The organism is Microcystis sp. 49638_E5 (assembly GCF_021300285.1).
In the GTDB taxonomy this organism is placed as follows: Bacteria; Cyanobacteriota; Cyanobacteriia; order Cyanobacteriales; family Microcystaceae; genus Microcystis; species Microcystis aeruginosa_C.
In genome coordinates this window covers 1-57,671 of sequence record NZ_JAJTDH010000016.1, presented here as the reverse complement: position 1 = coordinate 57,671, position 57,671 = coordinate 1, and the positions used below count along the sequence as shown (strand labels likewise).

54 protein-coding genes and 1 pseudogene (1 of these 55 running past the window's edge) are annotated in these 57,671 nt (G+C 40.5%); 35 read left to right on the top strand and 20 right to left on the bottom strand.

Translation table 11 applies throughout. From position 1 onward, the window contains the following. Window positions 1-193, bottom strand: partial view of a threonine-phosphate decarboxylase CobD gene (cobD, locus tag LW728_RS07310; protein WP_002801321.1) — the 5' portion only. Its footprint begins 887 nt before the window's first position; 193 of the gene's 1,080 nt are visible here — the first part of the coding sequence; the start codon lies at window positions 191-193; its stop codon lies beyond the left edge, outside the window. A gap of 55 nt (window positions 194-248) precedes the next feature. Further along, the gene (gene hbs / locus LW728_RS07305) at window positions 249-533 is read right to left on the bottom strand and encodes a non-specific DNA-binding protein Hbs (RefSeq protein WP_002801322.1); all 285 of its coding nucleotides are present in this window, start codon (window positions 531-533) and stop codon (window positions 249-251) included. 549 nt (window positions 534-1,082) lie between these two features. On the opposite strand from hbs, the gene LW728_RS07300 reads away from it, so the two are divergent. From LW728_RS07300 to LW728_RS07290, 3 genes are all read left to right on the top strand, one after another. Next, window positions 1,083-1,568 (top strand): DUF4168 domain-containing protein, encoded by a 486-nt coding sequence (locus tag LW728_RS07300; RefSeq protein WP_002801324.1) that lies wholly within the window; start codon window positions 1,083-1,085, stop codon window positions 1,566-1,568. A gap of 77 nt (window positions 1,569-1,645) precedes the next feature. Continuing rightward, on the top strand, window positions 1,646-2,122 hold the full coding sequence (ureE, locus tag LW728_RS07295; protein WP_287665004.1) for an urease accessory protein UreE: 477 nt from the start codon (window positions 1,646-1,648) through the stop codon (window positions 2,120-2,122). Between the two features lie 199 nt (window positions 2,123-2,321). Beyond that, window positions 2,322-2,603 carry a hypothetical protein gene (locus LW728_RS07290; RefSeq protein ID WP_287766018.1) on the top strand — a complete coding sequence of 94 codons (282 nt, stop codon included), beginning with the start codon at window positions 2,322-2,324 and terminating at the stop codon, window positions 2,601-2,603. Between the two features lie 23 nt (window positions 2,604-2,626). Here the strand turns inward: LW728_RS07290 and LW728_RS07285 are convergent, their stop codons facing one another. Continuing rightward, entirely contained in the window at window positions 2,627-3,607 is a 981-nt protein-coding gene (locus tag LW728_RS07285; RefSeq protein WP_002801327.1) for an aspartate carbamoyltransferase catalytic subunit, read from the bottom strand. A gap of 83 nt (window positions 3,608-3,690) precedes the next feature. On the opposite strand from LW728_RS07285, the gene LW728_RS07280 reads away from it, so the two are divergent. From LW728_RS07280 to LW728_RS07225, 12 genes are all read left to right on the top strand, one after another. Further along, on the top strand, window positions 3,691-4,293 hold the full coding sequence (locus LW728_RS07280; RefSeq protein WP_002801328.1) for a GUN4 domain-containing protein: 603 nt from the start codon (window positions 3,691-3,693) through the stop codon (window positions 4,291-4,293). A gap of 112 nt (window positions 4,294-4,405) precedes the next feature. Then, window positions 4,406-5,863, top strand: a complete 1,458-nt coding sequence (locus tag LW728_RS07275) for an efflux RND transporter periplasmic adaptor subunit (protein ID WP_287766016.1) — start codon at window positions 4,406-4,408, stop codon at window positions 5,861-5,863. 5 nt (window positions 5,864-5,868) lie between these two features. Then, window positions 5,869-6,363, top strand: a complete 495-nt coding sequence (locus LW728_RS07270; protein ID WP_046661183.1) for an ureidoglycolate lyase — start codon at window positions 5,869-5,871, stop codon at window positions 6,361-6,363. 863 nt (window positions 6,364-7,226) lie between these two features. Beyond that, window positions 7,227-9,380 (top strand): dynamin family protein, encoded by a 2,154-nt coding sequence (locus LW728_RS07265; protein WP_287766014.1) that lies wholly within the window; start codon window positions 7,227-7,229, stop codon window positions 9,378-9,380. Window positions 9,381-9,531: 151 nt separating this feature from the next. Continuing rightward, the gene (locus LW728_RS07260; RefSeq protein ID WP_287766011.1) at window positions 9,532-11,706 is read left to right on the top strand and encodes a VWA domain-containing protein; all 2,175 of its coding nucleotides are present in this window, start codon (window positions 9,532-9,534) and stop codon (window positions 11,704-11,706) included. Window positions 11,707-11,725: 19 nt separating this feature from the next. Beyond that, complete coding sequence (locus LW728_RS07255; protein WP_012266790.1) at window positions 11,726-12,118, top strand: hypothetical protein; 393 nt, start codon at window positions 11,726-11,728, stop codon at window positions 12,116-12,118. 23 nt (window positions 12,119-12,141) lie between these two features. Then, window positions 12,142-13,524, top strand: a complete 1,383-nt coding sequence (locus LW728_RS07250) for a vWA domain-containing protein (RefSeq protein WP_012266789.1) — start codon at window positions 12,142-12,144, stop codon at window positions 13,522-13,524. Between the two features lie 88 nt (window positions 13,525-13,612). Continuing rightward, complete coding sequence (locus LW728_RS07245) at window positions 13,613-14,176, top strand: FHA domain-containing protein (RefSeq protein WP_012266788.1); 564 nt, start codon at window positions 13,613-13,615, stop codon at window positions 14,174-14,176. Between the two features lie 64 nt (window positions 14,177-14,240). Then, window positions 14,241-16,064 carry a protein phosphatase 2C domain-containing protein gene (locus LW728_RS07240; RefSeq protein ID WP_287665725.1) on the top strand — a complete coding sequence of 608 codons (1,824 nt, stop codon included), beginning with the start codon at window positions 14,241-14,243 and terminating at the stop codon, window positions 16,062-16,064. A 31-nt stretch (window positions 16,065-16,095) separates the two neighbouring features. Beyond that, window positions 16,096-17,076, top strand: a complete 981-nt coding sequence (locus LW728_RS07235) for a hypothetical protein (RefSeq protein ID WP_149978947.1) — start codon at window positions 16,096-16,098, stop codon at window positions 17,074-17,076. Window positions 17,077-17,102: 26 nt separating this feature from the next. Further along, window positions 17,103-19,220, top strand: coding sequence for a protein kinase domain-containing protein (locus LW728_RS07230; protein WP_287665718.1), 2,118 nt, complete (start codon window positions 17,103-17,105; stop codon window positions 19,218-19,220). Window positions 19,221-19,554: 334 nt separating this feature from the next. After that, complete coding sequence (locus LW728_RS07225; protein ID WP_287766008.1) at window positions 19,555-21,567, top strand: hypothetical protein; 2,013 nt, start codon at window positions 19,555-19,557, stop codon at window positions 21,565-21,567. A gap of 5 nt (window positions 21,568-21,572) precedes the next feature. Here the strand turns inward: LW728_RS07225 and LW728_RS07220 are convergent, their stop codons facing one another. From LW728_RS07220 to LW728_RS07200, 5 genes are all read right to left on the bottom strand, one after another. Then, a complete protein-coding gene (locus LW728_RS07220; RefSeq protein WP_012266783.1) occupies window positions 21,573-22,049 on the bottom strand; it encodes a hypothetical protein in 477 nt (158 codons plus the stop codon). Continuing rightward, the gene (locus tag LW728_RS07215) at window positions 22,040-22,501 is read right to left on the bottom strand and encodes a DUF6932 family protein (RefSeq protein WP_287627254.1); all 462 of its coding nucleotides are present in this window, start codon (window positions 22,499-22,501) and stop codon (window positions 22,040-22,042) included. Before LW728_RS07215 ends, LW728_RS07220 begins: the two co-directional genes overlap by 10 nt. Before the next feature lie 51 nt (window positions 22,502-22,552). Further along, entirely contained in the window at window positions 22,553-23,419 is an 867-nt protein-coding gene (locus LW728_RS07210) for a hypothetical protein (RefSeq protein ID WP_287627255.1), read from the bottom strand. A gap of 93 nt (window positions 23,420-23,512) precedes the next feature. Further along, on the bottom strand, window positions 23,513-24,421 hold the full coding sequence (locus LW728_RS07205) for a DUF1822 family protein (RefSeq protein WP_287766004.1): 909 nt from the start codon (window positions 24,419-24,421) through the stop codon (window positions 23,513-23,515). Between the two features lie 18 nt (window positions 24,422-24,439). Further along, on the bottom strand, window positions 24,440-25,147 hold the full coding sequence (locus LW728_RS07200) for a sigma factor (RefSeq protein WP_287730247.1): 708 nt from the start codon (window positions 25,145-25,147) through the stop codon (window positions 24,440-24,442). A gap of 68 nt (window positions 25,148-25,215) precedes the next feature. Here LW728_RS07200 and LW728_RS07195 point away from each other — a divergent pair, with 68 nt between their 5' ends. The 9 genes from LW728_RS07195 to LW728_RS07155 all read left to right on the top strand — a co-directional run bounded on the left by LW728_RS07195 (window position 25,216) and on the right by LW728_RS07155 (window position 35,444). After that, the gene (locus tag LW728_RS07195; RefSeq protein WP_192576039.1) at window positions 25,216-25,353 is read left to right on the top strand and encodes a hypothetical protein; all 138 of its coding nucleotides are present in this window, start codon (window positions 25,216-25,218) and stop codon (window positions 25,351-25,353) included. 121 nt (window positions 25,354-25,474) lie between these two features. Further along, entirely contained in the window at window positions 25,475-26,248 is a 774-nt protein-coding gene (locus LW728_RS07190) for a hypothetical protein (protein ID WP_287766000.1), read from the top strand. 19 nt (window positions 26,249-26,267) lie between these two features. Continuing rightward, on the top strand, window positions 26,268-27,113 hold the full coding sequence (locus tag LW728_RS07185; protein ID WP_287665698.1) for a hypothetical protein: 846 nt from the start codon (window positions 26,268-26,270) through the stop codon (window positions 27,111-27,113). Then, on the top strand, window positions 27,100-28,014 hold the full coding sequence (locus tag LW728_RS07180) for a hypothetical protein (RefSeq protein ID WP_287665696.1): 915 nt from the start codon (window positions 27,100-27,102) through the stop codon (window positions 28,012-28,014). The genes LW728_RS07185 and LW728_RS07180 overlap by 14 nt, the downstream gene beginning before the upstream one ends. A 4-nt stretch (window positions 28,015-28,018) precedes the next feature. Continuing rightward, a complete protein-coding gene (locus LW728_RS07175; RefSeq protein ID WP_287765997.1) occupies window positions 28,019-30,682 on the top strand; it encodes a hypothetical protein in 2,664 nt (887 codons plus the stop codon). Between the two features lie 11 nt (window positions 30,683-30,693). Continuing rightward, on the top strand, window positions 30,694-31,800 hold the full coding sequence (locus LW728_RS07170) for a hypothetical protein (protein WP_287765994.1): 1,107 nt from the start codon (window positions 30,694-30,696) through the stop codon (window positions 31,798-31,800). Window positions 31,801-31,813: 13 nt separating this feature from the next. Further along, window positions 31,814-33,088, top strand: coding sequence for a vWA domain-containing protein (locus LW728_RS07165; protein ID WP_287765991.1), 1,275 nt, complete (start codon window positions 31,814-31,816; stop codon window positions 33,086-33,088). 29 nt (window positions 33,089-33,117) lie between these two features. Further along, the gene (locus tag LW728_RS07160; protein ID WP_159252913.1) at window positions 33,118-33,972 is read left to right on the top strand and encodes an ARC6/PARC6 family protein; all 855 of its coding nucleotides are present in this window, start codon (window positions 33,118-33,120) and stop codon (window positions 33,970-33,972) included. Window positions 33,973-34,145: 173 nt separating this feature from the next. Beyond that, window positions 34,146-35,444 (top strand): serine hydrolase, encoded by a 1,299-nt coding sequence (locus tag LW728_RS07155; RefSeq protein ID WP_287665679.1) that lies wholly within the window; start codon window positions 34,146-34,148, stop codon window positions 35,442-35,444. Window positions 35,445-35,647: 203 nt separating this feature from the next. Here the strand turns inward: LW728_RS07155 and LW728_RS07150 are convergent, their stop codons facing one another. The 5 genes from LW728_RS07150 to LW728_RS07130 form a co-directional block, all read right to left on the bottom strand. After that, complete coding sequence (locus LW728_RS07150; protein ID WP_287765989.1) at window positions 35,648-35,800, bottom strand: hypothetical protein; 153 nt, start codon at window positions 35,798-35,800, stop codon at window positions 35,648-35,650. Continuing rightward, complete coding sequence (locus LW728_RS07145) at window positions 35,787-36,665, bottom strand: SDR family oxidoreductase (RefSeq protein WP_002801332.1); 879 nt, start codon at window positions 36,663-36,665, stop codon at window positions 35,787-35,789. The genes LW728_RS07150 and LW728_RS07145 overlap by 14 nt, the downstream gene beginning before the upstream one ends. Window positions 36,666-36,668: 3 nt before the next feature. Continuing rightward, window positions 36,669-36,971, bottom strand: coding sequence for a hypothetical protein (locus LW728_RS07140; protein WP_287765985.1), 303 nt, complete (start codon window positions 36,969-36,971; stop codon window positions 36,669-36,671). A 223-nt stretch (window positions 36,972-37,194) separates the two neighbouring features. After that, entirely contained in the window at window positions 37,195-38,256 is a 1,062-nt protein-coding gene (locus LW728_RS07135) for an ABC transporter permease (RefSeq protein ID WP_002801333.1), read from the bottom strand. A 10-nt stretch (window positions 38,257-38,266) separates the two neighbouring features. Beyond that, a complete protein-coding gene (locus LW728_RS07130) occupies window positions 38,267-38,785 on the bottom strand; it encodes an adenine phosphoribosyltransferase (RefSeq protein WP_002737799.1) in 519 nt (172 codons plus the stop codon). A 98-nt stretch (window positions 38,786-38,883) separates the two neighbouring features. Here LW728_RS07130 and LW728_RS07125 point away from each other — a divergent pair, with 98 nt between their 5' ends. Both LW728_RS07125 and LW728_RS07120 read left to right on the top strand, forming a co-directional pair. Continuing rightward, window positions 38,884-39,510, top strand: coding sequence for a DUF3038 domain-containing protein (locus LW728_RS07125; protein WP_002801334.1), 627 nt, complete (start codon window positions 38,884-38,886; stop codon window positions 39,508-39,510). A 2-nt stretch (window positions 39,511-39,512) separates the two neighbouring features. Continuing rightward, on the top strand, window positions 39,513-40,166 hold the full coding sequence (locus LW728_RS07120; protein ID WP_287765983.1) for a DUF4335 domain-containing protein: 654 nt from the start codon (window positions 39,513-39,515) through the stop codon (window positions 40,164-40,166). A 10-nt stretch (window positions 40,167-40,176) separates the two neighbouring features. Here LW728_RS07120 and LW728_RS07115 read toward each other — a convergent pair whose 3' ends face one another. After that, window positions 40,177-40,530, bottom strand: coding sequence for a HigA family addiction module antitoxin (locus LW728_RS07115; RefSeq protein WP_051048454.1), 354 nt, complete (start codon window positions 40,528-40,530; stop codon window positions 40,177-40,179). 15 nt (window positions 40,531-40,545) lie between these two features. After that, window positions 40,546-40,830, bottom strand: a complete 285-nt coding sequence (locus LW728_RS07110) for a type II toxin-antitoxin system RelE/ParE family toxin (RefSeq protein WP_002742078.1) — start codon at window positions 40,828-40,830, stop codon at window positions 40,546-40,548. 339 nt (window positions 40,831-41,169) lie between these two features. Here LW728_RS07110 and speD point away from each other — a divergent pair, with 339 nt between their 5' ends. The 3 genes from speD to LW728_RS07095 all read left to right on the top strand — a co-directional run bounded on the left by speD (window position 41,170) and on the right by LW728_RS07095 (window position 42,533). Further along, window positions 41,170-41,577, top strand: coding sequence for an adenosylmethionine decarboxylase (gene speD, locus LW728_RS07105; RefSeq protein ID WP_002781248.1), 408 nt, complete (start codon window positions 41,170-41,172; stop codon window positions 41,575-41,577). Window positions 41,578-41,636: 59 nt separating this feature from the next. Further along, complete coding sequence (locus LW728_RS07100; protein ID WP_002801338.1) at window positions 41,637-41,942, top strand: DUF6464 family protein; 306 nt, start codon at window positions 41,637-41,639, stop codon at window positions 41,940-41,942. Window positions 41,943-42,020: 78 nt separating this feature from the next. Next, window positions 42,021-42,533 carry a L,D-transpeptidase gene (locus tag LW728_RS07095; protein ID WP_287765977.1) on the top strand — a complete coding sequence of 171 codons (513 nt, stop codon included), beginning with the start codon at window positions 42,021-42,023 and terminating at the stop codon, window positions 42,531-42,533. On the opposite strand, the gene LW728_RS07090 is transcribed toward LW728_RS07095, so the two are convergent. From LW728_RS07090 to LW728_RS07080, 3 genes are all read right to left on the bottom strand, one after another. Beyond that, window positions 42,495-43,145: a TIGR04282 family arsenosugar biosynthesis glycosyltransferase gene (locus LW728_RS07090; protein WP_287765974.1), complete on the bottom strand. Its 651-nt coding sequence runs from the start codon at window positions 43,143-43,145 to the stop codon at window positions 42,495-42,497. The genes LW728_RS07095 and LW728_RS07090 overlap by 39 nt on opposite strands. A 221-nt stretch (window positions 43,146-43,366) precedes the next feature. Continuing rightward, window positions 43,367-46,099 carry a caspase, EACC1-associated type gene (locus LW728_RS07085; RefSeq protein WP_287765971.1) on the bottom strand — a complete coding sequence of 911 codons (2,733 nt, stop codon included), beginning with the start codon at window positions 46,097-46,099 and terminating at the stop codon, window positions 43,367-43,369. Window positions 46,100-46,109: 10 nt separating this feature from the next. Then, window positions 46,110-46,487, bottom strand: a complete 378-nt coding sequence (locus LW728_RS07080) for a hypothetical protein (protein ID WP_287765970.1) — start codon at window positions 46,485-46,487, stop codon at window positions 46,110-46,112. Window positions 46,488-47,122: 635 nt separating this feature from the next. Between LW728_RS07080 and LW728_RS07075 the strand changes: the two genes are divergently transcribed. Then, entirely contained in the window at window positions 47,123-47,350 is a 228-nt protein-coding gene (locus LW728_RS07075) for a type II toxin-antitoxin system Phd/YefM family antitoxin (RefSeq protein ID WP_287765967.1), read from the top strand. 373 nt (window positions 47,351-47,723) lie between these two features. On the opposite strand, the gene LW728_RS07070 is transcribed toward LW728_RS07075, so the two are convergent. Beyond that, window positions 47,724-48,449: a GDSL-type esterase/lipase family protein gene (locus LW728_RS07070; protein ID WP_287765965.1), complete on the bottom strand. Its 726-nt coding sequence runs from the start codon at window positions 48,447-48,449 to the stop codon at window positions 47,724-47,726. Window positions 48,450-48,674: 225 nt separating this feature from the next. Between LW728_RS07070 and LW728_RS07065 the strand changes: the two genes are divergently transcribed. The 4 genes from LW728_RS07065 (at window position 48,675) to clpB (ending at window position 53,755) form a co-directional block, all read left to right on the top strand. Next, window positions 48,675-49,568: a methylenetetrahydrofolate reductase gene (locus tag LW728_RS07065; protein WP_287765964.1), complete on the top strand. Its 894-nt coding sequence runs from the start codon at window positions 48,675-48,677 to the stop codon at window positions 49,566-49,568. 119 nt (window positions 49,569-49,687) lie between these two features. Continuing rightward, entirely contained in the window at window positions 49,688-49,996 is a 309-nt protein-coding gene (locus tag LW728_RS07060) for a hypothetical protein (protein ID WP_002781238.1), read from the top strand. A gap of 22 nt (window positions 49,997-50,018) precedes the next feature. Beyond that, a complete protein-coding gene (locus LW728_RS07055; protein ID WP_287765962.1) occupies window positions 50,019-50,504 on the top strand; it encodes a GNAT family N-acetyltransferase in 486 nt (161 codons plus the stop codon). Window positions 50,505-51,094: 590 nt separating this feature from the next. Continuing rightward, complete coding sequence (gene clpB, locus LW728_RS07050; protein ID WP_002801344.1) at window positions 51,095-53,755, top strand: ATP-dependent chaperone ClpB; 2,661 nt, start codon at window positions 51,095-51,097, stop codon at window positions 53,753-53,755. A 693-nt stretch (window positions 53,756-54,448) separates the two neighbouring features. Here the strand turns inward: clpB and LW728_RS07045 are convergent. Beyond that, window positions 54,449-55,153: a choice-of-anchor R domain-containing protein gene (locus LW728_RS07045; protein WP_287765959.1), complete on the bottom strand. Its 705-nt coding sequence runs from the start codon at window positions 55,151-55,153 to the stop codon at window positions 54,449-54,451. A gap of 358 nt (window positions 55,154-55,511) precedes the next feature. On the opposite strand from LW728_RS07045, the pseudogene LW728_RS07040 reads away from it, so the two are divergent. Continuing rightward, window positions 55,512-56,572, top strand: a pseudogene (locus tag LW728_RS07040) (RNA-guided endonuclease InsQ/TnpB family protein); the annotation flags it as partial. Window positions 56,573-57,671 lie beyond the last annotated feature (1,099 nt).

The following is a 57,671-nucleotide window of genomic DNA, read 5'->3' as shown; positions in this document are numbered from 1 at the left end:
CAGAGCGCAACTGCCAATACCCTGGGTCAGGATAACGAGTCAGACTGGTTAAATGGCTTTTAATAGCGGTTAGGGCGCTTTCTGGCGGACCGAGGGGGTTGATACTGGCAGAAAAATCGAGAATAGAGGAAACCGGACAGCCGGCAATGGCGGCCGCCCAGTCAAGATTACCACCATGTTTAGGTCTAAGCAAAAGACTTACAGCGAACGCTTTGCGCTCGCTACGCGAGAACGAAACTCAACAGTAATTATTCCTTATGCGGGGCCACTCTGTCTTTAAACAGTTTACCCGCCGAGAAAGCCGGGACGCGAGTGGCCGGAATATCCATCTTATCGCCGGTTTTCGGGTTGCGTCCCTCCCTGGCCTGACGTTCCCGGGCCTCGAAGGAACCGAATCCTACTAGGGTTACTTTGTCCCCCTCAGAAACCGCTTCGATAATGGTTTCGATGGCGGCAGTGAGAACAGCATCTGCTTGTTTTTTGGTCACAGAGGCTTTGAGAGCGATTTGATCGATTAATTCACCTTTATTCATGCGCTAACTCCTTTTTTTGCGGTTTTTCTGAGTTTAGGGTGGTTGTCAGTAGTTTATTATGGTTCCCCTGTTGAGGACTCGCCAGGATCGAGATCACTAAATAATGCCTCAAATCCTCATTGGCTATATATTCCACTGCATTATTCTAAGCGGGAATTGTCTCGATCGGAATCGCTGAAACCTTTAATTTATCTAGATTTCCCCCCGATTACCCACCAAGAGGAGAGACAAAGGGGAATAAGCGAGAGATTAACAGCGATATAAGCTAATAAAAAGAGATTAGCTTGCTAAATTGCCGATAAATATTCTCTAAAAGCGATAGGCATCCTAACTTCCCAAAAATCGTTCATTGGTTCTCTCCAAGATTTTTGACTAATTTTGCCCCCAAAAACGTTAAAAAAGTTTACCAAAGCAATTTCTGCCCAAAAATTAAGGTTCAGTCCCAGGAGATATTCGCTAGAATTGGAACTTATGATCGTTAAAAATATTCAAAAAAGCAGGATTTAACTGGAAAGTTTGCTATCATTATCTATTCAGCGACAAACTCGCATGGTGATTTACTGCTATCCCCTAGCCGATCTAGGTCAAAGCTTAAGACGTTCTTTTATCGTGACTTTTTTGGCAGTAATCGCCATTCTTGGCGGTCTGATCCCCGAATTTTCTTGGACTACGGAGATAGTTAGTTTCCGGTCTTCCGCTTATACTCAAGATTTTACTGCTGACCAAATTAAACGTTATGCAACCGCAGTTTTGTTGATCGAAACCCAAAGAAAACAAGCTTATCAGGCAATTTCGCAAATTTTAGGGAAAAGTCCCCCGGCAATTACCTGTAACCAACGGGAAAGCTTTAATAATCTTCCAGCTAATGCCCAAAGAATTGCCGTAGATTATTGTAATAACTCAAAAAAGATTGTCCAAGATAGTGGTCTGACTGCCGCTCAGTTTAACGCCATTACTAACCGGATTCGCAGCGATGATAACTTGAGACGACGGGTGCAAAATGAGATGATTCGTCTGCAACGGGAGAATAAATAGAAAAAGTTCCTCAGTTTTTCCGGTCAAGCTGGAGTCAGGGCTACAATTAAGAATATTTTTTCCCATTGACCACTACCATGTTAACTTTTACCGAGCGCTTACCCCCCCGTCATACCGCTAGTCCACCTCCCCCAGAAACGGTGGTTTTTAGCCTCCTACTTACGGCCGAAGAACGCACCCGCAGCCGTTATCGTCTCGACAGTCCCGAAGGTTTTTCCCTCTGTTTTCGTTTACCCCGCGGCACCATTCTACAGGATCGCGATTTCCTGCGGGGAGAAAACGGCGAAATTATTCAAATTATCGCTAAACCCGAACCAGTTATCACTATTACCGCCCCTTCAACCGATTTACTCCTCAAAGCAGCCTATCACCTCGGTAATCGTCATGTAGCCCTAGAAATTAATCCTGATTATCTCCGTCTGGCCCCCGATTCTGTCCTACAAGCAATGTTAGAAGGTTTGGGATTAACTGTAAATGAAGAAATCGCCCCTTTTAACCCCGAAATCGGCGCTTATCAGCATTATCATGACCTGGAAGAGGCAAAAAAGGGATAGTTTAAAGAGAACGGAATCCGGTATCGGTCGCAGTTCCTAGAAAAGCCCTCTGGGTAGCTTGAGTATTTATACTTATTGCAAAATAGGTATGCTTTTCCTAACATAAAGTTAACCGGTAATCGTGCCGAACTAATTAGCGAAAACTTAGGGATTAAAACTCTTAGAATGATGTTTTTATTGTATTCAGGAAGTTGAAAAAATGAAGACCAAATCGATCATAAGCTTACTATCTCTTAGCATTATAGGAATGTCAATCTATGGGGGTCAAGCTAATAGTAGTGATTACCGGGCTTTGACCGCAGAAGAAAAATCACGGTTGACCGATGCTTTGCTAAAACAGGGCTGTAGAAATCCTAAAGCGATGAAATTTGATGTTGAGACTAACCAGTTTGAAGCAGAAGATGCTGTGTGTGAGGGAGGAAGAAAGTATGATATTTACCTTGATAGAAACTTTAGGATTGTTTCAATGAAACCAGACTAAAAGAGCAAATCCCTGAGAAGCTTTTACCGGTCGCCGCGAAGATTACCAATGAGGTATAATAAAGCCATTCTGACAGCGACACCACTGGTAACTTGTTGGGAAATCAGACTAAAATCGGGATCATCCATTAAATCGGAACTAATTTCCACTCCCCGATTCACAGGACCCGGATGAAGTACCTTCACCCCCGGTTGACAGGATTGCAAACGAGGACGAGTAATGCCAAAACTTTGATGATATTCGCGTAAACTGGGCAAAAGATTGGCAGTCATGCGTTCTTTTTGCAGTCGCAGGGTCATCACAAAATCGGCCTTTTCTAAAGCTGGTTCTAAATCCCAGTGGAGAAATAGGCGATCGCACAATTCCCCAAAATATTTCGGCAGCAGGGTAGGGGGTGCGGACAAATGTACTTCCGCCCCAGCCGTGGTTAAACTCCAGATATTGGAACGAGCGACACGAGAATGGAGTATATCCCCGACAATAGCGATTTTTTTACCCTCTAACAGTTCTAAACGGGGATTTTCCTGATCTAACAGACAACAGATCGTAAACAGGTCTAAAAGTCCCTGGGAGGGGTGTTCGTGTTGACCGTCCCCAGCATTAAGAATACTGACCCCCGACTGTAAACGATCCATTTCTGCGGCAATTAAATCGGGAACCCCCGACTGTTGATGTCGGATGACAAAGATATCCGTACCCATGGCCACATAGGTTAAAGCGGTATCGAGAATCGTTTCCCCCTTAGTCAAACTGGAACTACCCGGGGCAAAATTGAGAACATCGGCCGAAAGACGTTTCGCCGCTAGTTCAAAACTACTACGGGTGCGGGTGGAAGGTTCAAAAAAAAGATTCGTCACCACTTGTCCCTGTAGGGCCGGCACTTTCTTGGTGCGTCGGGAAAGAACTTCACGAAAACTAGAGGCCGTTTGTAGCAGGGTTTGGTATTCTTCCGGTTGCCAGTCTTGCAATCCCAAAATGTGATGTCGGATCCAAGTGAAAGCCATAGGAGTTGAGGAGGCGGTAAAAACGGCAAATTTCGTCTATGCTATTGTAGGATTTCTTTGCATCAAGTTAATAAATAGGGTTTATGAGAATTAATTTTTCCTTGTGTCAGGTCACTCTCGCGATCGCTTTATTTCTCAATCCCTTGCCGGCGATCGTTGCCCAGACTGCCACCTCTGGGGAAATGGTATCACCGACCACGGGCATTAATTACACTCGCCTGCAAAATTTCCTCGCTCAACAAAATTGGCGACAAGCTAACGATGAAACCCGTAATTTAATCCTGAAAGCAACCGGACGGGAATTACAGGGCTGGTTTACCATGGAAGACCTGCAAAAATTGGCCTGTTGGGATCTGCAAAAGATGGATCAACTCTGGAAAGAAGCTTCCGGGGGTCGTTTTAGTTTCAGTACCCAATTTCGCATTTTTATCGAGACGGGTAATCGACCGGGGCGCTTAGTGGCGATCGAAAATTTTCAAACTTTTGGCGATCGCATCGGTTGGCGTAAAGGTGGTGATTGGATTATTTTTAAAGAAAATCTTAACTATACCCTCAATGCTCCCGTCGGTCATCTGCCGGCGCCCCGGGACGAATATCAGATCGCCGGTGGTCGCCTAGAATACACCACCCTCGCCCAAAGATTAGTTACCTGTAATATTGTTAGCTTAGGGCAAAGCAAACAGTGATCACGCGATCAATTCTGTAGAATAAAATTTAAGGAAAAGCTTCTCTCCTCATCTTCCTCTTCCTTTTCCGATTTCCTAGCACTTTTTCCGCTAAAAACCCGTAAATTTAACAATGATTAAACGATCCGTTAACGTATCGAGAGCGATCGGTTCGTCGATCGCCGTTTCCCTAATTGTCGCTGGTTGCGCCCCCCAAACCCCCCAGGCCACTGGACCGGCGGCTGTTCCCGTCAAACTGCAAACCCTCGGCACCGACAAATTAGTGCAAAGTAGCGAATTTGTGGGTACTTTGATCGCCCAAGAGCGTGTTAGCGTCTCCCCTCAGATTACCGGTCGAATTCGGTCTATTTTCGTTAAATCTGGCGATCAGGTAACTCAGGGACAAAAAATCGCCGAATTGGATCCCGAACAACAACAGCAACAGGTAAACGCCAGTATCGGCCAGGTAAATTCGGCCAAAGCGAACCTCAATGCTTCTGAGGCGGATTTAAGGCAAAGACAAGCACAAGCGAGGGCAAATAAAGCCCAAATTGCCCAGAATCGGGCAAATGTGGCCAATGCCGAAGCCAATGTTAAAAGTCAGATCGCCACCTTGAGCGCCGCCGAAGCCGATTTACAGAGAGCGAGAGCTAATTTAGATTTAGCGGAAAAAAACCTAACAAGAGCCGAATTTCTGGTTAAACAAGGCGCACAGCCCCAACAGGACTTAGATGATCGCCGCCGCGACATTCAGGCCGCCAGGGCGGAAGTAGAGGCCCGGTCTAAAAATCGTGATGCGGCCCGTCAACAGGTGACGGCGGCTAGAGCTACCCTACAGGCAAACCAAGAAGCATTAAATATCGCCATTCAAAACGAATTAGCCTCACGGCAACAGGTGGCGGCGGCGGCGGCAACAGTGAACAGTCGTCAAGCGGCAGTAGCCAGCGCCGAGGGGCAATTAGGGGCGACGCGTCAGAATTTAGTTTTTAACACCATTACCGCCCCGATTGATGGTTTTGTCGGCGATTTTAATCAAAGAAAAGTCGGCGATATTATCTCCCTGGGTGAAGAATTAACCTCGTTGACTAACAATAAAACTTTGGAACTAAATGTGCAGATTCCCGTGGAATTACAACCGCGTCTGCGCGTCGGGTTGCCTGTAGAAATTATTAATCCCGATGGCAGCGCCGGGGTTCGCGGTCAAGTAACTTTTATTTCCCCCACCGTTTCCCAAGCTACCCAATCGGTTTTAGTGAAATTTGCCTTTACTAATGATGGCAGTCTTCGCAATAACCAATATGTGCGGACGCGGTTAATTTGGGATCAAAAACCGGGGGTATTAGTTCCCACCACGGCAGTGACTAGCATCGGAGCGCAAAATTTTGTTTTTGTGGCGGAAAAAGAAAAGGCTAAAGAAGGTCAAGAAAATGCCAAGGAGCGTTTAGTGGTCAGACAAAAACCAATTCAAGTCGGCACAATTCAAGGGCAAGCTTATCAGGTTATTTCTGGAGTAAATGCCGGGGAAAGAATTGCTATTAATAATATTCTTTCTCTCCGAGATGGTACAGCTATAACTGTTAGTCAGCAGTAATTTTTATGAGTAATTCGATTACCGTTCGTCCCCTGTCAGCGCAACTAATTACAGCCGAGAGTTTCCGTCCCTACGGTCAATTAATAACCCCTAGCCATGACGGGAAACTGTTTGATGAAAGCGATGCACAACTGCATTTAAAAAACGGTGTGCCACGTTTTTATATTATGCGTTTACAGACTCGCGGACGTAAATTTAAGCGAATTACTCGTCATAGTCAATGTACCCAATGTCTTGGTTCTTTGGGGGGACAAGAGTGGTTTTTAGGAGTGGCCCCCCCTAGTCCTCATCCTCAACCGGATTTAGAAAAATTAAAGGTTTTTCGCATCCCCGGGGACTGTTTTATTAAATTAGAGGTGGGAACTTGGCACGCTGGCCCACTTTTTGATCAACCAGCGATCGATTTTTATAATCTTGAATTGAGCGATACTAATATTGTCGATCATTTTACCTATAATTTTGCCCAAGAGCAGTCAATAGAATTTGAGATTGTTGATTGAAAAAATTAATTTTTTTACCTAGGTTGTGCTGAATATCGGCGAAAGCTGACAGGGGGAAAATGTGAGTTTGATAAAGTTAAAAAAGGGCAGAAGGTAGAGCAGGTAAGCTTTTTGCCTCTAAATCCAGAGAAGGCTTAATAGGATGATAAGTGTAAGCAATGATACCCCCTAAAAGGTTAACTAGAAAATTCCAGATACTACTTTGAATTGGCACTATTTGTCGATGCCAAGTCAATGACCGATCTTACTTTTTCCGCTAAGTCTGAAAACGATGACATATAGTCATTTTAGATAAGTATGATACAGTCTAGACCGACAAAATCCTTAGGAACTCTGGGATTGATATTCTCAATCTTAATTGAAATGACTATAATAAGGGTTTCAAGCTCTCCACAATTTTCAATAAGCTAGTCTTAATGACAATAAGCGACGAGAGAAGAGGACTTCGAGATAGGGGGAAATCAAAGGATCGCTCAACTAAAAAGATAACGGGAAAAGTCAGAATGACTGATAAGTTATTCCTATCGGAATTTTTAACACTTCTGCATAAATCACAGGTCTTCTAACGAAAATATAATATACACCTCCAAAACCAAAATGCAGAACTTATTGAGACAGCTAAGGCGAAACCGCAAAAAACCGCTAATCTTTGGATTATTTGGCGCAGCAGGATGTCTGGTGACAGAGATCTCACTGAGTGAAGTTTACAGCGTTTCTCGTAAAGGTGAAGTATAGATTAAACCTTGCCGAAGTAAGGATTTCAGTCACAAAAACCCACCTCATCTATCGGATAAACTTTGTATCTCAATACCACAGTTTTGATGACTCCAAGACAATAATTAATCATTTCGAGGACTGACATTATGATCATGCAGAATAACCACTCACAACAAATTCCGGATAATTCTCAAAAAATTCAATCCACTATTCAACAGTTTCAGGAGTACTTCGCTATTTATGAGAGTGTTTTTCCTTATCTACCTATTAAAGACACGGAGAAATCCTCAATTGAAAAACGAAAAGACTGGATTAGTAAGTTGAAACAAACAGAATTTCATGTCGCTTTTCTCGGTTCTTATTCGGCGGGAAAATCAACAATAATTAATGGAATTTTAGGACGAGAAATTCTCCCTGAAGCCAATAAATCAACCACTGCATTTCCCACTATTGTTAAAAAAGGAGAAAAAGATCAAGCCTTTATTTACTTTATGGATGACAAAGCGCAAAGGATACTTTACGATAGTTTTATAACTGAAATTGGTCACAAAATTGGTAAAAATTTGTCAAATGAATCTCATGAACCTCTGGGAAGACACTTTCAAAGCATTGAGGAAGCCATTAAACAATATGAAACAGAAACTGGAAGTTCTATCGATCAACAAGCTTTAGGCAAAAGTAGATTGCTTGTAAGAAATTTGACAAATCCAAATTCCAATTATCAAGGAAGAAAAGAAATTCAACTATCAGAACTTGGCAACTATGTAGAAGGCTATGAAGGAGCAATTTATGTTGATAAAATTGAAGTGTTTGTAGAAAATTTGAATATTGCGGACGGCATTGTATTGGTTGATTTACCAGGACTAGGGGTGGACAATAAACGCCATAAAGAATTTACTCAAGACTACATCAAAGAAAAAGCAAAAGCTTTTGTCGTTTGTATCAACCCTTTCAAAGTTCTTCAAGGGGAAGAAATAGAATTTTTAGCTGAAATCAATAAGAAGAATCCAACGATTATTCAAAGGGCATTTTGGGTGATTAATCAATGGGATATACCGAATAAGACTCAAAAAAAAGAAGCTATTAATAGCTTTAATCAACGGGTTGGCGACTATCATTTTATCATTAAGGAAGAGCGAAATTTTCAGACTTCTGCCCTTAACTATTTATTGTTAAAGACAATTGCTCAAGGAACAATTGACCAAAGTAAAAAATTACCAGGACATCTTGAAACTTTGATAAAAACAATTGGCTTAGAAAACGAGCCTTCTAAGGATCAAGCTAAAGACTTGCTCCTTAATCATCCGGATATTGTTCCCTTTTCTCAATTCCTTGAATCTCTATATAAATATTTGAATAAAGAGGCAAAAGATGAGTTTATTGCAGATGCGAGAAAAGAACTTCTGGAGATTATCTGTAAATTAGAGCGATTGTTGAAAGAACCCTATCATCAATATGGTCAAATCTCCAATCCTCAAGAGAGGGAAAAATGGGATGCTGTTATTTCACAATCTCAGTTGTTTATAGATCAGTTGAAGGAAAAAGTTAAAGAATTTGCCAAACAAATTCGCACGCACGAAGATGGTCAATTTTGGCAGGAGTCTGATACGAATGAAATAATCCAAGAATTGCATCAAAAAATAGTACAAATAGATGAAAAAGAACTTAAAAATTATCTGTACACAGGAGAAGATATCAATAAGGAACAGATGTATAATTTTCCCGATTTTATGAAGAAAAAAATAGAACTGAATTCATTGATGAAAAAAAGATTAATGTCGGTAGTCTATATTGCTTTTACCGAGCGATTAAGTACACTTCTCAGTGATTTACAAACCATCAACCTAAGTTATTTACCCGAAGAAGTGTCTAAAAAACTAGAAGATAGCCTTTGTGAACGGGATATTTTAATGAGATTAAGTGGTCTGTCTGACGCTTTATTTTCTCAGTATGGAGACAAGCTTCATGAGATTGGAGAGAGTCTCAAAGACTGTAGTGGTCAGACATTTTCTGAGCGCTTAAAGCAAGCCATAGAAAGGTACGAAAATAAACTGATAGAATACATTAGAGAAACTATCAAAGAGTTGAACCCAAATATTTGCTATAGCCTGAAAAATCATGCAGAATATTTGGAAGAAAAGTTACTGGAACTATTTAAAGATTGCCAAGGTAAAATATCCAGTCAAATTGCCCAAACTACCGAACTTGATGAGGCTATTGCTTCTGAAGTTACTAAGCAAACTACGATTACCAATAGTTACGAAAAACTGATTACTTTAAAAAGCTCAATTACTGGGTAGTTTAGAAACACAAATCCCTGTAGAGGTTGAACAATTTACTCGCTAATTGACTGTTTATTCAGCAATGCCTTTTTTTGTGTACTTTTGTGACAGCTTTGGCATAAATCACAGGTCTTCTGGCGAATAGATAATATAGTCCCCCGAAATTAAAATGCAGAACTTATTCGGCCAGATCAGGCGAAATCTCAGAAAACTCCTAATTTTTGGATTATGTGGTGCGGGAGGATGTCTGGTAGCGGCGATCGCACTAGGAGAGGTTTTTCTCACGGTGACTGAACGTCCGCCGATTGTCGAACAGAATCCTCAATCTGTCGTAATGTTGATTGATACCTCCGGCAGCATGAACGATGACAATAAATTACAAGAGGCGAAAAATGCCGCTAAAGCCTTTATCGAGCGACAGGACCCCTCGGTTAATCGCTTCGCGGTGGTTGGTTTCGGCAGTCAGGTTCAAATTGGCACAGGACTAACCTCCGATTTAGCCACCCTCAATCAAGCCATTGACAATTTATCTGATGGTGGGGGGACAAGAATGGATTTAGGACTGGCAACGGCGATTGAGCAACTAGAGTCTAGCAGCTCCGATCGTCATATCTTGCTGTTTACAGATGGACAACCCGCCCCGGCTCCTTCTCCAGAACAAATTGATATTATGATTGTTCTCGACGTTACTAGCAGTATGAATGAGGAGATCGCCGGAGTACAACAAGGCATCCAAAACTTTGCCCAAGAACTCAAAAAACGGAAACTTGATGCTCAAATAGGCCTAATCGCTTTTGGCGATCGCTTATTTGGCGAAGAGCCGCAAATTCTCAATTTTGATGGTTCTGTATTTACCCCTGATAGCGATCGCTTTAGTGAGCAAATCGGCAGCATTCAACAGGTTAACGGCAATGATCCGCCAGAAAGTAGCTTAGATGCTCTGGCATTAGCTGCCCGTCAGCCTTTCCGTTCCCATGCAACCAAAGTCATACTGCTGATTACTGATGCTCCTCCTTTAATACCCGATCGAGAAATTCCTTCTTTAGAAGCAACCACTAATGTTTTAAAGGAAAATCAAATTGCTCAACTGCACTTAGTCATTCAACCTGATGATCGCGCTACTTTTGAACAACTGCAACTCTCCGCACCTGGAGAAACCTTCTTACTCGGTGAAACCGCCGCAGGACGACAAGGATTTGAAAGTGTACTCCCCACCATCGGTAAAGCCATCGCTGAAACAACCCTGAAAGAAGAAGATCGCCAACCGATTGTAGAGGCGACCCTAAACATCGGTCAAACTGCTCTGAGCCAAAAAATCAATATTATTGCCGTCGGAACAGGAGATGCCGATCAAAACTTTCTGACTCAACTGACGGGAGAAGATAAAAAAGTCTTCTATGCTAATTCCGGAGAATTTGACCAAGCCTTTCAATCTGCGGCAAAACTCATCTATGATTCGCAGCTGATCGGAGAACAAAAGCAAAATCAAGGAATTTTATACACTTTACTGAGCCAATCTCTTCCTAAAAATCAACTGCAAACCCCTCAATTTAGATTTATCTATGATGCCTTGCGGACGGGTGGCTGGACGGCTATCCTGTCTGTGGGTGCTTCTTTAGCGTTAATTGTCGGGCAGAACCTCTATCAACGTCGTCGCCGCCTTCTTTCCCTGGGCGAGACAAGCATCGGTACAGTGGGGGGAATCGTTGCTGGATTGGTTGCCGGTAGCTCAGGACTCCTTGTCTCTCGTTTTCTCATTCAAAGCATTCCCACCCTTGCCCCAGGGGGGCCACTTCTGGGTTGGACGATTTTAGGGACAATGCTTGGCGGCGGCATGGCTCGTTTTGTCCCCAATCTGAAAATCGGCAGGGCGGTATTGGGCGGGTTTCTCGGTGGCGCGATGGGAGGAATGGGTTTTGTTTTGCAAGCTGGAGCGAGTAATGAGATCGCCGGACGTTTAGCGGGTTCAGCGATTTTGGGTTTTTGTATTGGCATGATGATCGCTCTTTTGGAACTGCTGACTCGACAAGCTAAACTGATCGTGCATTGGAGTCCTACGGAACAACGAGAATTTTTACTAGGCTCTCGCCCGATCATTTTGGGCAGTTCCTCGGAAGCCAATATTTACTTACCCAAAAAACAGGGTTATACCCCGATCACGGCTCAGGTTTTTCAAAAAGGGGAAAACATTATCATGCAGTATAACTCGTCCTATGGACAAGCCAAGGGGATGAAAAAACTAGAGCATCAATTAAAGGATGGTGATCGCCGGAAATTTGGACAGATTACGCTGGAGGTAAAAACATCGCCCGAACCGTCCAATCGAATAATATCAACTCATTAATCTTATTTTGGTTGCCCAAATGGTAGTCTATAAATTCTTTCTTAACCTGAAAAATTCGCCAGAAAGATATGATTATCCTCTAGATCTAACCGCCGATCAGGAAAATAATCCTGAAACTATCTTCACCAAGGAAATTCGCCAAGCAATCCGAAAACATTTTCAAGCAAGAAGCTCATGCTCTATCAACGATCACCGTCTCAATCAAATTATCGCCGCTTGGGTCGAAGATATCCGAGAAGGCTATCGAGAAACTGTCCTGACCCTAGATTTACCCCTACTGAGCGAGTCGAACCTTGAAAACATCCAAGACGAAGGAAATCAAGAGTTACCCCCTGTTTTTACCCCCGATTTAGGGGCTATAGAACCCATGGAGGGAATGTTTCCCCCTTTAGAAGACATTTTCAACACTTAACCTATTCTCTGAAGGAAATTTTAATGCTTAACGTATCTATTACCCCCCATCGAGAATTTTTACCGGCCGATACTCCAGATCAGCGACTGTTTATTATGCTGAAGTTGCGACCAACCCAAGAAGTCGCTCAAACCCGTCCTTCTACTACCTTTGTCTTTCTAATTGACACCAGTGGCTCGATGTACGAAATTGTGGCCGGCGATTTTCAACCCACCGGTGAAACTTATATGCAAGATGGGAAGGAATACACGAGAGTGGTGGGCGGCATTGCCAAAATCGACATGGTTATTGAGTCGCTTCGCACCCTGATTAATTCAGGACGCTTCACCCCGGAAGATCGGATTGCTCTGATCCAATTTGACGATCAAGCCTCTACTCTGATTGGCTTAACACCAGTTACCCAAACCCGTCAACTGGAAGATGCGATCGCAAAACTGCGAAATTTTAGCGGTGGAACTTGTATGGGGAGAGGCATTAATCAAGCCCTTGCTCTCCTAGCTAATCAAAGCATGACTAGCCGCCATACCATGATTTTTACCGATGGCGACACCTTTGATGAAGATGATTGCCAAAACTTAGCCCAACAATTTGCCAGTCAAGGGATTTCGATTACGGCCCTGGGTGTGGGCGAGTTTAACGAAAACTTGCTCACAGACATAAGCGGCAAGACGGGAGGGCATTGCCGTCACATTGTTCCAGGAACGGCTAGTGGTAACGATGTTTCTATTACCGATCTTCCTAACCTTCTACTGGCAGACTATCAGCAAGCCCAGCAAGAAGTAATTAACAATCTTGTCCTGAGCTTAAAAACTGTTCAGGGAGTCAAACTGCTGCGCCTTACCCGTGTTTATCCCGATTTGGCAGAATTTTCCTTAAATCAAGCTCCCTATCCCATTGGTGCCGCCAAAGCAAAGGATGAAACCATATTTATCTTAGAATTTGCTATCGATAGTCGTCCTAGTTCAAAAATTCGTCTGGCTCAACTGGGCTTGACTTATGACATTCCTGGCTTAAACCGACGGGGGGAATTACTACCGCAGAACGTTGTTGTCCAGTTTGTGCCTGGACAGGGGGGGACAGCGCAGGTCGATCAAGAAGTTATGGGATACGTTCAACAACGCAATATTTCCCAATTAGTTGACGACGCAACCCGCATGGCAGAGAGTAACCCCCAACAAGCTGAAAAACTCCTGGAAACTGCCCGTCGTATCACAGTTCAAATTGGCAATGATGCTATGCTCGAATCTCTCAATGAAGGGATTGAAGAATTGCGAAAAACTCGTCAGATTTCCTCTGGAACCCGCAAAACCGTGAAAATGGGATCGAGAGGAAAAACTGTCAAGATGGGCGATGACCTCAACGACGATCTCTCGGAAGAAACTATTCGGAAACTAACCGGTACTTGAGCAGACTTCTGGCACCGAGTCAGGCAACAGTAAGATTAATTTCAATCTAATTAATTCCTCTTATATCCCTCAAAAAGGAGAAAAACCAATGGCTATTGTTTGCAAAGTTTGTGGCTACGATCAAAACCCCCAGGGAGCAGAATACTGTGATGCTTGTGGTGCAGAATTGACCCCATCGACACCACCTACACCTCCCACACCTGTCATCCCCGATCCCATCCCAGAACCCACACCCATGCCAATTCCCCAACCGATTGCCGAGACGATAACACTCACACCAGAACCGCTGCCCCAACCGATTACTCCAGCAATAACAACAACGGCCCGACTGATTGCCAAGCACCCTAACGCCCCGGTTGCTGAATTTTTCATTGATGGTTTTACCTTGATTGGCATCTTTGACTCGGACACCGGACCTGTGGATGTGGACTTAGAAAAATTCCCCGATAACGAAACCGTTTCCCGCAACCATGCGGAAATTTATCCCGATGGAGGAACTTGGAAAATTAAAGACCTCGGTTCTCTGAATGGGGTTTTTATTAAACCCATCGGTCAAACTCGCTTTAACGCCAGAATAACTGCTCCGACCCCTCTCAGTTCTGGTGATGAGATTGCGATCGCTAAAATTCGCTTTCTTTTCCAAACTCCTTAACATTTCTTGGGGTGGTTAGCCCCACCCCGATTGTGTTCGACTAAAGTTTTAATGGCTGCCTCTCATGACTTCACCATCGACAGAAAACTTCTCCCCCCTGCTTATTCAAGAAAAAGAATCTTTTTCTATGGCAGATTATCAGATAGAAATTATCGCCTATCTAGGGTTATTAACCGCAGATGTTTATTACTTCAAAGTCAAGTTTCAACCCATTGCCGATCTCGATGGGGAAAAGGGCGAAACATCTTCTCAATTGGGACTTTTGCGTGTCGGCTCTCTTAATAGTAGTCTCGATCGGGAACTGCAACTGAGAAAAATTCTTCAAAACTACAGCTTGATCGCTCCACTTATCGCTGATATTCAAGTAGATTCAGCTATTATTAATCCCCTATCAATCAAGGAAAAATCCCAGGAGGTAGATGAAAAACAAAATGAAGATATTGCCACTGAACAAATAGTCTCGGAAGATTCTGAATTTGTCAATATTACTTCAACAAAAGATGATGATTCTGGAGAAAATCAGTCCGCAGAAACAGACTATTTAGAAGAAGAATACTACCCAGAAACAGCAGTCGAAAACGAGACGAAACCAGAAAAACTTCTTCTGTTAACGCGATTTCCTCAAGAAAACTTGACTTTAGAAGCTTGGCTAAAAGAAGAACATTCTCAAGAAGAAGCACTAACGTTAGTGATTCAAATTTGTCAGTTATTTTCTTATATAGCTAAACAAAACTGGTATTTAATCAACCTGCTTCCCCAGTTTATAGAAATAGACAAACCCCTCAAAATCTTTGACTTAACCTGCGCTTACTCAATTGAAGAAAGCCTAACTTCTGGTGTTATCGGAGATTATTGCGCTCCTGAACTTGCGGCAAGTCGCTCGATCAATGAATCAATGAGCAGTTATACTATCGCCGCTTTATTGTATCAAACTACCCATAAAAAATTACCTCAATCTGACCAGATTATTAGTTTAGAAATTGCTCCGATTCCGCGTCTTTATCAACTGCTGAAAATTGCCTTGTCCTCTCTTCCAGAAGAACGCTTTCCCCTGGCTCAATTTCTCAGCTTATTAATCGAAACTCGCCATTCACTGCGGAGTCTGAAAGTGCAGTGGAATATTGCCAGTTATTCAACCGTTGGACTTTCAACAGAACGCTTACAGAATGAAGATAACTACGGTGTAAGACAACAACACCTCAGTAATTCAGAAACCCTTATTTTAGGCGTTGTAGCTGACGGTATGGGAGGAATGGCCCAAGGAGAAGTAGCTAGTCAAATTGCTGTTAAAACTATATTACAAGACTCCCTTCCTCCAGAATTTAAAACAGGAGAACAGCGTAATAAATGGCTACTTAATTTATTTCAAAAAGCCAACATATCTATTGCTGATACTGTTCGTAATGGCGGAACAACTTTAAGTGCTGTATTAGCGATCAATGATAGCTTAATGATAGCCCATGTGGGAGATAGTCGAATTTATTTAATACGACAAGGAAAAATTAAACAACTAAGTGAAGATCATTCACTGGTAGCTATGTTAGTGGCTAACGGTGAAATAACAGAAGAGGAAAGTTTAACCCATCCAGATCGAAATGTCTTACTCAAATCTATCGGTTCAAAAAAACATTTAAGTGAAGGCTATGTGCAGAATTTAAGTCGCACCAATAGCAATTTATCAATGACTTTAGAAAATGAAGATATTTTACTTCTCTGTTCTGACGGGGTTTGGGATTTAGTACCGACTCAGGAACTGGCGGAAATTTTTAGTCAATTTAAATCTTTACAAATGGCAGTTGATCAAACCATTCAAAGAGTTATTAATCAAGGAGCAACCGATAATGCAACGCTTTTAGCTATGCAATGTTTTATGACTTCTGGCAACTAAACAATATTTAATCAATCAATGAGGTGTAAATATGTCTCAAAAAAACTTGAATGTTTCAGTGTTAAAATATTTTTATCCTCTGGGTAAAAAAGTTAGAAATTTGATCATTTCTCTATCTACAATCGCTGTTATTTTATTGCTAATAGATATGGTGATTCTTAATAAAGAGTGTGAAAAAAGTGGCAAGGATAACAGTTGGGCTTGTGTGATATCCCCTATATGTGTTGAATTTTATGCTTCTATTTTTGTTTTAGCATTTACTTTATCATCTATTGAATTAGCCTTTCGCAACGAGATGCTGGAAGAGATACAAACAATATTTCAGTCGAGCGAAGCTACTAAATATCTAAAAGCAGTTCATCCTAAAGTAGCTATTCATAGAGAAATGGTTAGAAGTAATTTAAGACAACTTGATGCCCATGAGCAAATAAAAATGCTTTGCTTATCAGAAACCGTGAGAATTCTGAATGATGATGAGATTGGCAAAAAAGTAATTGTCGAAAAATTACAAAATAATTGTCAATTTAAAATTCTCACTCTCCATCCAGACTCCCTACTTTTAGATTGTTTGAATAATGTTAAATTTAACAGAGATAGACAAAACCTAGTCAACAATCTCTCACCTTTATTAAAGGAGCTATCTAGAGAATTGCCAGGGAAAGTATTGCAAGGTTCTCTAGAAGTTCGTCTGCACAAAGATGTTTTCTCACCCTTTTGTTATTTTTCAAGCAAACAATTAGAACTGATCTGGATTTACTGTTTAAATTCGGCAGGTTTTGAATATCCTGCCTTTGAGATTTTACATATTGATATTATCAAAGAAATTTCGGAACACTTTGAGACTATTTGGTCAAAAAGTTCTAGTTCAATTCTTTTTAAATTTGAAAAAGGAGAGATTATCGTTGATAAAGTCGATCATTATTTACATGGTATACAACCAGAAGATGAACAAAAATCTCAAAATAGAGAAGCAAGAGAAAATGATGAGAGTAACTTCCCTAACCAACAATAATTATAAGTCTCAAAGACAATAAAAATATGTCTATCCTCTGTCCAAGCTGTCTAACTGATAATCCCGATGGAACACAACAATGTATTAGTTGTGGTTTTAATCTCACCCCTGTATCCCCTAACAAAACTACCACATCACTCCATCATCTCAGCATCGGAACTTTACTCAAACAGGGACAATATCAGATCGAACAAGTTTTGGGTGAAGGGGGATTTGGCATTACCTATAAAGGAATTTATCGAGCGAATAATGCTCCTGTGGCTATCAAAGAACTTTGGCCAGAAAAATCCGCTAGACAAGGGAATCAAGTTATTTGGCCTGCCTCTATTTCTCCTCAAATAAAACGACAACAAACCAGTAAATTTAAGCTAGAAGCCAGCCATCAACAAAAATGTCATCATGCCAATATCCCTAAAATTTATGATTGGTTTGACGAAAACGATACAGTTTATATTGTCATGGAATTTATTGCGGGAAAATCTCTTTTTAAAATCCTGACCCAAGAAAAAAAGCTAACTGAAGAGCGAGTTAAACGCTATTTTATGCAAATTGCTGATGCCTTAAAAACCGTCCACAATAATAATTTTTTACACCGGGATATTAAACCTGACAATATTTTAATTGATCCTCAAGATAAAGCGATTTTAATTGACTTTGGTGCGGCGAGAGAATTTATCGCCGGTCAAACAGGAGACATGACCAGAACCTTAACCCCGGGTTATGCTCCTTATGAACAATATAGTCAAAGGAGTAAACGTTTTCCTGCCACGGATTTTTATGCTTTTTGTGCTTCAATCTATGAACTTTTAACCGGACAATTACCAATTGAAGCACCGGATAGAGCTAGTGCATTATTGCAGCAACGTTCATCAGATCCTCTCATTCCACCCCGACAACTCAATCCAGATATTTCTAATTTAATGGAAACTGTTATCCTAACTGGAATGAGAATTAATGTTGAGGATCGTTTCCAAACTGCTGACGAACTGATTGATGCGCTCAAAGGTCAATTTGTTTCTCCTTTACAAAAAAAAGCAAGAGAGTTAGTTAAACAAGGAAAACTTGTCGAAGCAGTTCAAAGTTACGAGAAATGTTTAAGCAACGAACCCAATAATGGTGCAGCTGCTGTTGAACAAGCGTTATTGCAAATCCATCTTAATGATACTCAAGCTGAAATTGCTGCCCAAAAAGCAATTCAACTAAACCCTAATGATGGTAGAGGGTACGGAGTTTTAGGCTTGGTATATTGCCATCAAAATAACTGGGAATCCGCCGTACAACAACTACAAAAAGGGGCTAAACTTTCACCTCAAGCTCTTTGGATACAAGTGAATTTAGCCTGGTCATTCGGTAAAATTGGTCATTGGCAAGAAGCGGAATCCGCTATCAACACAGCCCTAAAACTTGATAGTAACAATCTCTTTGCTCTCGGAATTCAAGCTTGGATTACCTTCAATCAAAATCAATTTAAAGCCACTATTGGTGCTGCTAGTAAAGCAATTACTAAATCCAAACAAAACCCCTCCCAAAAGAATCAACAAATTCAATATTGGGTTTATCCCTACCTGCTTGCCGCTCTTGACAAAGCCACCACTAGCCAACAAAGCCAAGATTTAGACCGGCGCATTCAAGACTGTCTGACTCAAATTCAAGACCATCCCTTTGCTTGGGGTTTCAAAGGTTGGAAACAAGCTCAACAAGGGTTATGGAGTCAGGCTCTTCCTTGCTTTCAACAAGCTAGTCGTCACCCCAACGCAGCCCCCTGGGTGCTTATCAATACGGCTATTAGTCATGAGCATCTCAACAATCCCTCGGAAGCCCTTCAAATTTATCAAGCTTACCTACAGAACAATGGTGAGGAGCCTTTTATTGCCTATCGACTAGGAACATTACTCGCTCAATTGGGACAATGGAAACAAGCGAAAACTCATCTGGAGCAGGCGATTCAACTCAAACCTGACTACCCTGAAGCCTACCACAATTTAGGCTGGGTATTACTTAATCTAAAAACTGCCGATGGACAAATCCAATATGCCCGCGAACTCTTATCCTACTATCGTCAAGCCATTACTCTCTACAATCAACAAGATAAATCCCATCTATCCAGAATGCTCGCTCAAGCTTTAACAGAGGCTGACGTTTAAAGGCTAAGAAATGTAAAATTGACTTGCTTTGACGAAGTTAACCTGCTATAGTCGCAAAAAAACTGTTTTACAGTTTCCTCCCAAGAGCTATTTTTCTACTTCCCTAACCGCCACGACTTCGTTGATTGTTATTCGTAGCTCATTTTCAGGAAATTGGCCTACTTCTGTGCCTGATTTTCAGCTTAGTAAGCTGAAGGAGATTATCTATTGTCCTGTTTATTTGGGATTTTTAGTTTTTCCTGACAGGATTTTGCCAAAAGCATTGACGCAGGGATTTCTAGGTTATTGTTTTTTTATGTTAGTAGTTTTCGAGTTTAGCTAATTAATTTGAACCATGATTAAATACGTTATTCTCAATTTAGAACCGAGCAATGATAAAATTCAATGTTCTCTACAAATAAAATATTTATCAACTCACCCATTGCTCCGGTTATTCTTTGTTCAGAGATTGTATAATCTTTTTCTTGGTAAAACCTGTAAACATGATCTAGGCGATCATTCAGACCTTAATAATAAATATAAAGAGTGGAAAAAAATATACAATAGAGATGAGAGTTCTAATTCGGGACGAGATAGTTGGAGAAAAGAACTAAATTCTGCTTTGGAAAATTTAGATAAAAAGTTAGATGAATGGTTAAGAGATATTTCTTTTCGAGCCAAAATTGAGAAAAACTTTGTCAGTAAACTTGAGAAATTTATAACAGGTGATAATTGTAGCGTCGTCTTTGTTATACAGAGTGAAGATGAATTTATATCTCAACTATTTTGGCATAATTGGGAATTAATGAAAGACCCAAATTATCAAAAAATCCCCCTGGTATTTGCCATAAAAAATCAAAGAAAAATTTCTCAAGCAGCTTACGTTCAACTACCTAATAAGTCACTAGAAGTTTTGGTTATCTCAGGGGATACAAGGAATTTAGACCCCAAACAAGATACAGCAGCATGGCAAAAGTTTACTTCAATATGCCATGTTCTTGAACTTGATTTAAGATTGTACCCTTCTACAGAGACTACAGGGACTGATCTAACTCATTGGCTCGATCCAGAATCTCAACATAAATTTGATATTATTTACTTGCTTGGCCATGGATCAGATGATAATTCAGAACAAAAGATACGGATTAGTGATACAGAATTTCTGACGTTTAAACAATTCTGTTATCGTGTCAGCAAAATAAAAACTTTAAAACTTGTTATTTTAAACTATTGTAATTCTCTCCCCTTAGCAAAGGAGTTAATAAAATCTTCTGATATTCCTCAAGTCATTGCCATGAGAGAGACTATATTTGATTCTTTTTCTCCAGAATTTTTGACTAACTTTTTGCTCAAATTAGTTCGTTGTAACTTTTTACCTTTAGCTGTCAAAGAAGCTCAAGAACATTTAGAAATAGAATATAGCAATGAATGGCGAAGTTCTGCTTCAGTCGTTGCTCTTTTACAAAATCTCAACAAAACTCCTTGGACATGGCCTAATAATAAAGAATCTCGCTTCAAAAAGAATCTATTTCTATATTGCTCAGGTTTTTTGTCTTGTTTATTGATATGTCTAGTTTTTGTTTGGATAATTTCTACTTTGAGCAAGAATAGATTGATTAATATTCCTGGACAGATTAATAAAATATTTCCTCCGTCAAAAGCTGAAGTAGAAAATGTATTACAAGAAAGTACAGTAACTATTAAGGTTTATGACCCCAAAACAAATAGCTCTAGTTTTTTTGCGGGTATTATTTTTGCTTATGACAAGAAAGCAGAAAAATCTCATTCTCAACAAGATACAACTTATTATATTCTAACCACCGCAAAATCATTAGAAAACATAGAAAATCGTCAAATTGTTATATCAACTAATCAAGGACCAAAAGATTTCAGAAACTACAGACCTATTACAGAGGTGAGTCAGCACTTAGCTATAATGACTTTTAACAGCAATAAAACATACAAAATCGCTCAACTGAGCAAAGCTAAGGCTGCATTAGAAGAAAAAGTTTATATGGCCGCTCGACAGTCTCCAGAAGACTCTCGTTCAAATCTCAATTTAATTGATAGTAAAATTACCGATCTAAATCCAATGCAACAAAATCAAACTTATAAATTTTTCTACGACAGCTTCGATGGTACAATTAAACCAAAAGCGGATGGAAATTCTATTATCAATCAATATGGCTGCTTAATTGGAATTGATTTAGGTAGTCCTAATTTGCCTAATCAGAATTTGGGAATTGGTATTCCTGAAAATACTCTTTTAGAGGTAAAAAAGCTTAAAAATCCCCAGGACACATCGATAAATAACATAAAAGAATCAAAGTTTGCAGATTTATATACTGAGTCTTGTCAGTATGAATAATAAACCTATAAAGACTCTTTTTCCAGCTTACGATATTGAAGCTTGAACAGCGATAAAAACCACTGCGATACCGTTTCTTTATTAGGATTATATTGGTCGATTTTGTCAAATACTTGCTTCAAGGTTTGCTGCCATGCTATTCCAGAAATATCCAGGGAAGAACTATATATATTTTGATTTTGTACTTGATTAGATTCTTGAATTTTATTAGTTAATTTCGTTAAGCTTTTATATCTTTGCTGACTAATTTTTGGATAATTTTTAGCAGCCAAAGCTAAACTTTCTAGCTGTTTATCTTCATATTCTGCCAGTTCTGTGTTGATTCTCGCTAACAAAGTCCGTAAAGAATTTTCCCTTGCTTTCAAAATTCTTGAATCGATTTCAGGATGTTGAATTGCATAGTCAGAAAATTCTACTATTGCTTTCTCAAACTCTTGAGCTTGAGCTTTTCTAAGTTCATATCCCTTTTCGTTCAAAACCATAGCTGTAAATCCACTAACTGTAACTCAACGCAAACAATACCTTTAGTAATTCCTCTTTCTACATCTATTGTATAATAACCATAAATCGTTTGACCATTTACGGCTCTCGTATCTGCGGTTAATAATTCTCCTCCATACTTTTTCTTTTGCTCTCGACATCCTTCTAAGGAAGTATCCAGCAGGATACTATCAAGCTTTTCTGGATTTACTTTCTCACTTTCCCAAAAACCATCATAATCATTGGGTTTTCGCTTTTTAGTCACAAAACTACCATCAAGATAGACTTTTTGGCAACCTGCTTGTTGAAGATTTAGCAATACTCTTTTTAGTCCGACTAGAAGACGTTGTCTTCTTCGAGTGGTTCCAAATCTTTCTACAAGCTCTTCCCAGCTATCTAATTTATGTTCTCCCGGCGGCAAAAAGCCGCGCTGATTAAAAGGAGGAATTCCCATGTTTTTAATATTAGATAATTTGTGAGCAAGCTGGGCATTGCCCAAGAAAAATTAGGGTTGATTAGAACTAATTGAATGACTATCTTGATAAGATTGGTTTAAGGGATCTCTGTAAGTTAGGTAAAGTTTTAGAGGAATCGGTGGACTCTGAATCAACGCTAGATGATAGTCCTCAACAACCTGCATAGCTTCAGAAATAGATAAGGATTTATCGTAACGAAGATCGGCGCATTTTTGAAAAGTACTTTGAGCAGATAATTTCAGATCTGAATACTTTTTCCAAAGCAGTAATATATCCCCAGATAGAATAAAAGAAATAGCTGTTAATGCTGCCTTAACTGCCCACTTTACCCCACTCATATCTTGATTTTCTTGGCTAATTGTAGCCGTAGAGGTTGCGAAGTCTGCAAAATAAATAATTCCTGATAAAATTAAAATTGAAATAACTAAAAATACCAGTAAATAATTGACCGTTTTTGCCGCTAAAAACTCAGTAAAGTAAGCAGATTCTGTTGTAATATCCATTAATCTTTGTGGACTATTAGATAGAGAAGATGAATAATAAGGAGAAGTAAAAGGAGCTTGTTGCAATTTAATTCCTGTTGTCCAAGCTCTAACCATAGCTAACTCATGGCTGGGAATATCTTCTCCTAAACTATCAGCATATAAAATCATTCTTCTACATTTATCAGCTTTTTGTGTCAAGTTATTAGCCCATTCTCGCAACCATGCTACTGCTATTGGAGTGATTAAGGCAAGAAAACCGGCAATAGCTAAAAGCCACAATTTATTGTTGACTGTCGCAATTAATGCTAAAACTTGAGCGCATAAAGATAACCACAAGCTGTACCACCATCTCACTTCAGCTTGATCGTAGAGATAATTGCGAATATCCGATAAATCTTTTTGGTTTGGCATAGCTTACTTTAGCATCGATATAAGATCAAATTTTGAACAATTTATCTAAACTTTAATCAGAAATTTAGATAAATTATCCCGTTCTAATAGGGTTTAGTCAAAAGAAAATTGTTCTGTGTGAATTTCCTCTCCTCGCTTCACTTGTATTTGAAAACTCTCTCCCAATTGAAGGGTGTATTTTAAAGAGATGTAATGATCTCCTTTTGTCGGATTTGCCTTCAAAGTTTGGTCGGATAAAGATAATAGCTTCAAATTCAAATCAGATGGAATTTTTTTAGATGATTCAACCTCCACGAGAAGTTGAAACTTTCCCTCTTTTGTAGGGGTTATCCTAACCAATAGAATAAATGTCCGTCTTATCAGAGTAATGTATTTAGCTCTATAGAGAGGAGAGGTAATAGATTTATCGATTGTAGGTAGAGCAGGACTATCTCTACGAACAAGCTTTTTCTGTTTATCTTTTAAAATTTCTGCTGATTCATCCTCATTCCAATTCTTGGCAAAAGTTCTTTCGAGAAGTTGTTTGTTTTTAGCCAGAAGAAGTAAATCAACTAAATTGTCAATATCTGGTAATTGAGCTAATGGTAATTCATTAGTTTCTATCTGCTCGACAAATCCAAATAAAATAGCTTTCTTCGCTTCTTCATCAATTTCTACCACAACATAACCCACTCGATCTGACCATACCTCGGACGGGACATAACAGATATTTTCATTTGGCAAAACCGGACGACATTCTAATTTACCGAGAACATCGATCTTTAAATCAGCACTATCCATTAAAATTCGCCGATTATAATCTCCGATAGTGCTTTCCTCTAAATTTGTTTCTACTTTCAAACACTGGCAGTAAAAGTTAACAGCAAGCACAGCTAAAGTATTTAGAAAAACCTGTTTACTTTTATCGGCATCTTTCTGTTCGCAACTAAACTTTTGAGCTAATTTAAAATCAGCACCGCTCAGGGGGACTGTAAAAGTTAAACGTTCAGCTAGTGGCATCATGGTTTTTGTCTCCTATTTCTAAAGATATTCTTGAAAAATTGGTTGTAATTTATCAATGCTGCGTTGATAAAAGCTGCTTAAAGTTGCTAGGGAGATTCCCCATTCTGTTGACATTTCCTTCCAAGATTGTCCATTAAATCGCCTTATACAGATTGCTTGAAAATTAGCCTCCGGATGCTTTTCGATGTGAGTCTGCCGAAAACAATCTCTAGGATCTTTTTGGATAAAATCCCATAATCTCTCCCAATCTTTTTGGGGGGAGAGAGATTCAGTTTGCTCGATTATATCAAGCAAGGAAGTATCTGGGGCATGGTTCCAGCTTGATTGCTCCGACTGGAGAGGAACATCCAAAGATTGCTCATAAATTCTGATTCGCTTGCCATTATCTTGTCTATGTCGCAGTTTTAAATGTTCCCTGACAGCATCGATAAATCGCTTATCAAGCAAAAAACTTACCCATGCCAAGACATTACCTTTACTTGGGTCGTACAGATCAATTTTTTCAAAAATCTCTAAAAAAGTCTGCTGTAGAGCTTCGTGAAAAATATCCTGATAGACAGACTTAGGAAAATTATAGATATTTTTACAGTACACTTTATTAGAGTTTTGAATCTCATTGGTTAGTTTTGTTAGCCATTTTTGTCTCTCCTTGCTGTTTGCAGGGGAGCTTTTAGCCAAAAGTGCCATTTCTTCAAGAAGCTTAAGTTTGCTGTCTGGGTTACTCATCAGAGAACTCTCCTTGCATTTTCTAGATCACTACCCCTTTTATCTACTCGTCAGATCCCTGGCATTTTATGCAAAAACCGATAATTAAAATTCTTTTTTGTGAGGAATTGTCGAGGGAATTGCGATCTCGCTCCCGGAGTGCCTTCGGTATCGCAGCCAGAGTGGATGTGGCGCGGGGTACTATCGAGAATGTAAATTTATGTTAAGATAATCATAAATTTTGCATAAAAAGCAGCCATCCCTACGAGAAAGTAATATAAAACCGAAACTAAACACGATCGCTGTTTGGTTGCTATCAATTATCAATCATGACTCATTGATCAGGAGGTGGAGTGCTTGGGAGTTATTTATATTGGCGATCGCAACACAGGTAAAACTCACCTAGTCTTGGAATTAGCTAACCCCAAGGGAAATTATGTCAAAGTTACTTATCCCGATTATCAGTATCTTAGAGGATTTTTTTTAGACCTAGAACTTGGCTCTCCAAAACCAACTGGTAGTATCGCTCCCGAAGCAATTTTTGAGCAGTACATAGAAGTTAATGTCACCCTTCCCACAGGAGAGAAAATGATTGCCTTGGATTGGTTGGACACCCCCGGTGAAATCTGGCGAAAATCTTGGCAAAAAAATCAACCTGATGAGTGGCAAAGATTTCTCGAAACGATCAGAAAAGCTGAAGGAATTATGTTGATTTTACCGCCCTATCGGGACATCATTAAACCGACCAGCCAAGTAAACCTAGATGACTTTATCACCAGACAACAATGGTGTAATCGTTTTGACCGTTGGCTTGAATTTTTCCAGCAAGATTGTCCGAAAATTCGGCATCTTCTCCTCTGTTTAAATAAAGCCGATTTACTCCCAATCGATCTCGAAGAAGAAGCCAGAAAACTCGCTTTTAATCCTGATTTCCAACCCATAACATGGCAAGAGAGAGATAACTATGTCTTTCAGCGTTATTTTCGACCGATTCACCCTCAAATCAATCAACTTAACCGTAGTATTCAAGGGTTAACAATTAGATGTTTCATTACGAGCATATATAATCGAAAATTATTAGAACTCCCCTGGATTTATTTGGGCAGTCATCTCGCAAAATAAAGTTAAAATAGGAGTAAAAATGACCAGTGGAAATATTGTTGTAATTGGACCGACAGCAGCAGGAAAAACCACCTATTTAGCTGCTTTGTCCTACTTCAAAGAACACAAACAAGGCAAAAAACTATTTACTGTCAACCCCCAAAATCCTGCCACAAGAATACTTGCAGAAAAAGCTGAAAATATTCTCAAACAGGCGGCCGATCTAGATAGAACTGTCATCGGACAAGAGATTGAGTCAGTAGATGACTTACCGTTTTATTCCTTTGGTATCACAGCCAAACCCTATTGGTATAGTTCCACGGAGACTTTTCAATTAACCGCTAGAGATTATCCCGGAGAAGTCTTTGAGGCAATTGCCAGTCCCAGTGCAAGAAAGCCTATCCATGAAGATTTTATTAATGAATGTTTTACCGATGTCATCGGCTGTCTAATTATGCTAACAGGATGGGAACCCGGAACTGATAACTTTTATAACAGAATCATGAAACAATTCCTTAAATTAATGGATGAGCGGGGTCGTTCTCAGAATTTGAAGTTAGCAATAGTTATGAGTAAATGTGAAAGAGGAGAAATTTGGCCCGGTAGGCTTGACCCAGAAATTGATTTGTTCGCTGTCCATTTACGAGAAACTACTAAAACCTTGCGAGCAAAAGTTATTCCCCAAAATCTGCGTTTTTTTGCCCTTTCTACCTTTGGCGTTTTAGGCAGAGATAATCCCCGTCCTAACCGAGAAGATCGGATGAAAGGAGAAGAACCGGCTTCGGTGATTAGACAACCAAACTCATGGCAACCTTATAATCTAATTGAACCTCTCTATTGGCTCAGTAAAAAACCAAATCAAGGAGCCAAAAATGAAAGGGTTTGACTGGTTAAAACCAAAAGCTCCTGAATTAAAAGATGCCAATGCCGAAATACGGGTTATTGGCGATCGCAGTGCTGGTAAAACCGCCTATATGGCTTCCCTTGCCTATTGGCCCAATGCTAAGGCCGATAGTCCAGTTCAATCGGTGACTCCAGTGGGGAACCAAGAAGCCAGCGCACAACTGATGAACATGGCACAGAACATCTTGGAACAGGGACTAGAATTAGAACCAACTCCCCTAGAAGCCACCGTTGATGAAGTCAAAGATTATGGATTGAGTATTGTTCTCAAAGAACAATTTTCTTTGAAAAATCTGCAAAGAGGCCTATCTTCTAGCGCAATACGTCTCAATGTTAACTGTAAAGATTATTCCGGCGAGTTTCTTCGGGATCTCATTAACAAAACCGGCGATCCGCGCTTAGTTGACTATCTCGAAGACTGTGTGGTGGCTACAGGTCTTTTATTGTTAGTGGATGGAACCTCTCACCGCAAAGATAAAGACTATGCTATTGGACTAGAAAAGTTTTTAGCAGCCCTAGACAGGGTGGATATTAATCCCAAACAGCGCCGCGTTGCTTTTGCGGTTAGTAAGTGCGAACTGAGTCAACTGTGGGTGAGTCGTCATGAACCGAGAAAATTGACACAAAGACGCTTTCCTCTGATGCAAAATAAATTAGAAAACTGGGTAGATAGGGGAGGAGGTGAAGTGGACTATTTTGCCACTTCTGCCTTTGGTACGTTGGGAACAAATTATCCCGAACCCAACTCGATCGAAAAACAACGCGATCGCCAAGGAACAACTTCTATTATCCGCGATCCGAGACGGTGGCGACCCTTTGGTTTAGTTTCCCCGATTTACTGGCTTTGTACCGGTCAACATCACAAAGAATTAGATAAGGATTAAAACAATGACTACTATTCACATTCATGAATTTAGCACGGGTATTTTAGTGGATGGCACTGGCGGTGCTGGTGAGTGGAAATCGCAGGGTTTTTCGGGAGAGTACATGAACTCAACCCTTGCTAAAATTCCTACACCTGTACAGTTAGCAATCAAAAATCGGGAATTTGCCGTTTCTGAAGGCGCATCTAGCCAAAATCCTGCCATTATTGGACGGGAAGTTGAATACAATCAGGAAGCTTGGTCAGTCATTGCCGTCGTCACACGGGGGATAGATGAACGGGGACGGGGTGCATCTCTCTATCGTTATTTCTTGTGTCAGGGAAGGGGTAAGCTGCCTGATCTTGTATCTTGGTACATGAAAAATGGAATGCCAACTTTTAACCCCTCCGATCATAAACAAGTCGATTGGTTTACAGAATATGACGATACTGGGACTCAAATTAATGACTATATTCCGCCTGAGTTGGATGGGATTTGGGAAGGAAAAACACCGATAATTATTACTCAAAAACAGCCACCATATACTGCTTTAATCATTCATAAAATTGCCTCTAAAACTGACCCAGCAAAATATAATGAATTGATTTCTTGGGCCTGTAATGTGGAGGCTTTAGAGAAACCAAATCGCTTTTTAGTCATTCATCCCGCCAGTAAAAAAGCAGAGGAGACCATAAGAGCCACAATAAACAGTATTCCTCAACTTCCCCCGGCTATACCCGAAGAACCCCTAATCAGAACTGCTATTAAGAATTCCTGCCGGACAGGAAACTTTCAAGAAAATTTAGCCCCTATCGAAGATGCTTTGAACAATCCTAAAATTCAACAGGATTATACAACCTTTTGGAATTCCATATTTGAAGGACAAGGCTCCAAAGATGCTTATGAGCAACAAATTTATGATGACTTTAAAGTACGTCTCTTGACGCTACAAGCCATAATTTGCCCTGAAAAGCTGCCAGATTTTGTCGCTTGGATAATGAAAAAACAGGAGGATGATTATCCAATATCTCAGAGTTTTCAAGGGGAGATTGTAAAAGCTATTACTCAGCCAAACTCATTAATATTTAATCAAGTTAAGCAAGGTATTAATATACTTATTCTTCATATCATTAAGCAGCCAGACCTGATAGATGCTACAGCTAAACTCTTATTAGATGAAGTCGGACTCTGGGGAGGAACATATAAAATTTACACAAGTGTGGGATTAAGACAAGATTTAAAGAAAAAAGCAGGTTATCTAAGCACGGAAACAGAAGGTTTAAAAGAAAAAGAATTTTATGTGTTAAATGATGCACGTTGGCAAGAAATTAAAGATGAATTAAGTAGAGTTTGGAATCATCCTTTTGATCCTGATCAAACAACTCAAAAATACATCCATCTCGCTCGCCTATTTGATAAACTAGAAGTGTCATCTGACGAACAGTATAAAGGATCTAGTTTAACCGTTTTCTTTTATCATCTCGCCCAGGAAAAGATTCCTAGTGACGTATATAAACGCCATAAATTGAAGGGGGATGAAGATAAGAATTTTGATATTAAAGTTCAAAGAGATATACCTTGGCAAGAACTGGTATTTATACAAACAAAAAAAATAGCAATGTTGCTTCTATCTTATCTGCTTAAAGTTAAAGGTGGAGCAGCTGGCTGTATTATTCCTATTATTTATTTTTTGCTTATATTCACTTTAGGAGGATTTTTCCTTCAAAGATTATTGAATTTAGCTAATTTATCTGTACCCGGTTTACCCGGAGGATCAAACAATTCAGAATCGCCGATTATTAAAGAAGCGATCAAAAGCTTTCCAAAGACTAAAGGGTCATTACTACAAATTCAACAATATTTGAAGCAAACTACTAGAGCAGATGCTTTTAAACCTAACAAGAATGAGATTGATGAAGCTATTTCAAAAATTCTCGATCCTACCTATTCTTCCAATGCTGGTAACTCCTCTACTTCTAATAACTATCTCAATCTTAAAACTATAGACAAAGATAAAGACAAGTGGATTCAGGCAATCATATATTATCAATTATATAAAGTTACACCATCTAATTCTGATGATATTGATGGCATTATTGATAAGGATGGAATAACTTATCAAGCTCTCAAATGTAATCTGCTTAAAAATATGCAACTGCAAGCAACTCAAGCAACTGCTGACAATTGTAAAAAGCTAGGGTTTTCTAAAGTTAAAGTGGCTAAAACTACCGCTAAAGAAACAACCCCATCCCCATCTCCGACAAGAGACCAAAAAATTGAAAAGGCCGTCTCGGAATTTGATAAACCACAAAAGACCAAATCTAGTTTAGAAACTTTAGTAAAAGAATTAGATTTAGATGAGGCTTTTTCTGTTTCATCTTCATATAATGTAATTAATGTTCTTGATCCCAATAATGAATTTAGGATTTCCCTTAGTCGTATGACTGAACCAGCAGATAAAGAAGCTTGGGTTAAAGCTATTTTACAATACCAAGAAAGTCTTAAATCTAGACTTAAAAAGGAGCAATCTATTAAGATTGATGTTGATGGAGTGATTAACTATGAAAGGAATACCTATAACCTTTTGAAGTGTGATGTAGCTGCTCAACTGGGTGAAACATTAAGTGATACACCAATTTGCGGTAAAGTAAAACCAATTATCGATTCGTCAACTCCCCCACCAGGATAATTTTTAAACCTATGAGAATTTGGCTTTACATACTAGCAGGAATAACCTCGGCTTTAATTGGCTGGAATATCGGTCAGATTTTCTTGACTGATTTAAAAATCCTGTCTCGGTTTCCAGAGGTGGTTCTTTTCCCCTGCGTCGCTATATCCTTAGGGATTGGGATGGTAATGAATGAAATATTTATTAGTAATCCCACCCGTCCTAAACTCAACTTTCGGATTGCTTTAGTTCCCCTATTAATTGCCACCTTAATCGGATTGATTGCTGGATTAGCTGCGGGTGGAATCTTTCAGCTATTAATTCAATCTGGAGTTGCTGAATTTCCAGGCAGACTTTTAGGTTGGCTTTTTGTCGGTGCAGCCGTTGGATTAGCCGAAGGACTTACTTGGCAATTTTACAGCATGGAAGCGGGGGATCGCGATCGCTTTCGACAACGGTTATATACTAGCATCATCGGTGCGGGTGTTGCCAGTTTAGTAGCGGTGGGAATCTTTGAATTTATTCGTCAATGGTTAGGCACCTCAGAAGCGTTTAGAAAAGCAGAAGATCCCCTCGGATTTGCCATTTTAGGCTTATTGCTCGGCCTAACCTTTACCATTACTAATTCTCCTAGCTACATGGCGGCACTGAGAGCCGGTAAAGGATTCGAGTACAGGAAAATCATTCCCGAACTCGAAAGCATTGATCCTCAATTTACATCCATTAATTCAGTCTTTCCTAACATCCATAAAACGCTCAAATTTGTCAGTGAATCGGATGCCGAAAAAATCGAAGAAGGACTGTCGATTCAACTTCCCGCCAAAGGAATCATCAAAATTGGTTCTGTCGCCAAAACTAAAGGTTCTGATGGTGTAGAAAGAGGATCGGATATTTATCTCCCCGGACTCCCCCCCCATATTGCTGACATCAAAATTATCAGCCGTGATGCCATTTTAGATCCTAACCCAACATCTTACAACCTTATTGAACTCAATGGCAGACGTTTAACTAGCAACGAAAAAATTACCCTTAAACACAATAACCTGATAACCTTCCATGTTAAAGATAACCACAACCCCGATGAACCCAAAATCTATCGTTTCGTCTTCTACAATCGCTTCCTTGACCCACAAGCTTAGTTTATCAATGATTATGTTAACCGCTCTTATTACCCCAGCTTGGGGAATTAAACCTGAAATCACAGATATTGAGGACATCGACGATAAAGTGACTCTTCAAATTCAAGTGACAGGAGAAGAAAGTAAACCGATTATGGGTTTAGCTGAAAGTGACTTTCATCTGAAAGTTCTTGATAAAAAAAACAACAAAACTTATCAAGGAAAACAACTACCTTTTGACTGGAAGTCTCCCCGAGAAACGACTCCTCCTGATGCTTGGATTGTCGTTCTCATCGACTTTAGTGGTAGTATGAATTGTTCTCAGGATCTCAACACAAAATGTGATGCCAAAGCGGTTGCTAAAGGAAAGCGAAAATTAGATGCAGCAATTAACGCGCTGGGAACATTTATTAAATTAGCCTCAGAGCGTAAAGGCAACACCTATTTATCTATTGTTCCCTTTGGGGTAGAAGGTAAAAATGATAAGCCTGGAGCCTGTGATTATTACCCAAAAGTTACTTCAGAAACTCTCAATAATTTTAGTTTAGTGCAAGATGTTAAACTAACTAATTTTCTAGGTAGTCTTGCGAATAAAACTCCTTGTGCAACGACTAATTTCTATCAAGCTCTCAAGGAAACCGTCAAATTTTTTAAAAACGATAAAGAAGGTCGTTTCTATCCTAAAGATAAAGAAGGAAACCCTTTAAAACCTCAACCACGACTCTCAATTATTCTCCTTTCTGATGGCTTTGATAATAATAGTAATTATCAAGAAATTCAGAAAACTTTAGCCAATCTTCAGAACAATAAAGATATTGTTGTTCATACCCTAGGATATGGCTTAACCCCACAACAATTAGGCAAAAAATATTCCTTAGGTAAACCTGCTGTTCGTGGAGATATTAATAACCCAAAATTATCCCAAGAAACTAGAGAGCAACTAGAAAAAGAATTTGTAGATCAAAAACAGTTAGCGGAAATTGCGAAGTTAACAGGAGGAGTTACTGAATTTGCTGGTGATGCTGATGAAATTGCCGAGAAATTAGAAATTTTCCTTGATGCGATTCAAGGACGATACGAAATTAGTTATATCCAACCCAACGTTCGACGAGGAGGTGAATATGTAGCCACAGTTTTTACTCAAAAAGTAGCATCACAATCTAAACCTTATACCCTTGATTTTTTTGGGCGCACACTTCCCTTAGAAACCAGAATATTAATGCTTATTTGTATTTTTCTTGCTCTTGGTTTGGGAGGAGTTATTCCTTTTTATTATTGGGGAAAATGGTTAAAGGAAAAACAAAACTAATCCTAAATATTTTCGGCACTTGTAAAGTCATGAAACAGATCCTTATTTATTCATCTCTCTTTTTTCTCAGTAGTTGTAATTTTCAGTTTAATCAACCTCAAACAACTTCAGAATGTCCTCAAAAACCCACAGCTATTCTCATGGCAGAAAATCTAGAAAATGTTAACCTAACCACTGAAACTATCACCAAATCTAATCAGGTTAGTGCCACTAAAGCTGTCGGATACACTTTTACAGGAAAGTCAGGACAAAACCTTAGCTATAACACAGATGATGATATCTGTGTGTGGCTTTATAGTCCAGACAATCAAATTTTACAAGGAACAAAATTGCCAGAAGACGGAAAGTATTTGCTGCAAATTGCTGCCCCCAAAGGTTCTAAAACTTTTAAGATAGATATAAGTTTAGGAACGCTCGCTTCTTCCCCGACACCGACACCAAGACTCTCTCCATCTCCCTCATCTTCCCATGATCTCACACAAGATGAAGCAGCAAAACTTGTTAAACGTTGGTATGAAGTTAAAAGACAAGCTTTCGGTTCTTCTTTTGACGACAGCTTAGTAAAGCAATACGCCACCGGAGAACTTTATTCTAATACCTTAGAAAAATGTAATGATGGAATCTGTGGGGGGACAGTGGGTTGGCTGCGCTCTAAAGGCTGTTATTATACTTATGATTTTTCCAATATTAATCGGATAGTCTCTTTTGATCCTTCAGGTTCGTCACCTTCAATAACAGTCAATGTAACGGAACAACTTACACTCCATGGTCCCAGAAGTGCTGGATGTGGAACCCCAACCCAGACTTATCAAAAAAATGTTACCTATTGGTTTCAAAAAGAGAGTGGAAATTGGAAAATTCTTAACTATAAGGTAGGAACTTAATCATGGAAAGAAAAAGAATAAAGTCAATAAAAGTCAGAACACAATCGAAGACTTACCATATCCAATGGTCTAGGTTTTTGCCCATCTTAATTTCTTTTTTTGTAACATCTGCAATCGCTCTGTATCTCATCTTAAACTCCTCCAAAAACGAATCCTGTAGGATAACTAAATTATTGTTAATTAACGGTGTTCCTAAGTCCATTGGAGGTAAAGTTGATCACAATAAAACCCTATGTTATGAATTTCAGGGCATTCAAGGACAGCAATTGCAATTAACAACTAATCAAAAAATAAGCCTAGTTTTTCCAAGTAATAAATACCAAAATCTTCAAGGAGATTATAAAACGATTCTGTCGGAAACAGGCGACTATTCGCTAGTCATAGAGACGCAAGAAGATAACTTAGATTATCAAATTAACCTGATAGTAAGCTCGCAAAATACAACTAATCTGCCCAGAAAAACGCCCGTTAATGATTTGTCCCTAACACCTTTAACACCTCAACTTCCTAGTCAGTCTAATCAGCTAACTTATAACGTTAAACAGTCGCCTACTTTTTATCAAGATCAAGAATTGCAAAAAATCGTTGACAATATTGTAAGTTTAGCTCGATCTAGAAAGTTACCAATAGATAAATTATCTATCAGTTTAGTTGACTTAAATCAATCTGAATGTTGCGCTTATGCTGCTTATCAAGATAGTGAATTGAGATATCCGGCTAGTATTGTCAAGCTTTTCTGGCTAGTAGTTCTCTATAGTCAATATTATTATCAAGGAATTGAGCCGAATCAAATTCCTCCAGAAAAACTCAAAGTTATTTCTAAAATGATTAAAGATTCCGATAATGAATCAGCTAGTATTATTGTTGATGACATTACTCAAACCAAATCGAGTCAAAAAGACCTCGCACCAGAAAAACTCAACGAATGGAGGAGAAAACGTTATGCTCTTAATGATTTTTTTGCATCCTATTTTGTTGATTCTGTTAATTACCCCCTTAATATTAGTCAGAAAACTTTTCCTATCCCCAATCTACTCGAGGATCCAGCAGGACCAGACCAACAAATTCGTCAGCTTAACGGCAAAAGCTCACCCCCGAGACGAAATTATTTAAATACCTATAGCGTTGCTAGATTACTGCTCGAAATTGAGCAAGAACAAGCCATTTCGCCAGCTTATAGCCAAGCGATTAAACAATTAATTAAACGAGATTTACATCCTCAAGCGTGGAAAGAAAAACCTTTTAATCCTATCCAAAACTTTTTAGGTCAATCTCTCCCGGTTAACACTCAATTTTATGCTAAGATGGGCTGGACATTTAATAATCGAAATGATGCGGCTATTATCGTCAGTCCTGATAACAAAGCTCATTATATTTTAGTTGTCTTTGGAGATGAAAAAAAGTTTTATCAAGATAAAGAGTTTTTCCCAATTCTTTCACGACAAGTTTATAACCAAATGCTTAAAAAATGACTTAAGAAAAGACTAAAATAGGAGATAATTCGGGAGAATAAGCAGGTAAATACGCCAATTAAGTTGCAAAGGGCAGTTCAAATGATTCCGGTTCTGATGGAGTTGCCGCCGAGATTCTATACATCTGTACTGAAAAAAAAGTGCAGGACTTTTAGGATATTTTACCTTTTTCCTATCGGCATTTCAGGCTTTTTCAGCATACCCTACTTAAATTTTCGCATTCCTTTAGAAAGATAGGCAACGAAAAAAGCTAACACTCCCGTCATCCCTACCTCAAAATAATTGGTCATGAGAATAGCGGTAAAAAAAAGGAGCAAGATAATTAATATAGTCCGCTTTTGTTCAGATAATTTCATCTCTAATTGCCTCTAATTCGCTTTTAATACTTAATGGTTGATAACCCAAAGAAAAAGCGAGAGAACTATCAAGAGAAACATCCTGGGGACGGGGCGCACTCATGGGAACATCTGACTGTAAACAGGGTTTTATTTGTTCTTTGGGAAGGTTAAAAACCGCCGCCATTAGTAAACCAAATTGATAACGAGAAACTCTTTCTTTACCCCCCAGATGAATAATCCCTTGCACTTTTTCTAATGCCAAAAGTAAACCATTCACTGCACTATTAACCCCAACAGCCGTCCGATATTCATCAGTAAATAGAGATAGTTCTTTTCCCTCTTGGAGGGTTTTTAAAAAGGGTTGCAGAAAACTATTAGCGGTGGGAGAAGGGGAACCAAACATCAAAGGCATTCGACAAATGGCCGCCCGAGGATATATTGCTAAAATACCCTTTTCTGCCGCTACTTTTTGCTCACCATAGACACTGACGGGAGAAACGGGATCATTTTCGGAATAGGGGGCATTTTTACCATCAAAAACTAAATCGGTAGAGGTAAAAACTAGCGGTATTTGATATTGACTACATAAACGGGCAATTTCTAGAGAAGCTGTCAGATTAATTGCCTCGGATGCTTGGGGAAATTCTTGACAGAGATTCGGTTTTGATTGGGCAGCCCCATGAATTACCGCGTCGGGTTTAATCTGTTGAAAAAGTTCTCTAACTGCGGCTAAGTCTGTTAAGTTAATTTTAATTAAATTCGGGTCATTACTATTGACATTGTGATTAAAATATGTACCAAAACTTGCCCAAGATGAGCGAGTTTTTTGGTAAATATGCCAACCTAAAAACCCACTAACTCCAGTGATTAACAGCGTTTTCATAGTTTAGAGATTAAATCCTTTTTCGTAGGCTAAAAACTGTACTTGTGGTTCCAAAGGTTCACTAACTAAACCAATTCCTGCAAATCCCCATCGCTGCATCAGTCCCTTTAATTGTGTTCCTGAGAGAGTTTCCACAGAAAAATTATTGGCTAAATCCTGAGCATGGGTATTGATATAACTTAAAGCATCGTAGGATTCTTTAAACAGAAGCAGATAACTAGCCGGAGTTTCGCTTTCACCTTTTCTCAGACGCGCCACTAGGTATTGTCCGTCTTGTTTTGACCTGAGTAAATAATGTGTAGTCAATCCAAGCCTTTGGGGGGTTCTACCCCCCAAACCCCCCGTTGGGGGCGTGGCGCCGCCCCCAAACCCCCCGCGCATTAGTTTTTCGGTGGGATGCTTACACGCAGCTGCTGATACATCTGTAATAATTTAAGGGTCACTGATAATTGCTTATTGTCCCTATTTCTGCAAATGTGAGATGCACCCGTTGGGTAGTGGGAAATTTAGCTGAAATTTCCCTATCACCCTACTTTAAATCCTCCAATTTAATCCTAGGATCTACAGCTTTGAGAAGTAAATCAGCCAGAAGATTACCGATAATCAACATAGTAGCACCCATCATTAAACTGCCCATAACTAAATATAAATCTTTAGCCGTCACAGCTTGTAGAATTAAACGACCTAATCCGGGCCAGTTAAAGAAAAATTCGGCGATAAATGCCCCACTTAGCAAACTGGAAAATTCAAAGCCCAAAAGAGTTATCAGGGGATTAATAGCATTGCGTAAAGCGTGGACATAGATAACTTTATTTTCTGGTAAACCTTTCGCCCTGGCAGTTTGAATATAATCCTGTCGCAGAACATCTAATAATTGTCCCCGCATCAATCTTTGTAATCCGGCAAAACTGGTAACTGTCAGGGCAATAGTTGGTAAAATCATGTGCCAAGCGATATCTAAAACTTTACCGATAGGGGAATATTCCGAATAGTTAATACTGGTCATATCACCCACCGGTAAAAGCGGCGAGACATTTTGGGCGAGAATTAGCAGTAAAAGGGCAGTGATAAAACTGGGGAAACCTTGACCAAGATAACTGATAACTCGAAAAAATTTATCGATAAATTGGTTTTGTTTGACGGCGCTGAGAATGCCCAAGGGAATCGCAATCGCCCAGGTTAAAATGATGGAAGTCAAAGACATTAATAACGTCGCTGGAATTCTCTCTAATAGTAGGGAAGACACGGGACGAAAATAGGTAAAACTCAGACCAAAATTAAACTGAGTTACCACTTGCCACAACCATTTAAAATACTGGACAATCGCCGGGTCTTTTAAACCAAAAAGGGCAATATATTGTTCTTTAGTTTCCTGACTAATCTTGGGATTAAGGTCAAGCAAAGCCAGAAAACCGCCGGGGGTTAATTGGATAATAGCGAAACTCAAAGCCGAGGCCAACAACAGAGTTAATAAACCCTGGAGAACACGCTTGACAATATATAAAAAAGTTTCGCTAGTTAGGAGAGATTGTAACCCATTAGCACTCGATCGAGCGTTTGCAGCCTTATAATTATCATCAGTCGCCGTCATAGAAAAAAACCTAATAATCGATGAGGGTAATAATCGGTAAATCGGGTAATTTTTCCCGACCACCGAGGTCGATTAACTCGATGATAAAAGCAAATCCTAACACCTCACAACCAATTTTTTCTAATAAATCGGCCGTCGCTTTCGCCGTCCCTCCCGTCGCGATTAAATCATCGACAATTAAGACTTTGTGATGGGATGCCACCGCGTCCTGATGAATTTCCAGGCTATCGCTTCCGTATTCCAAATCATACTCGATACTATGAACGGCGGCGGGTAATTTGCCCGGTTTCCGGACAGGAATAAATCCCGCTTCTAATTGGTATGCTAAAGGAACACCAAAGAGAAAACCCCTGGATTCCATACCGACAATGTAATCGGGGGATAAACCGTAATCGCGACACTTTGCCGTTAGGGTATCGATCGTGTAACGTAATCCTTGGGGATGATTGAGTAGGGTAGTAATATCGCGGAAGACAATACCCGGTTTGGGAAAGTCGGGAATATCGCGAATCAGTGATTTCAGATCCATTCGGTTTCCGTGTCTCGTAAAATGGGGGACAGCTATCTATACAATACAATTTACAATACCCTGACTCGATCGCCCTTGTGTTTTAGTTCTCCTATATCATGACCCCTACTAGCCTAACGCCCGAATCTACAACATCAGCCCCAGAAAAACCGTTTATTTTAAGCGTTTTACCCGATTTTCCGATTGCCAGTCAGCAATGCGCCCTACATCTCCAACAGCATATCGATTTAATGCTGTTAGCGTTGGAATCCTTAGAAGTAGGTGCCGGGGAGGCCCTGTTAGCCCTCTGTAAAGAACTAGGACTCGATAAAATTATCAAAAACCGGATTATTTTCTGGCGCTTACGCTGTACTAATCCGTGGCGAATTTCCTACACCCTCGACCGTCTCACCCTTGACCAAGCAAAAGCTTTAGTTATCATTGCCAGTTATCGGGCCAAACCTCTAGCTATATCCATCCGACAATTACTGTTAGCGCGGCAACAGATGGAGTCAAAAGGTTTACCCGTGGATAATAATTTTCTTTTATCAGAATACCTAGAAAGATTTCGCTCCAATTTTCGCAGTCGCATGAACCCCCGTCGGGCCAAAGTATCGGTTTATCTAGCCGATGAAAATGCTTTAAATGAACTGGCTTTATCCCTCCTCGATCAGTTATTATTTTGTACTGGTACCACGGGAATGCAGCGGTTTTGGATTAGTTTATTTGATGGGGAGATCGTGTAAAAATGAGAAGACAGTATAGCTTGCCCAATTGTACCCTGATTCTCGATGGTTTCGGCGATGATTTCGCCCCAGCTAATCCCGGTGATAGCCGACCTTTACTCTCAATTTTGACTAACGTAGAATGTCGGTTAATCGGGGCCAATAAAATCCTGCAAGGTGGTCGGGTTTTCTTGGAAAATTTGGTCCAAGCGGTCAGTCAGTATGCCCAAGAATTTTTAAGTGGTGTTCGTCATCCCCAAGACCCCGTCCATGAACCAGATCATGTGTACCTAGAAAAGATTGACCAGAATCTCCATCGTCTGGTCTGGTATCCATCAACGGACTTGAATATCCCGGAAAGTCCAGTCAAGATAGAAATCAGTACCGTGCAGTTATTCGATTTAATAGAAGCGATTGACCAATTTTTTGCCGATACTCGCACTTTACCTGACCTAACCCTAAAATTACAGCCAGTTTCCCGTCGCTACCATAAGGTGAATGAATCGGTGGCCAGTCGAACAGTGCCTTTTTTGGCAGGATTAGGCAGTCTTGTCGCTTGCGCCCTACTTTTCTATCTGTTACCCGTCCCCCAAGTCCGTAAACCCGAAAATCCACCCATTCCCGCCGCTTCTCCCAGTCCCACCGTCCCCACTAATCCCGTCCCCCCTCCTAGATAAAATTAGTCCCCTAAGCTACATCTATAAATGGAGTGATGGGAATGTGCTTATAAACTTCGGCATTCTTTGCCTGAGCTTGACGGAGATCGTAGTCTGTTTGAAGATTCAGCCAAAACTGAGGACTGTTACCAAAATATCGTGACAGACGCAAAGCTGTGTCCGCAGTGATACTACGCTTACCCGCTAAAATCTCACCGATACGAGTTTGAGCTACGCTTAAATCTTTGCTCAGTCTGTAGGGGGTAATATTGAGCGGTTCCAGAAAATCTAACTTGAGGATTTCACCGGGATGGATATTTGGCAAACGGTGGAACTGAGCTTTTACATTGAGCCTGTCGAAATGTGTCGAAGTGTTGCTGTTCATTGCATTTAGCTAATTTTAGTGGTAGTCCACTATCTCTACCTGATCAGCATTGCCTTCATCAGTCCAAATGAAGCAAATTCTCCATTGGTCATTAATACGGATGCTGTACTGGCCCTGACGATCGCCCTGCAACTTCTCCAACCGATTACCCGGTGGGACACGCAGATCATTAATCGATAACGCCGCTGCAAGGATTAGCAGTTTTCGTAGAGCGACCGATTGAATATCAGGGGGATAGTGACGAGACTGAAACCCCTCGAAAATGAGCTTAGTCTCTTCGGACTTGAAATTTATGATCATATGATAACTGTCACTTTGATAACTGATTATAGCGGTAAGCGCTTGAGTGAGATACAGACCAAGCTTTGCCTAGCATGGTTTATAGCTCGTGACACTGTACCTCATACGACTGCACACCGCTATAACTGATGATCAAATTCTAACGCCTAACGATACTATTGTCAAGCAGAAGTAAGCTTTCGCCCCACACCCCACACCCCACACCCTTCTCCCCTGCTCTGTATCAGTTTTTAGAGAAAGTACCCAAAAAAAAACCTGATCTTTTTTGCACAAGTTAGAAAAATTGTGTTATGCTGGTAATTCTGTGAAGGTTTTTCGATAGGGAGTATTGAAAAAAAAATGACCAAACTGGGAACCCATTTGATTGTCGATGCTTGGCAAGTACCTGCTGACCTCCTCAACGATCCCGAGCGCATTCGTCGCGCTATCCTCGATGGAATTACGGCAGGAGAAGCAACGCTGATCGATTTGTGTGTCCACCAGTTCAGTCCCCACGGAGTTACCGCGACGGCGACTTTAGCTGAATCTCATATCGCGATCCACACCTGGCCTGAACACGGCTATTTCGCCGCCGATTTATTCTTCTGTGGTGCCGGTAAACCCGTGGTTGCCATGGAAATTTTGACCAAATCCCTGCAAGCAGGTGAGATTAAAGTGCGGGAACTAACCAGAGGATTCCCCGGTCCTGCGGCAGTTTATGAAAGCAAAAAGGAAGAACCCCTTAAGTCTTCCCTGGTTATGGCCTAATTTCTAGCGCCGGCCTCAATAATAAGTTAGCATCACTGGTGATCGCCTAAACTAAAATCGTGATCAGGATAACCTTTGTTTTTATCCTCGCCCTCTTTCCCTCTCTCGTTAGTCTCTGGTTGATTAACCGATCCCAACAGAGATTAAGCAACCGTTTGAGGGGGATTCGCCATCGTCACGAATACAGCCCGGTGATGGCCAGTGATTTTTTGTCAATTCCTCTAGGGACAGAAAATAAACCAGCCTTGATCGGTGATCTTAGTTGTCGTTTTAATGCCTATTCCCCCCATTTGCGTTGTGCGGTTAATCCCACAGGTCCCTGTGAAGGTTGTCGGCAGTACGAAGCTAAAACTGGCACAGTATAAGCGGCTTGAGCTTCCAAACAGTTCCCTATTTGCTATCCTTAAAAATTATCGCTATCGCAATTGAGGAGTGTGGGAATAATGGCGTTCAAACGAAATTTGACCCTCTTAATCATCGGATTAGGATTAACTTGTTTACCCCTATATCCGGCCCAAGCTAACCAAATCAGCACCGTCACCCCGAATACGGCAGCCAATCAAACTCTTGCTACCCATCTGGTCCTGAAACTGAAAGAGAGAAAAGTTTACGTTTATCAAGATAGTAAAGTTTTAGCACAATTTACCGTCGCCGTCGGCAAAAAAGGCTGGGAAACCCCCACAGGTAAATTTGAGGTGCGGGAATTAGTTCGCAATCCCGTCTGGAAAAGTCCCTGGACGGGAAAAGTCAGCGCTCCCGGTCCCAATAGTCCCCTAGGGGAAAGATGGATCGGTTTTTGGAGTGACGGCAAAAATTCCATCGGTTTTCATGGCACCCCCGCGGAAAATTCCCTCGGTAGCGCCGCTTCCCATGGTTGTGTGCGGATGCGGAATCGGGATGTGAAAGTGTTGTTTGATTTAGTCCGCAGGGGAACCCCCGTCATCGTTCAACCTTAATTCTGGCAGGTATTTTTTTAAGATGGGCAGGTCTTCCGGGCGATCTATATCGGCTAATTTAGGCAGATAAGCGGTCTTTAAAGCCAGTTTAGCGGCGATTGTCTGAGTTTTTGCCAAGACTTCCCCCGTTCCCCAAGGAATACCGTCAAAAAGCTCTGGAAAGACCTGTTTTAAAGCAATTAGGTAGTATCCTCCATCTAACGCCGGCCCTAAAACCATATCGTGGGTTTTTAGGGCCTCAAAGCCTGCTAAAATCTCTTTTTCCCCGATTTCTGGACAATCTGTGCCAATAATAGCGATCGCTGTCATCCCTTGAGCAAAACCATCGGCAAAGGCATTTTGCATCTTTTCTCCTAAGTCTTTTCCCCGTTGAGAATGATAGGAATAATGCTCACCTAACCAAGTACGCATTTTCTCCTCGCTGCCGCCATGGTAGTAGATGATCAGAGAGAGAAAATTCTTCAAACCCGCTAATTTACCGAGAGTATATTCGGCCAGTTTGCGGTGCAATTCTTCGGCTCCCTCGGCTGCCAAAGCTGGAATCATACGGGTTTTTACTTTCCCCAATTCCGGATAACGGGTAAAAATAATTAGTTGTTGTCTCCAGTCCACGAGTAATTGCGACGATGATATTAATTATTAGTTTTAGCCTACTGTTAATAGGAGGCAAGAAAACCAATAAAACGGGCTTTATTGGCTTAATATAGATTATTGTAAGTGGGTGGGTGGAATTAAATATAAGATGAACGTAGGTACGATGTCGGCGATCGCTTGATTGAGTCGAAACCTTTTTCCTAGCGGCATTTCAGACTTTTTCCGTCAACCCTGATTAGCTAGGGACTAGGCTTTTTGGGTGAGTTTAAACAGGATAAACCAGCATCTTTAGCAGTAGGATACTTGATTGGGACAAAAGCAAAATCTGAACTTAGTGTCCGACACTCCACAATGTGAACAAATTCTACGGAGGGATCTTGGGGATCGCCATTTTCATCCAACTTCTTGCGATCGCCATTTTCATCGAATTGAATTGTCCCAGTTGCACCTTTAGTGACAAGAAACTCACGAGACTTTAAGTGTTCAAGGATATTAATTCGTGTGGGAGTATTTGCCTTTTCTAGAGCTTTTGTTAGAGCAAGCGTTGCATCATAGGATAGGGCTGTTATTGCATTAACAGAAGTTGTAGTCCATAAAATTTTGGCATCCTTAAGAAAATTTTTGTTAGGACTGGTTAAAGAATCCCAAGGAACCGCTATAACAAACTTTTGAAAAGGTTGTAGGTTGTCAATTTGTTCTAAGGTACGAGAACTACGAAGTCCCCATGATCCGATAACCCAATTTTGACTATTATTAAGTTTTATAAGTCTAATTGCATCGCCTTGAGCATTGCCAATTGCTTTTGGGAATAGTACAAGCCCTATTGTTTCTGTTATTTTTGCTTCTGTTTGTCGTCGTAACTCTTGGATGGCTTCTTCTGCCTTAAAATTATTTCCCAGATCAAATTCATCTAATTTTACTACAGTTCCAGAGAATGGAGGGCGTGTAAAAATAGTTTTAAAACTATTAAAAAAAGATTCACTAAATGGACTTCCTTCACTATAAAAGCCCACCACTTTTTTAATAGACTTTTCTTGCAAAAATTTTGCAATGGCAGGAGATTGTTGATCGCTGGAAAAAACAGTTCGCAGGAAATTTTTTCTGGGGTATTTAGTAAGCTCGCTAGTCGTTGATCCGGGAGAAATCAAAACTAAATTATTTTGATTATAAATATCCACCGTTGCCACAGTCATTTCACTGGGATAGTGACCAACAACCCCTAAAATTTCAGGACGCTGGGAAAGAGATGATGCTGTCTTTTGGGCTAGTAATTCGTCATTTTCATCATTAGTAATGACAACTTTTAATCCCTTACCATTAATCGCTTTTTTATTGATAAAATCTTGATCTGGAAAATACTTGAGGAATGGATCATTGTCATTTAAAATTCCTAGATTAATTTTTGTTTGTAATTGCGCTACTCCTCGTAACATTTCATTTGCTCGACTATCACCATCATCATCATTAAAGTCATTTTGATTTTTGGGAATACTAACAGCAACAGCAATCGTGTAATATGGCATTTTATTGGCTTCTAGTAAAGCATTATTTAAGTAAATTAACGTTTCTGGATCTAGCCTATCCTGTTGCCATGCGTCCTTAAATCTTAACAGGGCTTTTTGATAATCACACTGTGCAAAATATTCTGCACCTTTCTTCTTGTTAAACGATTGAGAGTAATTAAGAACTTCTTCTCCTTCACTAATAAAGTCGCCCGTTTGTTTTGAACAATTATCAGGGCGATAAATGGCAAATAAACTTACAACTGCTATTGATGCTATTCCTATGCTAAATAGCAGATTTAATTTGAAACTTTGGGGCTTTAAAGTTTTTATAGAATGCAAAATTTTTTCCATTAAAGAAGCTTTCACTTTTTTCTCAATGAACTGAATATCCTCATCCCTGAGTCCATAGATAATTTGCAGTTTCTTTAAACTCTCTATATCTTTGTTTTTCAATGGAGTATGATTAGCAGCAGCTATTATTTTCCGAAACGCATTCCTATATTTCTTAATATTGTCTCGTCGCCGTAGCAGTGGGTTAAGAACTTCTGTTTCAATCGTTCTGGCTTCATCTGGTGAGAGATTTAATTGATCTATTGTTGCATCCAAAACTGCCCTATCTGCAGCAGAAAAGTCTTCCTCCTTAAAACAATAATCTTTAATATCCTCATCATTCCACTTTTTAATAATATCCTCAACTATTTTACGATACTTAAATTTAGGATCATTAGCAGCAAGAGGAGATCTGGCCAAATAAATAGTATCATCTCCTTCAAGAGAAAGATAAAATTTGGGAGTCATTGCCGGGGCAGCTTCCTTTACTCGTTCGCTGGCATACTCATGCAATTCATTAACAGAAATTAATTGATCACCATCCTGATCTGCTGCACCAGTTTCAATTCCTTCAACTAGATATTTTGTATAGATGGACAAATCGTTATCTTCCGACTCAAAAGAATATTCAATTGGACTAGAAGAGGTCAAAATCGCCCTTCCTTTACCTCCTAATTCCTCTTGAATGTTAAATTCCCCTTTGATTGGCATTCCCTGAACCAATGCTCCGCTAAAACAGCAGTCGAGAATAATTATCTGCCTTTGGGAACGACTATCTGTGATGTACTCTTGAAGTTTAGTTGCCGCTAAAGCTGTTGCACGACGAAAATCTCCATTCTGATCACGCCCAGTTTCTCTTGTACTTAGAAAAAATCTAGCATTTTGAGCTTTAAGTCCATGCCCAGAAAAATATAAAAGCACCAAATCATCTTTCTGTCGATTAGCAAATAAAACCTCAACTGCTTTTTCCATGCTCCCTTTGTCTGGGTTAGGCAAAACTGTAACCTGATCAAAGGCTCCCATGTCTGGATGCTCTAATACTCGGCGCATTGCTTCAACGTCTAGAATGGCACTAGAAATTGGGCGCAATCCTGCGGAATACTCGCTCACACCAATTAACAAAGCAATTTTTGCCATAATACCTTCTTTAACCTGAGATAAAGTCTTGAGCCGCTTTAATAGCCATTTCCAATTCTTCTCGACTGTGAGCCTTAACCGTCAACTTGCGACCATTGGCCTCTACCGACAATTCTATCGGTTTACCTCCCAGGCGATCGCCCAGAAACCCTAACAACTTTTTCCCATTAGCGGGGTTAACTTCGGTCATTAACATTCCTCCCAAAAAACCGCCCAACGACTTATTACCTTCAGGGGGATTGGGATCAAGAATACGTTTAACCGATTCAACTTCATCTGCCTGTTGTAGTTCTGTTAGTAATACTTGGGCCTGTTCGTCGCGTTCTTCAGGCTCCAGGTTAGGATCGTTAAAAGCGATCAGCAATTTAATCGTAGATTTGCTACTCATAGGAAGTTGAGTTGAAATAATATAGGATAATACTAATCTTACTGAATTATGCAAATTTTACCATATACCATCTGAAATCTAAATAAGTGATCCCATTTTCATACTGCCCCTTGCCGAGTGCAGATTTCTTCACTGATGTGGTGATGTTGCTGAACATAGAAGATCGATTTTTCAAGCTGCTCCAAGAAATCATAACAATTATTGTGTGTTGGGTTTCGTTCCTCAACCCAACCTACTACTACTACAGGCTAATGGCGATAATTCCGCTAGAAAGTATGAGAATGTGTCTGACATTCCTGACAGGGGGTGAGTATTGGTATCATGATTAAAAGTAAGGATATAGATAGGGTTTGCGGCAAAAAGTAGGGGCGAAGCATTCGGATAGAAAATCTCCGGTTTCACCGATAGGTTATTGCCCGAATGCTTCGCCCCTACAGGACGCGGGCCGATGAAGACGCAAGGTTTTGAACGACGATTCTCTCAAAATTTGCACCTGTTTCGCTCGTAAAGCCACAAAACTCTTACCTTGCCTACATTTCACATTTATTCAGCAAACCCTAGATATAACTTAATCCATCGCTTTTCTTGATTGAGATTAAACTAATGTTTGTGTTGTTAATCAGTGAGGTAAACTAATGACTACAGTTGAATTAAAACAAGCCAAAAATCAACTTAATGAGTTATGGGAAGCTGGACTTGAAGGTGAAGAAATTATCATCACAGAAAATAATGAACCTGTAGTTAAATTAAGTCCTGTAAAGTTAGCCAAGAAACCACCGCTTCAACCGAGAAGTGCTGCGGGAAAATTTTGGATAGCCGATGATTTTGATGCCCCTTTAACTGATTTTGAAGATTATCAATAATTATGCTCAAAGTTTTAATAGATAGTCATGTATTTCTTTGGTATGTCACTAATAATAAACAATGGAGAGACAACCATAAAATTATGATTAATGAAAGAGAAAATCTAGTTTATCTTAGTTAAGGTAGTTTTGGTAAAATGACGATCAAATATAGTCTGGGAAAATTAACTTTTGATTCACCTTTTCGAGAATTTATTGAGTCACAAATTCAGAGCAATGATTGGGAAATTTTGCCCCTCAATTTACTACATTTTGAACGAGTAGCGCAATTGTCTGTTCAGCATTGTATTAGGTATGTATGGGGTAAGTTCAGTTATATTACCGGATCTTCTCGTTTCCGTAGCACCGCTAGATCCACTGATAACAGAGGACATCACTTTTCTACAATTCCTGTAAACGGTTGAATAAAACCATCCACACCGACAAAGGAGGTGAGGGGCGACCAGTTTAAAATATCCTCTAAAATTGATTGATAGCCCTGGACATTGGGATGAAGTCCATCTTGCATTAATCTTTCTTGACACCACAGATCACCCCGGTTCATCCAGAGATCAAATAAATCGAGATAGGGAATATTTTGCTCTAGACAAGCTTGTTTAGTGGTTTCTTTAAAACGATACTGATCGCGATGGTTGAAGTAAAAACAATCTAAAAAGGGCATTTTCCGCTCATCCACGGGAATCATACCTATAAACAAAACCGGGCAAAGAGAACGGGCCCGGCCCAGTAAATGTTCAATTTGAGTTTGAAAAAGATCGTGATCGGTATAAGTGCGACCATCGGGCCGGCCTAAACGGGCTGTATCATTAACACCGACGGAGAGAAGAATCAGGTCAGGAAGACGATTGCGAATTTCCCCCCTGAGACGAAATTCCTGTTCTAAGCGTTCGGACACTTGTACCACTCGATCGCCGCGAATACCCAAATTATACAGGGTATGACCGGCACTTTCCATCCACAAACGACGTAGGCGCTCGGCCCAACCGCCACCCACGGGGTCGCCATAGCCATACACAAGGCTATCTCCTAAAGCGACGATTTTAAGGGGATGGGTCATGATTGCGTCTTTGTCTTTAGTAGGAGGAGGAAGAGTTTGCATGATCGCTCGATCGAATCCGTTGTCCTTTACACTTGTAAACGGATTTGGTTAAACTGTCCGTGTATTATACTACATTAAAAAATTTTTCCTGCCAGTTAACTTATCTGATATCAGCCAGGTGCTGACACCGACCAGTATAAAGCAGCCCGATGATCATTGCTTCCCTAAGAGCCATTTCCGGGCTAAATCTGCTATAAAATTTATGGTTAAAACCTAGATAAATTGATGACTACTCGTTTACAACGCGCGGTTCAAGACCGAGAATTTTTGATTACAGCCGAGATTACTCCCCCGAAAGGGGGTAATACCAGTCATATGCTAGAAATGGCCCTCTGGCTAAAAAATCGCGTTCATGCGGCTAATATTACCGATGGCAGTCGCGCCGTAGTGCGAATGTCCTCTCTGGCTGCCTCCGCTATTCTCTATCAACACGACATCGAACCCATCTGTCAAATAGCCTGCCGCGATCGCAATGTGATCGGATTACAAGCAGATCTCATGGGCGCTCATGCTTTGGGATTGAGAAATATACTAGCTTTAACTGGAGATCCCGTCAAAGCAGGAGATCACCCCAAAGCTAGGGCAGTTTTTGACCTAGAATCGGTACGTTTGTTAAAATTAATCGATAAATTAAATAAAGGTTTTGACTTTAACGATAAATCTTTACCCGATGGACGCCTAGAACTTTTTGCTGGGGCTGCCGTCGATGTGCAGTCAAAAAGTTGGTCTGGTCTTCAAAGCCGTTTTGAGCGTAAAATCGAAGCAGGAGCGCAGTTTTTTCAAAGTCAATTAGTTACGGATTTCGATTGTCTTGATAAGTTCATGCAGCAGGTGGCCTCGCTGGCCGATAAACCGATTCTAGCCGGGATTTTTCTGTTAAAATCAGCTAAAAACGCCGTATTTTTAAATAAAAATGTGCCGGGGGTACAAATTCCCGACCAGATCATTCAAAGACTCGCCGACGCACCCCATCCCCTCGAAGAAGGCATCAAAATCGCCGCCGAACAAATAAAATTAGCCCAGCAGTTATGTCAAGGTGTCCACATCATGGCGATTAAACGAGAGGATTTAGTCCCGAAAATTCTCGATATGGCTGGTATCCCGCCAATACATAACTGAGATGAAAAGTCAATAGTTTTTATAAAAAATTAACTTTCATTTTGACTACTGGTCTTTTGACAAGAATTCTACCCCTAACCTAGGATGGGAAGGCTCAAAGCATCTTCGGGATTAAAAGCATGGATTCCAATCTAGGTCAAGAAAAAGAGAATAGTTGTGGTAATTCTGGGCGAAAATGGTTGTCGATCGGTATTGCCCCCACTGGTATAATTTCTATTGGCATTGTTCCCATGGGCGTTATTTCCATCGGTATTGTTCCTATGGGAGTAGTTTCCATTGGAACCGTGGCCATGGGGACAATTGCGGCCGGTTTTGTTTCCATGGGACTTTTCAGTATTGGTAGCGTTGGCATGGGATTAAATAACGGCCATTTTTCCAATCTTAATTCTCCCCCGGCTGAATCTCCCCATAAACATCATCAGCATTAAAATCAAGATTTGACCAGCAATCATGAATTATTCCATCCGTGCTGCCGTTGCTACCGATGTCAAGGATATTTTTGACTTAATTGTTGCCTTAGCAGCCTATCAAGAACTCAGCCATTTAATGACAGGAAATAGTCAAGCTTTAGGGGAGCATTTATTCGGGGAAAAACCCTACATCGAAGCATTGGTGGCGGAAGTAGAGGGTAAAATAGTCGGTTTTGCCCTATTTTTTGCTAACTATTCTACCTTTATAACTAAACCGGGGATTTATCTGGAAGATATCTTCGTTTTACCCGATTATCGCAGTCAAGGTATCGGGAAAGCTTTACTAATGGCTGTGGCTAAAATTGCCGTCGCTAGGGATGCAGGACTTTTAGAATGGACTGTCTTAGAGTGGAATCAACTAGCGATCGATTTTTATGGAAAAATGGGGGCTAAGGCCTTCAAAGAGTGGCAAATTTGTCGCCTCACCGGGACTGCTTTAACCCAATTGGGTAATAGCGATAAATAAGTCAGACCCGATGAAAAAATTTTCACCGTCAAGCATGAAAATATTCTGATCCTAAATCCGGTTATTAAAAACTGATTATTTATTCCCCCTTTTGCAGGAGTTTCTTTCCTGATATGTGGCCTAGACTCAACGGATGGCCGTATTACTTCAGATCTGATTACTCAATCCAAGCTTTTGGGGGGTTCTACCCCCCAAACCCCCCGCGCATTAGTTTTTCGGTGGGATGCTTACACGCAGCCGCTGACGCATCTGTAATAATTTGAGAGTCACTTCACTCGCAGGAGTGCCTCTCCTGATATGTAGCCTATACTCAACGGATTTAGTATGATTGACGAATTTGCCTTATTTCAGCTTGTATTTTCAAGTCAGGAGATAGGAGATAGGAGACTTTTTTATTTATTCTCCCCACACCCCACACCCTACACCCTACACCCTACACCCTACACCCCACACCCCACACCCTACACCCTACACCCCACACCCTACACCCTCTTTCAAGTCAGAGCTTTTGTCGATCCTAGAACTTTGTGATCGATCGAGACTCCTTGCTATACTATACCTCTGACACTGGCTTTCCTCATTGGTGCAGAATGCAACCCACAGACTCGAATAAATTTACCGAACAAGCTTGGGATTCAATCGTTAAATCGCAAGAAATTGCGCGACGCTTCAAAAACCAGACCTTAGAGGTGGAACACGTTATTATTGCCCTCCTAGAGCAGAATAACGGTCTAGCCACCCGGATTTTACAAAAAGCTAATATAGAAATTCCGCGACTGCAACAACAGCTAGAAGTCTTCACCAACCGACAGCCGAAAGTGGCCATCGTCGATCAATTATACCTAGGTCGTGGTCTGGATCTGCTGCTCGATCGAGCGGAAGCATCCAGGGAAAGTTGGCAAGATAAATTTATCTCCGTCGAACATCTTCTCGTCGGTTTTGCCGAAGATGAAAGGGTTGGCCGGAAATGTTTACGCACTTTCAATCTTGACCCCCAAGATTTAGAATTAGCTATCAAAGCAATTCGCGGTACTCAAAAGGTTACTGAACCCAATCAAGAGGAAAAATACGAAGCTTTAGATAAATATGGCCGGGATTTAACAGCGGCGGCCAAAGAAGGCAAATTAGACCCGGTTATCGGTCGTGATGAAGAAATTCGACGGGTGGTACAAGTCCTCTCGCGACGGTCGAAAAATAACCCAGTTTTAATCGGTGAACCGGGGGTAGGAAAAACCGCTATCGCTGAAGGATTAGCCCAAAGGATTGTTAACGGAGATGTTCCCGAATCTTTGAAAAATCGTCAGTTAATTTCCCTCGATATGGGAAGTTTAATCGCTGGGGCAAAATATCGAGGCGAATTCGAGGAAAGATTGCGGTCAGTCATGAAAGAAGTTACCCAATCAGAAGGGCGAATTATTCTCTTTATCGATGAACTGCATACCGTTGTCGGTGCGGGTTCTAGGGAAGGGGGATCGATGGATGCAGGCAACCTATTAAAACCTATGTTAGCTCGGGGGGAATTGCGCTGTATTGGGGCGACAACTTTAGATGAATATCGCAATCATATTGAAAAAGACCCCGCTTTAGAAAGACGTTTTCAACAGGTTTATATTAAGGAACCTTCCGTGGAGGATACTATCTCAATTCTCCGGGGTTTAAAAGAACGTTATGAGCTGCATCATGGGGTGACAATTACCGATTCGGCCCTAGTGGCAGCAGCTACCCTATCCCATCGTTATATTAGCGATCGTTTTTTACCGGATAAAGCGATCGATTTAGTCGATGAAGCGGCGGCCAAATTAGAGGTAGAAAGTACCACTAAACCCGCCGATTTGGAAATGATAGATCGTCGCTTAATGCAGTTACAAATGGAAAAATTCTCCTTAGAAAAAGAGGAGAAAAAAGATCGAGCTTTTCAAGAGCGTTTAGAAAGAATTATCGAAGAAATTGAGGAATTAGAAAGTAAACAAAAGCCTCTCGCTGACCAATGGCAAACGGAAAAACATATCGCCGAGGAAATTAAATTATTACGAGAGGAAGAAGAACAATTGCGCCTACAGGTGGAACAGGCCGAACGTGCTTATGATCTCAATAAAGCGGCCCAATTAAAGTATGGCAAACTAGAAATTTTACAAGGGGAATTAGAAGCAAAAGAAAAAGAACTAGAAACTATTCAAGCGGCAGGTTCGACCCTGTTAAGACAACAGGTAACTGATGCTGATATCGCCGAAATAGTTGCCCGTTGGACAGGAATTCCCGTCAATCGTTTAATGGAATCGGAACGACAAAAATTATTAGAATTAGAGTCTCATTTACAGAAAAAAGTTGTCGGACAAAATGAAGCGGTCACGGCAGTAGCAGCGGCGATTCGACGCGCACGCGCGGGAATGAAAGATCCCTCCCGTCCGATTGGTTCATTCCTATTTATGGGACCCACAGGAGTGGGTAAAACCGAGTTAGCGCGGGCCTTGGCGGGGTTACTGTTCGACTCAGAAGAAGCCATGGTTCGCATCGATATGTCGGAATACATGGAAAAACACGCGGTTTCGCGGTTAATCGGCGCTCCTCCGGGTTATGTGGGTTACGAGGAAGGGGGACAACTATCGGAAGCGGTGCGTCGTCGTCCCTATTCGGTGGTTTTATTGGATGAAGTGGAGAAGGCCCATCGGGATGTTTTTAACATTTTATTACAAGTGCTTGACGATGGGCGCATTACCGACTCTCAGGGGCGAGTGGTGGATTTTCGGAATACGATTATCGTCATGACCAGTAATATTGGCAGTGACCATATTTTAAATGTTTCCGAAGATGCCGATTATGAGGAGATGCGGAAACGGGTTTTAACAGCTTTGCGGAGTCATTTTCGTCCCGAATTTTTGAATCGTATCGACGATTTAATTATTTTCCATACCCTGAAAAAAGAAGAATTGCGTTACATTGTTCGTCTGCAATTACAGCGTCTGGAAAGATTATTAGCAGAACAAAAAATTAATCTAGAATTAACTACGGCCGCAGAAAATCATATTGTTACTGTTGGTTACGACCCCACCTACGGTGCGCGACCTTTAAAACGCGCTATCCAACGGGAGTTAGAGAATCCTTTAGCCACAAAAATTCTCGAACAAGCTTTTATGGAAGGGGATACGGTGGTAATTGATTGTTTGGATGAAGGGTTAAGTTTTAGCAAAAAGGAGCTAGAAAAGGAAGGGACAACATTAGAATTAGCCGTGGTTAACCTCAGTTCAGATTAAAGCCAGATAGGGGATATATTCCCCCTCTGAGTTTACCGTAAAAGCCAAAAATGCCCGAAGAGAATTCCTATTTTTTCCCTTGGGCGGTTAGTCTAGTAACATCCCGCCAGAAGAAAAATTTCCTCATACATATATACTATAATAGCTGAAAACCCTTATCCGTCAATGTATACACCCATTAACTTTTCTTAATGTCCCCATGTTTATTGTAATATTTCTTAATAGAAAGGGATAAAGCCTATTTGCTAAAATGGCAGTCATGTACATAGAAAAAGTTTTTAACCGTAATTCCCCCCCCACCGTTCTTTTCCCAGAATTCTACCGAGAAGGAGATTAGGTGGCACTCGCGGCGGCTAGATTTCCCGAAGCTTATGGCACACTTGTCACACAAAGTCGAGAAGATCCGAAAGTGCTTTCGTTAAAGTAAAACTTTTCTCGTTGGTTCAATAATAAAAAAACACACCGCTAATACTTCGATACGGGAAAAATTGCCTGAGAAATACTTTTTTTTGATCGAAAAATTAGCGGTAATTTGTTTTTATTTACAGAAGTTAATCGTGCTTTGATAAATCTCTATATCACGATAAGGTCAAGAAGATTTATCAATGAAAGTCAGGGAGTCGCTAGGATATTCCCTCGTTTACCAAGACATCGAAGACTGATGACGGAAAGATGTTTCCATTCAGCTAATTTCTAAGCACGAGTAGAGAGTTTTTTCAGCCTAGAGGCTAACCCCAATCCTCCTAATCCTAACAAGGCAACAACGGAACCCGGTTCAGGAATGTTAGTAGGGGGAGGGGGAGAAGTGTTTTCTGTCCCGTTAACACTGAATTGAAAAGCTTTAAATGCAGTAGAAAAATTATTACTCCAAATACCTCCTTGATTAGTACTATTAAAGGGATTATCACCAATCGACCAGCCAGGAAACCCTGTTTGGTCGGGTGATTGAGTAAATGCCCATAGATATTCCCCACTGCCCTCTGAAATCCCCGCAACTAACCAGTAGGCAGTATTAGCGGCTAATGTTTGCGGAGTAGTAAGGGTAAAGATGTAATCGTTGGTAATGTTAGGAGTGAAACTAGGGTTAGTAAAACTGGTTATCTGACTACCGAGTCCTCCACTGCTGTCGCTATAGAGCCTGACAAATAAATTGGGATTTGCAGTCATTTCTGCTAACCGAAGAGTGACCGAGTTAATAGTATAACCATAACTGCCACTGCCAGTCGTAAAACTTGAACGTAACCATTCATCAAATTTTACTGGGTATCCCATAGAAGGTGTTGGAGATAGGTTGCTAACGAGGGTGGTGGCAGAAGCTTGTTGTCCTAAGCTCAAGGAAAGAAGGAGAGCAAGGCTCCCCCCCCCCATGTTCGCCAAAAGTTGCTGATTTTTGGTCATTTTTCAAACTCTCAAGGTTAAAAAGGATAAAGTTGATCTCGATTGATGGTCTATCTTCTGAGGGCTGCCTCAGAAGATAATCCTTGCAACAACTTAGCACAGATTCCTAGCTTCCGGGAAGGTAAATCGGCAACATTTATCTCAAATGTCTGAAGACCCTCGCTTTTAGAGACGGGATGAAACCCCGACCAATATAAAACAGCACTTCGACAGGCTCAGTGTCCACATTTCGACACATTTCGACGGGCTCAATGTAAAGGCTCAATGTAAAAGCTCAGTGTCCACATTTCGACACATTTCGACACATTTCGACAGGCTCAATGTAAAGGCTCAATGTCAACGTAAAAGCACAATGTCAACACAGTTTAAGTTTGTCGATACTCTAAATTCTACTCCTAGACAAGCATCGGACGTTCGGCGATGCTCAGTCGAGCCGCAGAACGGGCCCGGTCGTCTATTGCTCGTTTCTATGACAATTGTAAGAAAAAGGTTAAAGGTAAAAAGGGTTATCCTAAGTTTCAGAAAAATAATCGTTCTGTGGAATATAAAAACTGTGGAGGTCAACTATCGGAGGATAGAAAAAAAATTACTTTCACAGATAAGAAAAACATTGGGACGGTTAAACTGAAATGAACCAGAGATCTAAACTTTTACCCTCTAGACCAAATTAAATGAGTTAGGATTGTTAAACGAGCAGACGGTTACTATGTCCAATTCTGTCTTAGTGTTGATATTCGGGAATACGCTAAACCCCTAGAACCAACAAAGAAATGTGTAGGATTGGATGTAGGTTTAAAAGTTTTCTACACTAATAGTGATGGGGAAACGGTAGAGATACCACAATACTATCGCAAGGCAGAAAAAAGATTAAGCCGTTTGAATCGGAAAAAATCCAAAAAGTTTAGAAAAGGTCAACCCCAATCAAACAACTACCAAAGGGACAGAAAGAGATATGCTAGAAAGCATTTAAGAGTAAGTAGGCAACGTAAAGGCTTTGTCGAAAAAGAGGCATTGTGCGTCATTAAATCTAACGATTTCATCGCCTACGAAAACTTAAATATTCAAGGCATGGTAAAAAACTCTAGACTAGCTAAATCTATCAATGATGTGGCTTGGTCAACTTTTCGGCAATGGTTAGAATATTTTGGTTTTAAATATGGTAAGGCTACGGTAGCAGTAGCCCCCCATAACACGAGTCAAAACTGTTCTAATTGTGGTCAAAAAGTACCTAAATCTCTATCTACAAGAACCCATATTTGTCCCCATTGTGGCTATGTAGAAGATAGAGATATTAACGCCGCTATCAACATTCTCAAAAAGAGACTAAGTACCGTGGGACACACGGAAACTAATACGCTTGGGGAGAGATTCCCTCTAGTTTGGTTGGATACGTCCTGTCAGGTTAAGGAAACTCTATGAACCAAGAATCCCTCGCTTTTAGCCACGGGAGTGTCAAACGCACTGATACACAATTAATCAGATATTTTGTCGCTGAAAGTGTTGGGTCAATTCAACTAATTTCTAGGCGCGAGTAGATAAGATAGCCGTTGGCGACAAGGAACAAACTACTTGGGTATAAATTTGTTGGGAGTAGTTTCCATATCTCGAATAACTTCTTCTTTTAAGGGTCTTGACCGTTCGGACCTCGGCGTGAGCTCGGTCGAACGCTGATCTCACGGCCGAAGCCTACTCATGAAAATTAGCTACTGTATAAGTAGAGCGGATAGGGTAATCAACCGCTTTAAAAATCCATGTAGTCTAATCACTACGCTATCTGCACCCTGACAATTAAAGATACAGGGTTCTACTCAATAGTTCTAGTTTCTCGCCGGCTCGTGATGTAAAGTCTTTGCAGGAACTAGACAAAGCAGTATTTGAAGCTAACGTTTCAATTCAAGCAAACTTTGTAGAAATACAACTAACGTGGGGCGCACGAAAAGTAACTCGCAAGAGTGAGAACCACCTCTGGGTTGGATAACGCAAGGTATCTAGTTTAAGTGGACTCGTTGAACCAAGAATCCCTCCCATGAGTGCTTCGGTGAGCGTCAATTCCTCGTCTTTACTCACCCTATTATAACGGGATTTACTATAACTCTTAATGAAAATCTCTCAGTTTTAAGTAGGTAGGCGTTAAAAATTATCAGACACCCCCGTTATCAAGGGTAGGGTTGATTCATGAATCAACCCTACCTTATCAAGGGGGGCAGGGGGGATCGAACCTAAAATCTATTTTTAATTTAATTATAACCAGCTACTTAATGATAACAAAAACTTCATCTATTAACCTTCTATAGTCGCTCTTGTCCTTTGGGTTAAAGATGCAGCTGAACTGACACAGCAATTTTATCGAGTCAAATAACTCCATATTTTCCTTAAAAAAGGAAAATATGAGTATAATCAAACAACAAAAAAGCACCCCCTCGCAGGAGTGCCTTTTCGTTCAGACTAGGAATTAACCATTGATAGCAGGAGCAGTCAGAGCTACGGGAGCCTGTTCACCACTAGCTAAGTCTAAGGG

Bases quoted from the DNA above. Each gene is read 5' to 3' on its own strand.
- LW728_RS07125 (WP_002801334.1), top strand. From the start codon at position 38,884: ATGACCCCTACTAGCCTAACGCCCGAATCTACAACATCAGCCCCAGAA.
- LW728_RS07130 (WP_002737799.1), bottom strand. From the start codon at position 38,785: ATGGATCTGAAATCACTGATTCGCGATATTCCCGACTTTCCCAAACCG.
- LW728_RS07245 (WP_012266788.1), top strand. From the start codon at position 13,613: ATGGCTATTGTTTGCAAAGTTTGTGGCTACGATCAAAACCCCCAGGGA.
- LW728_RS07220 (WP_012266783.1), bottom strand. From the start codon at position 22,049: ATGGTTTTGAACGAAAAGGGATATGAACTTAGAAAAGCTCAAGCTCAA.
- LW728_RS07070 (WP_287765965.1), bottom strand. From the start codon at position 48,449: ATGCAAACTCTTCCTCCTCCTACTAAAGACAAAGACGCAATCATGACC.
- LW728_RS07275 (WP_287766016.1), top strand. From the start codon at position 4,406: ATGATTAAACGATCCGTTAACGTATCGAGAGCGATCGGTTCGTCGATC.
- LW728_RS07110 (WP_002742078.1), bottom strand. From the start codon at position 40,830: ATGATCATAAATTTCAAGTCCGAAGAGACTAAGCTCATTTTCGAGGGG.
- LW728_RS07230 (WP_287665718.1), top strand. From the start codon at position 17,103: ATGTCTATCCTCTGTCCAAGCTGTCTAACTGATAATCCCGATGGAACA.
- LW728_RS07270 (WP_046661183.1), top strand. From the start codon at position 5,869: ATGAGTAATTCGATTACCGTTCGTCCCCTGTCAGCGCAACTAATTACA.
- LW728_RS07095 (WP_287765977.1), top strand. From the start codon at position 42,021: ATGGCGTTCAAACGAAATTTGACCCTCTTAATCATCGGATTAGGATTA.
- LW728_RS07170 (WP_287765994.1), top strand. From the start codon at position 30,694: ATGAGAATTTGGCTTTACATACTAGCAGGAATAACCTCGGCTTTAATT.
- LW728_RS07205 (WP_287766004.1), bottom strand. From the start codon at position 24,421: ATGATGCCACTAGCTGAACGTTTAACTTTTACAGTCCCCCTGAGCGGT.
- LW728_RS07265 (WP_287766014.1), top strand. From the start codon at position 7,227: ATGATCATGCAGAATAACCACTCACAACAAATTCCGGATAATTCTCAA.
- LW728_RS07185 (WP_287665698.1), top strand. From the start codon at position 26,268: ATGACCAGTGGAAATATTGTTGTAATTGGACCGACAGCAGCAGGAAAA.
- LW728_RS07290 (WP_287766018.1), top strand. From the start codon at position 2,322: ATGAAGACCAAATCGATCATAAGCTTACTATCTCTTAGCATTATAGGA.
- LW728_RS07235 (WP_149978947.1), top strand. From the start codon at position 16,096: ATGTCTCAAAAAAACTTGAATGTTTCAGTGTTAAAATATTTTTATCCT.
- LW728_RS07195 (WP_192576039.1), top strand. From the start codon at position 25,216: ATGCAAAAACCGATAATTAAAATTCTTTTTTGTGAGGAATTGTCGAGG.
- LW728_RS07225 (WP_287766008.1), top strand. From the start codon at position 19,555: ATGATTAAATACGTTATTCTCAATTTAGAACCGAGCAATGATAAAATT.
- LW728_RS07115 (WP_051048454.1), bottom strand. From the start codon at position 40,530: ATGAACAGCAACACTTCGACACATTTCGACAGGCTCAATGTAAAAGCT.
- clpB (WP_002801344.1), top strand. From the start codon at position 51,095: ATGCAACCCACAGACTCGAATAAATTTACCGAACAAGCTTGGGATTCA.
- LW728_RS07135 (WP_002801333.1), bottom strand. From the start codon at position 38,256: ATGACGGCGACTGATGATAATTATAAGGCTGCAAACGCTCGATCGAGT.
- LW728_RS07080 (WP_287765970.1), bottom strand. From the start codon at position 46,487: ATGAGTAGCAAATCTACGATTAAATTGCTGATCGCTTTTAACGATCCT.
- ureE (WP_287665004.1), top strand. From the start codon at position 1,646: ATGTTAACTTTTACCGAGCGCTTACCCCCCCGTCATACCGCTAGTCCA.
- LW728_RS07250 (WP_012266789.1), top strand. From the start codon at position 12,142: ATGCTTAACGTATCTATTACCCCCCATCGAGAATTTTTACCGGCCGAT.
- speD (WP_002781248.1), top strand. From the start codon at position 41,170: ATGACCAAACTGGGAACCCATTTGATTGTCGATGCTTGGCAAGTACCT.
- hbs (WP_002801322.1), bottom strand. From the start codon at position 533: ATGAATAAAGGTGAATTAATCGATCAAATCGCTCTCAAAGCCTCTGTG.
- LW728_RS07060 (WP_002781238.1), top strand. From the start codon at position 49,688: ATGGATTCCAATCTAGGTCAAGAAAAAGAGAATAGTTGTGGTAATTCT.
- LW728_RS07085 (WP_287765971.1), bottom strand. From the start codon at position 46,099: ATGGCAAAAATTGCTTTGTTAATTGGTGTGAGCGAGTATTCCGCAGGA.
- LW728_RS07045 (WP_287765959.1), bottom strand. From the start codon at position 55,153: ATGACCAAAAATCAGCAACTTTTGGCGAACATGGGGGGGGGGAGCCTT.
- LW728_RS07055 (WP_287765962.1), top strand. From the start codon at position 50,019: ATGAATTATTCCATCCGTGCTGCCGTTGCTACCGATGTCAAGGATATT.
- LW728_RS07120 (WP_287765983.1), top strand. From the start codon at position 39,513: ATGAGAAGACAGTATAGCTTGCCCAATTGTACCCTGATTCTCGATGGT.
- LW728_RS07255 (WP_012266790.1), top strand. From the start codon at position 11,726: ATGGTAGTCTATAAATTCTTTCTTAACCTGAAAAATTCGCCAGAAAGA.
- LW728_RS07300 (WP_002801324.1), top strand. From the start codon at position 1,083: ATGGTGATTTACTGCTATCCCCTAGCCGATCTAGGTCAAAGCTTAAGA.
- LW728_RS07215 (WP_287627254.1), bottom strand. From the start codon at position 22,501: ATGGGAATTCCTCCTTTTAATCAGCGCGGCTTTTTGCCGCCGGGAGAA.
- LW728_RS07240 (WP_287665725.1), top strand. From the start codon at position 14,241: ATGACTTCACCATCGACAGAAAACTTCTCCCCCCTGCTTATTCAAGAA.
- LW728_RS07210 (WP_287627255.1), bottom strand. From the start codon at position 23,419: ATGCCAAACCAAAAAGATTTATCGGATATTCGCAATTATCTCTACGAT.
- LW728_RS07150 (WP_287765989.1), bottom strand. From the start codon at position 35,800: ATGAAATTATCTGAACAAAAGCGGACTATATTAATTATCTTGCTCCTT.
- LW728_RS07145 (WP_002801332.1), bottom strand. From the start codon at position 36,665: ATGAAAACGCTGTTAATCACTGGAGTTAGTGGGTTTTTAGGTTGGCAT.
- LW728_RS07180 (WP_287665696.1), top strand. From the start codon at position 27,100: ATGAAAGGGTTTGACTGGTTAAAACCAAAAGCTCCTGAATTAAAAGAT.
- LW728_RS07175 (WP_287765997.1), top strand. From the start codon at position 28,019: ATGACTACTATTCACATTCATGAATTTAGCACGGGTATTTTAGTGGAT.
- LW728_RS07065 (WP_287765964.1), top strand. From the start codon at position 48,675: ATGACTACTCGTTTACAACGCGCGGTTCAAGACCGAGAATTTTTGATT.
- LW728_RS07200 (WP_287730247.1), bottom strand. From the start codon at position 25,147: ATGAGTAACCCAGACAGCAAACTTAAGCTTCTTGAAGAAATGGCACTT.
- LW728_RS07285 (WP_002801327.1), bottom strand. From the start codon at position 3,607: ATGGCTTTCACTTGGATCCGACATCACATTTTGGGATTGCAAGACTGG.
- LW728_RS07160 (WP_159252913.1), top strand. From the start codon at position 33,118: ATGAAACAGATCCTTATTTATTCATCTCTCTTTTTTCTCAGTAGTTGT.
- LW728_RS07075 (WP_287765967.1), top strand. From the start codon at position 47,123: ATGACTACAGTTGAATTAAAACAAGCCAAAAATCAACTTAATGAGTTA.
- LW728_RS07165 (WP_287765991.1), top strand. From the start codon at position 31,814: ATGTTAACCGCTCTTATTACCCCAGCTTGGGGAATTAAACCTGAAATC.
- LW728_RS07280 (WP_002801328.1), top strand. From the start codon at position 3,691: ATGAGAATTAATTTTTCCTTGTGTCAGGTCACTCTCGCGATCGCTTTA.
- LW728_RS07260 (WP_287766011.1), top strand. From the start codon at position 9,532: ATGCAGAACTTATTCGGCCAGATCAGGCGAAATCTCAGAAAACTCCTA.